Genomic DNA, 57,671 nt, shown 5'->3' with positions numbered 1-57,671 from the left:
TGACGATCCTGGTCGGCGACAACGACACCTGGAACCACAAGCCGCTGTGCTCCGAGATCACCCGCCGCGCCCACGAGGCCGGCCTGGCAGGTGCCAGCGTCTTCCACGGGATCGAGGGCTTCGGGGCCTCCTCGCTGATCCACACCAGCCGGCTGCTCTCGCTGACCGACAACCTGCCGGTGGCGGTCGTCATCGTCGACCACGAAGACCGCGTCCGCGACTTCCTGCCGCAGCTCGACGAGCTGGTCACCGAAGGGCTGGTCACTCTCGACGAGGTCGAGGTCATCCGCTACGTGGGACGGGGGAGCGCCGCGTGAACTGGTTGCTGGTCATCGCCGGGGCCGTGGTCGGGGCGCCGCTGCGCTACCTCACGGACCGCGCCGTCCAGGCCCGGCATGACACGGTGTTCCCCTGGGGAACGTTCACGGTCAATCTGGCCGGCTGCCTCGTCCTGGGACTGCTGGCCGGAGCCGTCACCTACGGCGCGGCCTCCCACTCGACGCAGCTCCTGATCGGCACCGGCTTCTGCGGGGCGCTCACCACCTACTCGACCTTCTCCTACGAGACCCTGCGGCTGGCGGAGACCGGGGCGCGGTTCTTCGCCGTCGCGAACGTCGTCGCCAGCGTGATCACCGGGGCCGGCGCGGCCTTCACCGGAGCGGCGGTCGCCCAGGCGATCTGGGCCTGAGCGGGACGAACCGCACAACCGGCCTAAAATGGATGGGTCCACACTCCGGCCTGTCGCCCGGGGCGGACGCGGGTGTGTTCCCCGCCGACAGGCGCCGCGAGGAGTGCGCCGGGCGCCGGGCGACGCGGCTCCCACCGCGGGAGGGCACCATGTCCCTGGCTCAGCGTCCCGACACCCGGGTCCAGAGGGCGGGCCACGACCCGACCCCACCGGCCGACCTCCGCGACTCGCTGTTCACGGCGCCCCTGCTGCTGATCGGCGGTTGGCTGTTCTGCGCCGGCTGGGCGCTGGCGTATCCCAACACGCCCATCGGCAACGACGTACGCCTCGTCGACCTCGTCTTCTCGACCATCATCCTGCTCAACGCGATCGCCCGCGTGGCCCGGACCCGGGGGCCCGGCAGCGACGTCATCACCATCGTGTGCGGCGCGTGCCTGATCGTCTCGCCGTTCGTCTTCGGCTACTTCGACGATCCGGGGGCCGGTCTCGCGCCCCTTAACCAGATCGTGACGGGAGTGGTCCTGATGGTCCTCGGCGCGGTCAGCCTGGCGCTCATCGAGCGACGGCGCTCCCACCCGCCAGGCGATGACGCCGACGCGGCGCCCGCCCGCTGACGCCTCACCGCGGGAGCCCGCGCGGGGCCGTCCCGGCGCCCCTCGCGGCCCTGCCCTCGGTGCGGCGGACACAGGCCGCCGGCCGCCCGTTCCCGTCCCGTCGCCTGCCACGGACGGGGACGGGGACGGCGGCGCACGGCGACAGGAGGCCGCGATGGGCGACGCCGACCCCGGGCTCTTCGGGCCCGACTCGGTGACCTGGCAGATGCACGGCGACCCCATGATGTGGATCGCCGGCGTACGCGCGCTGTACCTGCAGGCGCTGCACCCGCGCGCGGTCCGCGGCGTCACGCAGAACTCGGACTTCCGCCAGGACGCGTGGGGCCGCCTGCTGCGCACCGCGGACTTCGTCGGCACCATCACCTACGGCACCACTGCGGAGGCCGAGCGCGCCGGCGCCCGGGTCCGCGGCATCCACCGCAGGCTCCGCGCGATGGACCCGGACAGCGGCGAACACTTCCCCGTCGACGACCCCGCACTGCTGCTGTGGGTCCACTGTGCCGAGATCGACTCCTATCTGGACGTCGCGCGGCGCTCCGGCTTCCCCCTCTCCGACGCGCAGGCCGACACCTATGTCGACGAACAACGCGAGGCCGCACGTCTGGTGGGGCTCGACCCGGCGGAGGTACCCGGCGACACCGCGTCGCTCGCCGCGTACATCGGTAAGACGCGGCCCGAACTCTCCGCCAGCCCCGAGGCGTTGGAGGTCTTCGCCTTCCTGCAGCGCCCGTCCGTGCCCCGGGCGCTGCTGCCCCTTCGCTGCGCCGCCTGGGGCCGGGCCACCGCACTGGCCTACGCCGCGCTGCCGCCCTTCGCCCACGAGCTGTACGGGCGGCCCGCCCCGGCCCCGCCCGTCACCGGGCGGCGGCTGCGGCGCACCGGCCTGCTGCTGCGCACGGTCCCCTCTCCCCTGCGCTGGCAGTTGCCCCCCGGGCACATCCTCAAGGCGGTCGGACGCCTCGGTCCCGGCACCCACCCGTCCGCGTACCGGCTGCAACGGCAGGCGCGTTTCCAGAGGTGAGCCCGTACGGGTGCCGGAGACCACCGGCCGCCCGCCGAGATGCGCCCGGTCCCCCGGCGCGTGCCGGCGGGGCCGCCGCGTCCCGCCGGGGCGCCGGGCGGCGACGGCGCCTACTGTGGAGGCGAGGGAGGCGCCGATGACCCGACCCGTCACGGTGGGCCTGGACGGCTCGCCCGAAAGCCACGCCGCAGTGTGCTGGGCGGCGCAGGAGGCTCTGCGGAGATCGGTAACGCTGCGCATGGTGCACGCCGGGGGACACCCCTACGGCGACGCGCTGGTGCGCGAGGCCGTACAGGAACTCGCCGGACGCCACCCGGACCTGCCGGTGACGACCGACGTGGCCGACGCCCCGCCGGCCGAACTGCTGGTCGCGGAGGCGGGACGCAGCGAACTGCTGGCACTCGGCTCGCAGCGGCTCAGCGGGCTCGGCGGCTTCCTCCTCGGTGCCGTGGGGCAGATGACGCTGGCCCGGGCCGAAGGCCCCGTCGTGGTCGTCCGCACGGGCCAGGAGGAGGACGCCGGGGACGACCGGCGCCCGGTGGTGCTCGGCTTCAGCCTGCGCAAAGGCGCCGACGAGGTGATGGCCTACGCGGTGGAGGACGCCCGGCGGCGCGGGGCGCGGCTTCGCGTCGTGCACGCCTGGTCGTACCCACCGACCTACGGATACGTCCCGGCGGCCATGGACCCGACCTGCGGCGCGGAGATCTCCGCGGCGGAGCGGCACGCGGTGCAGGCCGCCCTGCTGCCGTGGCGGGAGAAGGCTCCCGGGGTGGAGATCGTGGAGGAGGTCGTCGCGGGCAACGCCGCGCAGCCTCTGGTGGACGCGGCTGCCGGTGCCGCGCTGCTGGTCGTCGGGCGGTGCCGGAACCGCCCCGCCGGCGTGGGCCCGCACCTGGGGCCCGTGGCGCACGCGGTGCTGCACCACGCGGCCTGCCCGGTGGCCGTCGTCCCGCACTGACGCCCTCACGCCGACCGCCGGTCCTCACCGGAACGGCCCCGACCGGCGGCGTCCCGGACGCGTGAGCGGCACCCGGATGGCCTACCGCCCCCGCGAACCGGACCTCGCGCCACCCATGCCGCGCCGAACGGGCCCCTGACCCGCGCGACCATGGCGCGGAGGGCGTACCGCCCGGGCGCTACCGCGGCTCGTAGGGGGCTCCGCGATGCTCGGCCCCCCGGCCCTCGTCCCCTCCGCCGGGGTGGGGAGGCGCCGTGGAAGCCCGGCACCTGCCGAGAAACTGCGGCCCGCGGACTTCTCCACGCAGGTCAGGGCGTTCCTTCCGGAGACCCGCCCTTGACCGGCAGACCGGCCCGCAGCCACGCCTGGAAACCGCCCTCGAGATCGGTGGCCCGGGTGAGGCCGACGTCCAGCAGCGAGGCCGCGGCGAGGCTGGAGGTGTAGCCCTCGGAACAGGCCACGATCCAGCGCACGTCCGGGCCGGTGGCCTCGGGGATGCGGGCGTCGCTCAGCGGGTCGAGCCGCCATTCGAGGACGTTGCGCTCCACCACCAGGGCGTTCGGGAACTCGCCCTCCCGCGCCCGCTGGGCTGCCGGGCGGATGTCGACGAGCAGCGCTTCGCCCTCGGCGATCTCGGCCGCCGCCTCCTCGGGCCCGACCCGCCGCAAGCGGGCCCGGGCGCGGTCGAGCAGCCGGTCGATGCCGGACCTCACGGTGGTGGACGGGTTCATGGGGCGGCCTCCGGGGGCGAGCGCGGACGGGGTCGCCGTCACGGCAGTGCGCGTGACAGACGGACGTCACCGGGCACCGCCGAGGGCTCCGGCTCGTCCGTCAGCACGGTACGCGTGCGCCGCAGGGACCGCGCGTCGTCGACCGCGTAGTACGACATCGCCGTCAGGGGCGGCGAGTACGCGTGCACGCTCACCGCGGGCGCGGCGGAGGCGTTGACGACGTCGTGGACGTGCCCGAGCGGGAAGGCCGCGCCGCCGCCTGCGCGGAGTTCGCGGGTCGCGATGTGGCCGGGGCCGCGCTCGTCGTGGAGCCACCGGTGCTCGGTGAGCGTGCCGCCGACGACGGTGAGGGCGCCGAGCGACCCCGCGTGGTCGTGCAGTTCGGTGGAAGTGTCGCGGGGCCACGTGATCAGCCAGACGTCCACATAGGGGTCCTGGTGCAGCCGGGTGTACCAGCGGTGGTCGGGCAGGTGGACGGGGAGGTGGACCCCGGCCTCGACGGCGGCGGCGTAGCCGCGGACGAGCGCGCGCAGTTGGGGGAGGACGAGCGGGGTGGGACCGCTCGCCCGGTCGTACAGGGCCATGGCAGGGGGCTCCAGAGCGGGAGCATGACGCGCCTCGCCGGGGCGGGCGCTCGTCATGGGATGGTCGGGGGCGGAGGTCAGCCCCGGCGACAGCTCTGGTCGAAGTGGTGCGCGCGACGTCCCGGCCACAGGGGGCCCAGGTTCCAGACGTTCGTGCGCATGCCGCCATGAAAGCACACGACCGCCCGTGCCGTCGCGGGCGGTCGCCCCCGTCACATGAGTGACATATGCGCGGCGACGATCCGTGCGCACTCCCACGACTCGGTGTGCGTCGTGTCCACTTCGAGGTCGTAGACGACGCCGCGGTGGACCGATTCGGCCTGCGCCGCCGCCATGCCCGTCATCCGGTCGCCACGGGCGGTCTCCCGGCCCGCCGCCACCTCGGGCGCGCACCGGACGCCGACCCACAGCGCCCCCAGCCCGTCCAGGGCCCGCCGCCAGCGGTCCTGCGACGCGGGGCCGCCGAGGAACACCTCGTCGACGACCACCCGGGCGCCGGCCCGTGCCATGGCCGCGACGCCGACGGCGAAGGCCTCGTCCAGGGCCCGGAAGGTGTCGCCGACCGATAGGCTCCCGTCCGCGCCGAATCCGATGCCGCCGCCGGACCCGGAGTCCCGCAGTCCGGCGGGGAGGGCGTCGACGAGTGTGTCGGCGCCGAAGGTCAGCCACGCCTCCGGGAGCAGCAGCGCTTGCAGGCAGCGCGCGATGCCCGACTTCCCGGAGCTGGAGCCGCCGTTGAGGATGATCACCTGGGGAGTCATCGTGCCAGCCTAGGCAGGCCCCCTGCGCGCCGGGATGCCAGGGCCTTTTCGCCGGCCGGTGCGCGGCGGGCCGCCGCCCCGCCCGCGGCCCGCGCGCCTGACGAGGCCGGTGCGCTGTGATCGTCTCGGCCCTGCGGGGTGCCGGGCCCGTGGCCCCGGCCCGCGAAACCCCGCGAAACCCCGCGAGGAAGAGGCGCAGCACGGCGTTGCCTGCAGGGCCGAGGGAGCCGCCGCGCGGGATGGCGACCGTCAGCGCCGTGTCGGCGTAGCTCCGGTCGATCAGCACTGGTCCGTCCGGGGTGAGGATCACGGTCTCCGCATGCAGTCCACGTGGACGCGGTCGCGGCCGAGGCCCACCGGGCGGCAGCGACCCGGAGCCGGCAGGGCGCCCGGAACGGCGTGCGGGGAGGTCTGCCGCCCGGCTGCGAGCGGCCTGCGGACGTCGTACCGACTCACGACGCCGCCGACCCTCAGCGGTCAGCCCGCCCCCGTGCGCCGCCAGGGCCTGCCGTGCGGGCGGGCGGCAACTCGCCCCGGGGGCCGCGGGTCGAAGGCCCACCGCGCGGACCACCGCACGGACGGCGAAGGAGAGCCCCTGCGCGGGCTGGCGGGTGCGGAAGTCCATCAGATCGGCGACGCCGGGCTCGAAGAGGTCGGAGCCGGTGGTGAGGAACCACCCCTGAAGTGCTGCAGGAGCGTGGGGCAACGCGGCACAGTACCGGGCCGTCGTGGGTCTGTGGAGGCGGCGACGAGGTCGGTACGGTCCGCGTGGTGCCCCCGGGCACCGCGAAGCCCAGCCCGGCCAGGTGGCCGTCAGCTCCACCGCGCGCCCCTCGCCGGTCCCGGGCGATCACGACCGGTGGCCGCGCTGAAGCCGCGGACGCGTCATGGGACCCCTGGCCGGACGGTGTGCGCCGGCGGGAACCGGAACACCGAGGAGCGGAACCGGCGCCGCAGCGCGCAGGGCGCCGTCGTCGCGTTCTCCGGCGTGCGAATGATCGGACGGTGGCACCCCCGAGAGTGAATCCGGCATGAACCCGTGCGGGGTTCGGGCAGGTTCTTGCATGACCTGTCCGGGCCCCGGCGCGGTCGCTAGGCTGGCCCGGACGACGGAGTCGGGAGGAGAACGGACGTGGCCGAGAGCACGATCGGATCGCCGTTGGCGGGCGGGAAGGCGCCGCAGCTTGATCTGGCCAACGCGACATGGCAGTCGAGCAGCCAGGGTACGGGAGACGTCCAGATCGCCTTCGTCGAGGGCTACATCGCCATGAGGGACGGCCGGAACCCGGAGGGGCCCTCGCTGATCTTCACCCCGGCGGAGTGGCGGGCCTTCGTCCTCGGGGCGCGCGACGGCGAGTTCGACCTCACCTGACGGCATCTCACCGGTACGCAGCGCGGCCCGTCCTCGTCTCTGGGGGCGGGCCGCCGGACGTGCCGGTCCGGGCGGGGGCTCCTGCGGTGTGCCCCCGACTGCGGCATGTCCCCGCGCGCCGCACGACGGGCCGTCGAGTCGTTCTCCAGCGGCATGCGCCGAGGCGCCGCGGCGGTGTGAACCCGCACGTGGGCGCAGCTGACCGGGCGCAGCCGATCAATTCCTGGCGCACTCCGTACAGCCGTCGCCAGTTCGCCTGTATCCACTTACGCAGTGTCCCCGGTGGCGTACGCTGAGGTGCCATCGGACGGGTGTCCGAGCATCACCGGCGCGCCCCGGAGCGCGCCGGATCAGGCGCAGGGGGTGCAGGATGACGCGGCGCACACCGAAGACCCGGCGGCCGCTCCTCGAACGCGAGGCCGAGCTCGTGGCCGTCGACGAGGCGCTGGCCGAACTCACCGGCATACAGGTCGCGGGGAGCCACCCCCGCAGCGGTCCCCGGCGCGGTGGCGTGCTCGCCTTCGCCGCGCCGGCGGGCCTCGGCAAGACGACCCTGCTCGCGGAGACCCGGCGCCGGGCCGCCGCCCTCGGCTGCACCGTCCTGTACGGCCGCGGCGGCGACCAGGAGCAGGGCGTCGCCTTCCACGTCGCCCGCCAGCTGCTCCAGCCCCAGCTCGCCGGAGCCGGCGACGCGGCGCTGCGCTCGACCCTGGGCAGCTGGTACGGCATCGTCGGCCCCGCTCTGGGGCTGTGCACCGACGGCGAGGGCGCGCCCCCTGACCCGCAGGGGCTCGCGGACGGACTGGACTGGGTGCTCACCGACATCGCCGTCCGCCGTTCCCCCGTGGTCCTCGTGCTCGACGACGCCCACTGGGCCGATGCCGAGTCCCTGCGCTGGCTGGCCGCCTTCGCGCCCCGCGCCGAGGAGCTGCCGATGCTCGTCGTCGTGGCCTACCGCCCCGACGAACTCCCCGCCCACGCCGAGGCGTTCCGCGGGCTGCCCGACCGCTCCGGCACGCGTCCGCTCGGCCTGGAACCGCTCAGTGCCGCCGCCATCGGCCGGCTCGTCCGGGAGAGCGTCGGCGAGCACGCCGACGAGGCCTTCTGCCGCGAGGCCTGGGCCGTCACCGCCGGCAACCCCTTCGAGGTCGTGGAGCTCACCGCCAAGGTCGTCGACCGCGGACTGCGGCCCGACGAGTCCAGCGTGCACCTCCTGCGCGACCTCGCGGCCGACGCCAAGGGCAGCGGACTCATCGCCCGCCTCCAGCGCCTGGGGCCCTCCACCGTCCGCATGGCGTGGGCCGCCGCCGTCCTCGGCACGTCCATCTCGCCGGCGATCGCGGCGAGCGTGGCGGGCCTGGGCGGGGAGGAGGCCGCCGACGCGGCCGACCGGCTGCGCGAGGCACGCATCCTCACCGGCAGCGAGGTGCTGGAGTTCGTGCACCCTCTCATCGCCACGGCTGTCTACCGGGCGATCCCCGACGCCGTCCGGGTCGCCCTGCACGGCCAGGCCGCCAACGCCGTGGTGAACGCCGGGCTCGGCCCCTCCGCCGCCGCCCGCCACCTGCTGGAGACCCACCCCGAGGGCGACCCCTGGACCGTCTCGCAGCTCCGCCGGGCCGCCCGGGACACCGCCCGGGCCGGCGCCCCCGACGCGGCCCGCCGCTACCTCGCGCGGGCGCTGCGCGAGCCTCCCCCGTTCGAGGACCGGGCGGCCGTCCTCTTCGAACTGGGCTGCTCCTCCCTGCTGACCGAACCGGCCACCACCGTCAACCACCTGCGCGCCGCGCTCGAGGAGCCGGTCATCGATCCGACGCTGCGCGACGCGATCACCTACCGGCTCTCCCAGGCGCTGGCCCACTCCGACCGGCTTGGCGAGGCGGCGGACACCGTGGGGCAGGCCGCCCGCACCGCCACCAACGCGCGTACCCGGCTGCGGATGCAGGAAGAGCAGTTCATGTGGGACGCCTTCCGCTCCGACGAACCCGACTCCCCGGCCCGCTCCCGCCGGCTGGCCCGCCTCGCCGACCGGCTGTCCGGACGCGACCTGACGGAGCGCTACATCATCGGCCTGAGGGCCTGGGACGCCACCCTGCGCGCCGAGCCCGCCGAGACCGCGCTGCGCCACTCCGACCGCGCCCTGCGGGGCGGCCTGCCCTGGGCCCACGAGGACTTCGGCTTCGAGGTCCCGGTCCTCGTGGCGATGACGTACATGTACGCCGACCGGCCCGGCCGCGCCGAGGAGCTCTTCGCCGCCGGCATCGGCGACTACGAGCGCCAGGGATGGCGCGGCGCCCACCTCGCCTTCGGCTACTCCCTGCTGGGGTACGTGCGTTACCGCCGCGGCCGGCTCGCTGAGGCCGAGGACTTCGCCCGCGACGGCCTGCGGCTCGCCGACCGTGTCGGCCGCGGCACCCCGGTCGTCTGGTACACCGTGGCGATCCTCGTCCAGATCCTGCTCGCCCGCGGACGGGTCCGCGAGGCCACGGCCCTCGCCGAGGAGTACGACTTCTGCGAGCCGTTCCCGGCGGCCGTCACCTTCCCGGACGCACAGACCGTCTACGGCGAGCTGCTGCTCGCCCGCGGCATGGTCAACGACGCCATCGCCCAGCTCGAGGCCTGCGGCCGCCGGCTCGACCCCCGGGGCATGCGCAACCCCGCATGGTCGCCGTGGCAGCTCCACCTCGCCCTCGCCGAGGCCCGGGACACCCCCGAGCGGGCCCGCGCCACCGCCGCTTCCGCCGTCGAGCGCGCCCGCCAGTACGGCACCGCGTCCGCGATCGGCCAGGCGCTGCGGGTCGCCGCCGAGGTGGCCGCGGAGAGCGACCGGCTCAAACTGCTGCACGAGGCGGTCGCCTACCTGGAGCGCTCGCCCGCCGGCTACGAGCTGGCCCTGACCCTGGTCGACCATGGCGCCGCACTGCGTCGTGAGGCCCGGCTCCAGGAGGCGGCCGATCAGCTCTACCGGGGTCTGGAGACGGCAGTCAACTGCGGCGCGGACACACTTGCCGAACGCGCGCGCGACGAACTCGCCGCCGCCGGACTGCGCCCGCGCAGGCTCCGTACGACGGAGACCGACGCCCTCACCGCCCAGGAGCGGGCGGCCGCCTCACGAGCCGCCCGTGGTGAGGACGACGAGGAGATAGCGACGGCCCTGGACACCGACGTGGAGAGCGTCACCCGTCTGCTCTCCGCCGTCTACCGCAAGATCGGCACCGACCGGGCGGGCCTCGCCAAGGCCCTGGCGCAGTAGCGACGCGACCCCGGGCACACGGGTGGCCGGGGGACCGTACGATGGGCCCATGTCCTTCCTCCGCCGCCGCAACGCCGCAACGCCCACAGGGCCGGAATTCGACGTCCTGGCCATGGACCCGGGTGACTGGCCGGGCGAACTCGGCGCCGGGCTGCTGCCCGGTGAGGACGGCAGCTGCCAGGGCATCTTCCTGCGCTACGACCTCTTCGGCGGGCGTGGGCCCGCCATGCTGATCGGCAACCTGCCCGAGGGCTCGCCCGCCCGCGATCTCGAAGAGGGACAGGTCCCCTTCGAGATCGCGCAGCTGCTGCTGGCCCTCGGCAACGACGAGCCGGTGGAGGTCGTCGGCACCGAGGACACCCCGGTCATGCACGGGGACAACCTGCTGATCGTGCGCAAGGTGAAGCTCTCGGAGGGGCGCATCGCCTGCACCCAGTTCGACCGCAGCGACGGCGTCCTGGTCACCATCGCGACCTGGGACCGCCCGATCACCGACGACCTCTACCAGTTGCTCAAGCCCCTCCCCGCGGAGATGTTCCAGCAGGGCTGACCGCGGCCCGGGCGGATCCCGTCCGGCCGGACAGCCGCCCACGGCGGCAGGCAGGGTGAGCAGGGTAGGGCGGCAGCGCGGCGCGCCCTCGACCGACGACGGCGCCAGGGCTTCCGGCCGAGGCGTCGGATCACCTTCTGAGCAGGCGTCCGGGGCGTCGCGGGGGCGGTTCCTCGCCGGGTGGACGCCGGTGCTGGTGCCGGTGGCCGTTCTCCGCCAGGGAGAGGCTGGAGTCCGTCACGGCGTCGTCGGGACCCCCGTGTGGCACGGGGACGGCTTCGGCGCGGGAGCCGGCGGGCCACAGCGTACGTGGCCCGGGCACGTGAGCGCGCCGACCAAGTCGTCGGCGGGACCGGGCCGTCGGCGGTGCCGTCCTGCCGACCTCCTGTCCCGCCGTCCTCCGTGTGCCGCGGTTTCGACGCCGGGCGGCCCCACGATGGCGCCGACAGGGTTCTCCCTCCACCCCTGGTGCTGCGGCACCGCGGCGCCCCGTCCTCCACCGCGCACCGGCCCCGTCGCTGCGCCGCCGCGTCCGGGTCCGGTGGAAGCTCATCGTGTGCCGACGGCCGCCCTGACGGCCCGCCGGGCGAGGCCCGCGTCATCGTGCAGCCGGCGCAGCAGCAGCCGCTGCTCCTCACCGGCCTCGGCCGTGCCCGGACCCGCCGGGACGGCGCTGCGCATCGTGCGCTGCACGGCCGTCTCATAGGTGCGGATCTCGCGGGTGACCACCAGCATCAGATTGACCAGGAAGGCGTCCCGTGCGGTGGGGCCCGCGGACTGCGCCATCTGGCTGATCTGCCGCCGGGCGACCGGGTCGTCGCCCAGGATCATCCAGAGCACCGCCAGGTCGTAGCCCGGCAGATACCAGCCGGCGTGCTCCCAGTCGACCAGGACCGGACCTGCCGGGGAGAGAAGCAGGTTGGAGAGCAGCGCGTCACCGTGGTTGAACTGGCCCTGCGCGTGCGCCAGTCCGTGCAGCAGCTTCTGCAGGTCTCCCATGTCGCGGTCGGTGAGCAGCCCCAGCTCGTGGTAGCGCGAGAGCCGTGCCGTGTAGTCGATCGGGGCGTCGAAGACCCCGGCCGGCGGACGCCACGCGTTGATCCGGGAGATCGCGCTGAGTGCCATCCGTACGTCGGTCCGCGGCGGGGCTTCGGAGGGATGCCGCTGCAGGGCCGCCACCCGTCCGGGCACGCGGTCCAGGACGAGCGTGCAGCTCTCGGGGTCGGCGGCGATCAGCCGCGGTGCCCTGACCGGCGGACGGTGCCGTACGAAAGCCCGGTACGCGGCGATCTCGTGCCGGTACCGCTCCACCCAGGCGGGAGAGTGGTCCAGGAGGCACTTGGCGACCGCCGGCGCGCGGCCCGAGGTGCCGACCAGGAGCACCGAGCGGCCGCTGCGCCGCAGGATCTGGGCGGGAGCGAACTCAGGACAGATGCGCTGCACCGAGGCGATGGCCGAACGCAGCTGCGCGCCTTGGGGGCCGGTCACGTCGAGCCTCCCGCTGAGCGGATGGGAGGTCCCCGGCGCTGCCCTGCGCGGCGCGGGCAGCACCGGGCGGGGGCGTATGGCGGTGCCGGTCCCGGAGAACCCCGGGAGCTGGGTCGGCCGGGGCGGTGCGGACACGGAGGACGATGCTGAATACATAGCGGGAGACAGATCCCTTCGTGTGCCAACGAGCTCCTGACGAGGTGGCAGGGCCGGCGCGTGGACGAGCCGGAGCCGGAACCGGCGTCCGGACCCGCATCCTGGGGAATGCGGGTCCGGGCCGGCGGTCCGGAGCGTCCACGCGCCGTACGCCCCTCGCGTACTGTCCGCACATGGCTCTCGATCCGTTCGACGCCGATCGGCGTCTTTCGGAAGTCGTCCGCGTGCGACCGTTCGCGAGCCGGCAAGTGCCGGGCCGGGTGGCGCTTTCCTACTTGACCACCCCATGCGGGTGGCAGACCATCTGGCGAACCCTGGCGAACCCTGGCGAATGCTCGCGGCGGCGCTGACCGGCCGTTAGTGTCAACAGTGCCGAGGAACCTGGGGGCTTGGATGAACAAGGAAGCCAACGCACGGCTAGCGGACCTGTTCGCACTCACCGGATGGTCCAAGGGAGAGCTCGCGCGACTCGTCAACCGGCAGGCGGCGGCCATGGGCCACCCGCAGCTGGCGACGGACACCTCGCGCGTGCGTCGCTGGATCGAGACCGGTGAATCCCCCCGCGAACCCGTGCCCACCGTGCTGGCGGCCCTGTTCACCGAGCGTCTCGGCCGTGTCGTAACCATCGAGGATCTCGGGTTCGGCCGGCATCGGCGTACGGGAAGGAAGCAGGCCGTCAGCGCCGACGGACTGCCCTGGCCACCGGAGCGAACAGCCGCGGTCCTCACCGAATTCACGGGAATGGACCTCATGCTCAACCGACGCGGTCTGGTGGGCGCGGGAGCCGCGCTTGCCGCCGGTTCCGCACTCAGCGGCGCCATGTACGACTGGCTGCACACCGATCCGGTGCTCGCGGCCGACGCCCCCACCACCAACGCCCCCTTCACCGCCGACGCGGCCTCCCATGACCTCTACGAAGCGGCCCCCGTCGGCTCCCAGGAGATCGAGGCGCTGGAGCGCTCGGTCGAGGTGTTCCGCGCCTGGGACGCCTCCCGCGGCGGCGGGCTGCAGCGCAAGGCGGTCGTCGGACAACTCAACGAGGTGGGCGGCATGCTCGCCTACCGCCACCCGCAGCACTTGCAGCGAAGGCTCTGGGGAGTGGCGGCCAACCTCGCCGTCCTGGCGGGCTGGATGTCCCACGACGTGGGCCTGGAGCCCACCGCCCAGAAGTACTTCGTCATCGCGGCGCACGCCGCCCGGGAGGGCGGCGACCGGCCCAGGGCCGGAGAGGCGCTCTCCCGCGCCGCCCGCCAGATGGTCCACCTGGGACGGCCGGACGACGCGCTGGATCTGATGAAGCTGGCGCAGTCCGGCTCCGGGCAGGAGACGTTGCCGCGCACCCGGGCCATGCTCAGCACCATCGAGGCGTGGGCGCAGGCCTCCATGGGGCAGGGACAGGCGATGCGCCGCACCCTGGGCAAGGCCGAGGACCTCTTCGCCGCGGACCGCGGGGACGTGCCGCCGCCGAGCTGGATGCAGATGTTCGACGAGGCCGATCTGCACGGGATGCAGGCGCTCGCGTACCGCACCCTCGCCGAGCACGAACCGACGGCTGCCCGGACAGCACAGCACCACGCCAAGCAGGCCCTGGAACTGCGAGGCCAGGGCCGCGACCGGTCCAGCATCTTCGACTACATCTCATTGGCCTCGGCATGCTTCATCGCCGACGACCCGGAGCAGGCGGACCGCTACGCGCGACTGGCGCTGCTGAGCATAGGGGAGAACTCGTCGCTGCGTACCTGGGACCGGCTCCGGGAGATGTACCGGCTGACGGCCCGCTACTCCGGCTTCACCAAGATCGAGGACTTGCGTGAGGAGATCGAGATCGCGATGCCGAGCGGCCCCAGGCGCCCGGGCGCCGCACTCTGATCTGAGCGGAGCTCCGCGGGAAGCGCGGACGCTGCGGACGACACCGCCGACGACGGGGACATCCATGAGCGGGATCAGCCGACTCAACGCCGAATGAGCCGACTTCCCCTGGTGTCCTTCCCTTGTGCATGCCGACGCAGCCGACGCATCAGTCGACACATCGACATGTCGATAATGTGACTCTGACGTCGGTCACCTTGTGGGGTCGACACGACTGCGGTCGACGCCCTGCCCGCCCATGGCGCGGCTTCACGCGGTGGCCGGTGGTCGCTCACCGGTGCCGTCGGTCGGTGGCCGCCCGTCGTCCGGCGGTCGCCCGGTGGTCCAGCCGACGCACGGGAGCAGCGGCACCCTCAGTGGAACCTGGCGACGAGCACACAGGCGTCGTCCTCGCGCTCGGGGGTGCCGAACTCCTCCACCACGATGCGCACACATTCCTGCGGGGTACGGGCTGCGGCGAACCTCGGGCCGAGATCCAGTAGACGCCGTACCGCGGCGGCCGGGTCGGTGGCCGCCGCGGTACGGCCCGGCAGCAGGCCGTCCGTGTGGAGCAGCAGCAGGTCGCCGGGGTGCAGCAGCTCGGTGGCCTGGCCGTAGCGGGCGCCCGATGTGGCTCCCAGCAGCATCCCCTCGGGTGCGTCGAGCAACCGCCCCGTCCCGTCGCGGAACAGCAGCGGGGCGGGGTGCCCTGCCTGTGCCCACACCAGAGAGCGGTCCTCGGGGCGGTAGCGGCAGCACAGGGCGCTGCCCAGCGAGGGCTGCGCGGAGCTGTCCAGCACCTGGTTGAGCCCGCCGAGCAGCGGGGCAGGGTCCAGCCCCGTCATCGCCATCCCCCGCAGCGCGCCGAGCAGCATGGCCATGCCGGAGGCGGCGGCGACCCCGTGCCCGGTGAGGTCGCCCACGGTGAGCAGAGCCGTGCCGTCGGGCAGCTGCAGGGCGTCGTACCAGTCGCCGCCCATGAGGGCGACGGTCGAGGAGGGGAGGTAGTGGGCGGCGAGGTCGACGGTGGTGGGGCCGCCGTCCCGCGGGAACGACAGGGAACCGCGCCACGGCGGCAGCACGGATTGCTGCAGCTCGACCGCCAGTCGGCGCTCGGCCTGCGCGGTCTGCCGCTCGCGCTGCACCGAGTCACCGGTCTCCCGCAGGGTGCGCTGGCTGCGGCGCAGTTCGCTGACGTCGCGGAGCACCGCCCACATCGCGGCGGTGGCGCCGGCGGCGTCGAGCACCGGCTCTCCCACCATGTGCACCGTGCGGACGGCGCCGTCCGGGCGGACGATGCGGAACTCGCAGTCGATGGGCCGGGCGTCCACCAGGCAGCCGGTGACCGAGGCGGTCAGGGTCTGCTGGTCCTCGGCGAACAGCCAGGAGGGTAGTTCGTCCAGGGTCAGCGGCCCGTCCTCACGGGTGCGTCCGAAGATGCGGTAGAGCTCCTCCGTCCAGTGGACGCCGTCCGTGACCAGGTCCCACTCGGCGCTGCCGGCCCGGCCGAGGGCGCGCCCGGGGACAGGCGGCGGCGGGGGAGCGGGGGCCGGGGCCTCTCCGGCGGCGGGGAGGCCGTCCCGCAGCTGCCCGAGGTGCGCGCCCAGATCGTCCAGCTGGTGGACCGCGAGATCGCACAACGCGCGCTGCCAGCGCAGCTGCGGGTCGTCCTCGTCCTCGGCGGCGGCTTCGCGGCGTACGGCGTCGACCTTGCCGCGCAGCTGGCGGGTCTGGGAGATGAGCGCGTCCACGGCGCCTGGCTCAGGCGAGGCGGTGGCGCGATCCTCATGCAAAGGCGGCGGCATGACGCTCTCCGAACATGTCTCCGTACCGGGCACGGGGCCCAGGGGGCCGTGCGGATGGGCCGGTCACGACTCTTGCACAAGGAGTGATGGCCTGTAAGGGTTTCCGCGATACCCGATCCGGTGGTGCTTCTGGCATATGCCAGGAGCCTGCGGCACCCCCCGCCTCGGGCCACGCGGCGGAATGCCTGGGTCCGGGTGAGCTGCGGGACTCCGCCCGCGAGGGCGCCCGCGGGCCGCCCGGGTGCCGTGCGCAGGGTTTGAACCCGGGGCGATCTGCGAAGATACCTCGCAGCCGGCAACGGAAAATCCCTTTGCCAACCGACCCCCCGCACCGGATGCTGACCTCATGTTCGACCCCGACATAGCGCCCAGCGGCACCCTTCTCGGCCTCCTCCAGAGAGGACGCGGAGACGGGACGTTGCACGCCCTCGCGGCGCGGCGAGCCGACGCGCTCGCCGCGCTGGAGCAGTGTGTCCTGCGCGACCCCCGGCACGACTGGCGCGTGGAATCGCGCTCCCTCTATTACGCGCGCCTGTACTCGGAGCTCGAGGGCCCTCTCGACGGGATCGAACAGCACCTCTTCCACCCCGACGACATCGTCAGCCCCGACGAGCAGCGCTGCGGCCTGGCCCTGTCCGTTCTGGGCCACCTCGCCGGCTACGGCCGCCGGGACGCGCTCCTGCTGCTGCGCCGCTACGCCGCCACCGGGGGCTGCTGGGAATGGGCCCTGGACGAGCTCGCCGTACGCGACGAGGACGACGCGCTGCGTGCGCTCGGTCCGGCCGTGCTCGCCCGGTTCCCGTGCACCGCCGAGGGGGAGGCCCGGCTGGCCGCCTCGGTTCGCGAGGCGTACGAGCCCCGGCCGTGGCGGTTGTGGGCCGAGGATCCGGATCCCGCCGTCTCCGAACGCGTGCGCAAGGCGTCGGAACAGGGCGCCTTCGACCGGTGGCAGCGTCAGATGCGGCCCGCCGGGCCGACCCCGGGCTGGAGCGTGGCGGCCGTGCTCGCCTGGGCCCAGGAGGGCCTTGCCGCCCACCCACAGCACTACCGTGACGCCCCCGCCGCCCGCTGCCTCGCCGCCGTCGCCGGCCCGGAGGACCGCGGACAACTCCTCGAGGCCGCCCGCGGCGGTCCCGAGGCGGCACGCGCGGCCGCCCTGCGCCACCTCTGCGACCGCCGGGACCCCGAGGCCCTCGACCTGATCGAGGCCGCCGCGCTCAGCGCATCCGACCTCGTCGCCCGCGCCGCCGTCGAGTCCTTCGAGCGGATGCGCGCCGTCGCCGCCCTCACCCGGGCCCGCGCCTGGTCATCCCGTGAGGACGTGCTCGGCGCGGCCGCCGCCCGCATGCTCGCGTGCCGCGGCGGCGCCGAGGACGCCGACCGCGTCCTCGGCGCGCTGCGCCGCCTCGTCCAGCGCGAGGGCGCCGACGCCGAGGGCCTGGCCGCGCTCGTGGAGGGCGCCGGCCGGCTGTCCATCGACTGCGCCGCCCCCGTGCTGCGCCACATCTACCGCGAGACCAGTTCCTCGCAACTGCGTGGTGTCGCCGCCCACGCCCTGGCCCGCACCGACCCCAGCTTCGGCGCCGGACTCGCCGTCGAATGCCTGTGGGACTGCGAGGAGACCACCCGCGAGCTGGCCGCCCGAGCGGCCACCACCTCGGACGTCCGGGTCCTGGCCCGGCTGCGCAGCCTCGCCGCGGACCCCGCGGAGGAGGCAGAGGTCCAGACCGCCGTCCGCGGCCGCCTCAGCTCGGGCGACCCTGCGCGCTAGCCGCACGGCCCGGTGAGGCGCCGCCGGGCGCGGTGCGGGAGCACGGCGGTGCGGGAGCCCGGCAGAAGGGTCCTCGCGGCGCCGGGGGCCTGGCTCGGTTCCCAGGGTCACGATACGCGTGGTCCCTTCGGCCGCCTCGATGTGGAGCCCGGGCCTACGCCCGCCGGTTTCGCCCGCCTTGCCGGCGCCTGTTCCGGACGCGCGCGGCGACCGGCGAACTCCCGAGGAGCCGGCGGATCGCGGCGCTCGGCCGGAAGAACCGCTCCGGGGCCAACGCTCACGACACGTTCCCCGGGGGGAAAGATCCACGTGGCCCTGACAACGCCAGGGGAGCCGACAACGTCCCTATGCGAGTAGCGATCGTCACGGAGTCCTTCCCGCCCGACGTCAACGGAGTGGCCCACTGCGCGCTGCGCACGGCCGAACACCTGGTCCGCAGAGGCCACGAGCCGCTGGTGGTCGCGCCGGCCGGCCCGCACGAGACCCCGCGGGGCGACGAACCCTGCCCCGTCGTCCGGGTGCCGTCGGTGCCGCTGCCCGGCTACCCGCAGGTGCGGGTGGCGCTTCCCGGCCGCAGGACCGCGGCGGCGATCGCCGCGCACCGAGCCGAACTCGTCCACCTCGCCAGCCCGTTCGTCCTCGGGGTGCGCGGCATGGCCGCAGCCGCCCGGCAGCACATCCCCGCGGTCGCCGTCTTCCAGACCGACCTGGCAGGGTACGCCCGTACCTATGTGAGCCGCGGGGAGAGCGCCGCGTGGCGCCGCATCCGTGCCGTGCACGCGGCCGCCGACCGCACGCTCGCCCCGTCCAGCGCGTCCCGGCGCGACCTGGAGGCGCATGGCGTCCCGCGCGTGCACCTGTGGCCGCGCGGCGTGGACTCCGCGCGCTTCGACCCCGCCCACCGCGACGAGGCGTTGCGCCGGGAACTCGCCCCGAAGGGGGAGGTACTGGTCGGCTATGTCGGCCGGCTCGCCCCGGAGAAGCACGTCCAGCTGCTGGCCGGTGCCTGCCGGCTGCCCGGCGTGAAGGTGGTCGTCGTCGGCGACGGCCCGAGCGCCCAAAGGCTGCGCGAGGTGCTGCCGGGTGCGGCGTTCCTCGGCCGCCGTACCGGCCACGACCTCGCGCGGATCTACGCCTCCCTCGACGTGTTCGTCCACACCGGGCCCTTCGAGACGTTCTGCCAGACCGTCCAGGAGGCGATGGCCAGCGGGCTGCCCGTGATCGCCCCCGCCGCCGGCGGTCCGCTCGATCTCGTCGGTCACGGCAGCACCGGGCTGCTCGTGCCGCCCGGCGTCGCCTCCGTGGTGATCGGTGCCAACGACACGCTGCGCGGCGGCTTCGACATCGAGGCCGTCGCCCACCGCCTGGACTTCGTCATGGGCGACCTGCGTGCTCATGGCGCGCAGGTGCTCACCGCCTGCCTGCCGGACCCAGGCCGCATCCTGCGGCTGCCGTGGCCGCTCGCCCGCCCCCTGGGCCGCCGGATGGCCGCGCTGAACCAGGTGGTGCACGCTCTGTCCGAGCGGTGGGACGCCGTGCACCTGCACGCTGCCCGCCGCCCATGGGTGGCCGACCGCTCCTGCTGGAGCGTGGACCGGCTGCACCCCAGCGAACTCGGGCACCGGCTGCTGGCCCGGGAGTTCCACGACCTCCTGACCTCGCGCGGCCTCGCGGACGGCGAAGCGCCGTCCACCACCCCCGGCGGGCCGGACCGGACCCCGCCGCGAGTTTGCTGTGGATGGCGACCAAGGGAACCCGCTGGGTCGCCGACCGCTGCACCGACCTGCTGCCCGACCTGGTGCGGCTCGCGGGCCAGGAGGTCCGGCACCGGATGGCGGGCACCGACCGACTGCTGGATCTGCGCTCGCGTGAGGCCGCGGCGGGTGCGCTGGCCCTCCTGCGAGGGACGTCCCTGGGACAATGAGGGCGTGACCGGACGCTGGGAGTTCTGGATCGACCGGGGCGGCACCTTCACCGACGTCGTCGCGAGGCGACCGGACGGCGCCCTGGAGACGTGCAAACTGCTCTCCCACGACCCGGGCCATTACCGGGACGCCCCCGTCGAGGGCATCCGGCGCATGCTGGGCCTGAGCGCCGGCGAACCCGTGCCCGCCGACCGGATCACCGCCGTCAAGATGGGCACCACGGTCGCCACCAACGCCCTCCTGGAGCGCAAGGGAGAGCCGACCGCGCTGGTCGTCACCGAAGGCTTCCGCGACGCGCTGCGCATCGCCTACCAGAACCGGCCGCGGCTCTTCGACCGCGAGATCGTACTTCCCGAGGCGCTGTACGAGCGTGTCATCGAGGTCCCCGAACGCGTCGACGCGCACGGCGCGGTCGTCCGCCCCCTCGACATCGCCGCCGCCGGAGCGGCCCTGCGCGAGGCCCGCCGGGACGGTCTGCGGAGCGTCGCCGTCGTCCTGCTGCACGGCTACCGCCATCCCGCCCACGAGCGGGCCGTCGCGGCGGCGGCACGCGAGGCCGGCTTCGGCCAGGTCAGCTGCTCCCACGAGGTCAGCCCGCTGATCAAACTGGTGCCTCGGGGCGACACCACCGTGGTCGACGCGTACCTGTCGCCGATCCTGCGCCGTTACGTGGACGAGGTGGCCGCCGAACTGCGGGGCGTCCGGCTGATGTTCATGCAGTCCAACGGCGGGCTCCGGGAGGCCGGCCACTTCCGGGGAAAGGACGCCGTGCTCTCCGGCCCGGCCGGCGGAGTCGTCGGCATGGTGCGCGCCTCCCGGCAGGCCGGGTACGACCGTGTCGTCGGCTTCGACATGGGCGGCACCTCCACCGACGTGTCGCACTGCGCGGGCGAGCTGGAACGCGTCCTCGGCACCCAGGTGGCGGGTGTGCGGATGCGGGCCCCGATGATGAACATCCACACAGTGGCCGCGGGCGGCGGCTCGATCCTGCACTTCGACGGTCAGCGCTATCGCGTCGGCCCCGATTCCGCCGGCGCCGACCCCGGCCCTGCCTGCTACCGCCGCGGCGGTCCGTTGACCGTCACCGACGCCAACGTGATGCTCGGCCGCGTCCAGGCGGCGCATTTCCCGGCCGTCTTCGGCCCGGACGGCGACGAGCCGCTGGACACCGAGGCCGTCCGCGCCGCTTTCGCGCGGCTCGCCGGGGAAGTCGCCGCCGCGACCGGCGACCGCCGCAGCCCGGAGGAGGTCGCCGCGGGCTTCCTGGAGATCGCCGTCCTGAACATGGCCAGCGCCGTCAAGAAGATCTCCGTTCAGCGCGGCCACGACATCACCCGATACGCCCTCACCAGCTTCGGCGGCGCCGGTGGCCAGCACGCCTGCGCGGTCGCCGACGCGCTGTCCGTCGACAGCGTCGTCGTGCCGCCGCTGGCCGGTGTGCTGTCCGCGTACGGGATAGGCCTGGCCGACGCCACCGCCATGCGGGAGCGTTCCGTGGAGAGCGGGCTCACCGAGGACGACCTGCCCGCCCTGCTGGAGGTGCGCGACGAGCTCGACGAACTGGCGCGCGCCCAACTGCACGAGGACGGCGTCCCCGACGACACCGTCCGGACCGTCACCCGCGTCCACGTCCGCTACGCCGGAACCGACGCGGCGCTCCCCGTGCCGATGGGCGAGGTCGACGTTATGCGCGCGGCGTTCACCGCCGAGCACCGCGCCCGTTACGCCTTCACCATGGACAAGCCGCTGGTCGTCGAGGCGGTCTCGGTCGAGGCGGTCGGCTCCGCGGGGCCGCCGGCACGCCACTTCGTCGAGTCTCCGGCCCGCGAGGGTCCGCTGCGGCCGACCGCCGAGGTGTCGCTGTACGCGGAGGGCAGGCGGCAGGGCTGCCCCCTGTTCGGCAGGGACCGGATGCGCCCGGGCGACACCGTGGACGGGCCCGCCGTGATCGCGGAGGCCGACGCGACGACCGTCGTCGACCCCGGCTGGCGGGCCGTGGTCGGCGAGCACGGCCACCTCCTGCTCACCCGGGTGCGGCCGCGCCCCGGCCGGGTCGCGGTGGGCACGGAGGTCGACCCCGTGATGCTGGAGGTCTTCAACAACCTCTTCATGTCGATCGCCGAGCAGATGGGCGTCCGCCTCGAGAACACCGCCCACTCCGTCAACATCAAGGAACGCCTCGACTTCTCCTGCGCCTTGTTCGACCCCGAGGGCAACCTGATCGCCAACGCCCCCCACATCCCCGTCCACCTCGGCTCCATGGGCGAGTCCATCAAGGAGGTGCTGCGGCGCAACGAGGGCGCCATGCGGCCGGGCGACGCCTACGCCGTCAACGACCCCTACCACGGGGGCACGCACCTTCCCGACGTCACCGTCGTCACGCCGGTCTTCGACGAGGAGGGGCGGTCGCTGCTGTTCCTGGTCGCGTCCCGCGGCCACCACGCCGAGATCGGCGGGCTCACCCCCGGCTCCATGCCCGCCTTCAGCCGCACCGTGCACGAGGAAGGCGTCCTGTTCGACAACTGGCTCCTGGTGCGCGACGGCCGGCTGCGCGAGGAGGAGACCCGCGCCCTGCTCACCGGCGCCCCCCATCCCTCACGTGACCCGGACACCAACATCGCCGACCTGCGCGCGCAGGTCGCGGCGAACGAGAAGGGCATCGCCGAGCTGCGGCGCATGACCGCGCAGTTCGGCCTCGACGTCGTGCACGCCTACATGAAGCACGTGCAGGACAACGCCGAGGAGTCGGTGCGGCGTATCGTCGCCGGCCTCGACGACGGCGAGTACACCTACGAGACGGACAACGGCGCGGTCATCCGCGTCGCCGTCCGCGTCGACCGCGCGGCGCGCTCCGCCGTCCTGGACTTCACCGGCACCTCGTCCCAGCAGAAGGGCAACTTCAACGCGCCGCGCTCGGTGGTCATGGCCGCCGTGCTCTATGTCTTCCGCACCCTCGTCGCCGACGACATCCCGCTCAACAGCGGCTGCCTGGGGCCCCTGGACATCCGCGTCCCCGAGGGGTCGATGCTGGCCCCGCAGTACCCGGCGGCCACCGTCGCGGGCAATGTGGAGACCTCCCAGGCCGTCACGGGGGCCCTGTACGCCGCGCTCGGCGTGCAGGCCGAGGGCTCCGGCACGATGAACAACGTCACCTTCGGCAACGACCGGGTGCAGTACTACGAGACGGTGGCCAGCGGCGCCGGGGCGGGCGAGGGCTTCCACGGCGCCGACGCCGTCCAGACCCACATGACCAACTCCCGGCTCACGGACCCCGAGATCCTGGAGTGGCGCTACCCCGTCCGCGTGGAGAGCTTCGCCGTGCGCGACGGCAGCGAAGGCGAGGGCCGCTGGCACGGAGGGCGCGGCGTCGTGCGCCGCATCCGCTTCCTGGAGCCCATGACGGTCGCCCTGCTCACCAGCCACCGGCGGGTCGCCCCGTACGGCATGGCGGGAGGCGGGCCCGGCGCACTGGGCGAGAACCGCATCGAGCGCGCCGACGGCGGCGTGACCCCGCTCGGCGGGGTGGACGCCGCCGACGTGGGCCCCGGTGACGTCCTGGTCGTCGCCACGCCCGGCGGAGGCGGCTACGGGCCCCCGGCGCCTGAGGAGGCTCCCGGTGAGGAGCCCGCCGGCGCCTGCGGAGCCTGCTGGCGCGGGTTGCCCGCTGGCGCGGGGTGCCCGGACCGTGCCGTTTGGGCCGTTGTCGGTCCGAGCGCCTACGCTGTGCGTCGTGACCACGACCGTTCCGCACCAGCTCAGCGGTGGTGTCCGGCCCGCGCCGGGCCCGGCCGCCGACGAGGGCCTGGCCCGCCGGCTCAAGGCCCTGGCCTGCACCGCGCCGCTGCACGACCTCGACGCGCGCAAGGCCAACCTCGCCGGCGCGTACTCGGTGTACGCGATGGCGGAGGTGGCCCTGGCCGCCATCGACCTGGTCACGCTCAACATGGACTTCGACACCGGCGCGGACCACGACCAGATAATCTCCCGGCTGCTGCCCCGCATCGCGGCGCAGGCCCCCGGCCGTCCCGCCGCCGAGCACGAGCGGGTGGGCCGCTGGGTTCTGGAGAACCTGATCAACGTCGGCAGCGTCGACCGCGGCTTCCGCGCGGTCTACGGCACCTTCGGCCCCGATGGCGCGTACGTCCGCCGCGACTACGACTTCAAGCTGATCGAGGAGGTGCCGGGCCGCGACGGCACCGTCTACCTGCGCACCACCGACGAGGCCGTCAACGTGCTCGTCGGCGCCCTCGACACCGACGTGACCAGCGCCCAGATCGCCGCCGAGGTCAAGCTCGAGGTGCTGATCAACCGGGGCCGCCTCGCCGACGCCCAGCTCGCCGCGGAGCAGGCCCGCTACCGCACGGTGCAGTACGCCGAGACCCTGCGCCGCGCCCTGGAGGCCACCCGCCGCAACGTCCGGGCCGTCGACTGGGTCCGCGCCGTCCCCGACATGATCGCCGAGGCGCTGGACCACGTCGCCGACCGCTACCGGCACGAGAACGCCATCCTCACCAACATCCGCAAGGCCAGGGACGAGTCGGAGGACCAGGAGCACAAGCGCCGCGCCGCCGAGCTCGTCGACATCGTCAAGGACTGCATCCGCCGCCACACCCAGCTCCAGTCCCGGCTGCTGGAGGCCGGCCCGATCTTCCGCGCCGAGCAGGACCGGCAGGCCTTCTCCGTACCCCGCGGCGGCGCCCTCGTCGGCATGCTCGACCTGTACGGGCAACTGGTCGCGCCCGTCCTGCCGCTCCCCGTCGAGCAGGCCACCCGGGTCACCGACGCCTGGTTCGCCCGGGGCACGGGCTTTCGGACCCCCGTCTCGGTTCGCGTCACCGACCTCGTGGACGCCCTGCTCACCCCGCCGTTGGAGCGCGAGCACCTGGGCGCCGAGATGCCCGAGCCCGACCTGGTCGCCACCCCGGACGACAGCCGTTTCAGCGAGGAGCAGCTCGAGACCGCCCTGGAGCTCCTCGACCTGCCCCACGACGCCCCGCGACGGCTGTCCGGGCTGCTGGCCGAGGCCCGCCGTCTCGACCCCGAACTGCCCTATCTGGTCGCCCTGCTGGCGGTTCACGCGGCCAGCCCCCCGGTGGGCACGGCCTACCGCCAGGGCGAGGAGCGGCTGCTGTTCGCCGTGGACGACGGCACCCAGCTGGACGACCCCGAGTTCGGCGGCGCCGACCTCATCGTGGGCACGGCCCGGCTGGACGCCGCCGGGATGGCCGCCGAGCGGTCCGAGGTGGCGTGACGATGAGCGAACCGACGATCCGTACCGAGGAGACGACCCCGTGAGCGACCACCGCGACGGCGAGAGCCCCCAGCCGCTCGCAGCGGCCCCCGGCCCGGCGGCCGTCACCCCCGGCGACGCCGCGGACGCCGCCCGCCTCGTCTCCTTCGGACTCCAGCCGAAACTGCTGCCCGCACGTGACGCCGAGTACGCCGAGCTGCTTCGCCGGTACCGCGAGGACCCGCTGTTCGCGCGCCTGGCCGACGCCGTCGCCACCGGCCTCGGCCTGGTCGTCCTGGAGGTCTCGCCCCGGGCCGGCATGGCCCTGGCCGCCGGTGAGGACTCGGTCTTCGCCGTCCGCATGGGCGACTACTCGCGCCGCGCCGCCTCCGACGCGGGGGACCGCTTCCTGCACGGCCTCGCCCACCTCGCCACCGCCGCCATGGCCTTCCCGCGCCCGGAGGACCTCGCGGACGACGCGTACATCGGCCGCGTCACCGTCCACGGGATCGACGGCTTCCTGCGCCAGGCATGCCGCCGGCTGGAGGAACGGGCCGAGGAGCAGGGCGAGAACACCGACCCGGCCACCGGGGCGCCCGGCCTCGAGGCAGCCTGGCGCGTCTACATGCGCCGCAGCTCCACCGGCGCCACCAAGGACGCGCGGCGCCTGGCGGGCTCCACCACCGGCATCGTGGGCAAGGCCGTCTCCTTCCTCGTCGAGTCCGGGTTCCTGCAGCGCACGGGCGACGAGTCGGGCGGCACATACCGCACCACCGCCCGCTACCAGCTGCAGGTGCGCGACATGGCGGGCAGCGCCGCCATGGCCGAGCTCCTCGACCTGGGCATCGTCCCCCGGGCCGGCGACTCGGCGGCGCTGATGCCGGCGGAGGTTGACGACGATGCCGGCCTCGTGGCCGGAGCCGGCCTGCCCTTCCACTCCTGAACGGCCGTCCGCCGCCACCGGGTCGCCGGTCCACCGCGGCCTGCCGGCACACACCGCAGTCCACAGGCCACAGACCGCACTAGACCACAGACCGCACACCACAGACCACCACCACGAGAGCCCCCCATGTACGAGCTGTCCCGGGTCCGCCTCTACTCCATCGGGCCCGCCGGTGCGCGCTACGCCGACACCGTGCTGGACCTGCGCGGAGTCGGCGAGCCCGTGCCGCACCCCGCCCCCGCCCAGGCGGAGTTCTTCGAGGACGAGCCGACCGGGCCGCCGCGCCGTCCGGCGCCGGCCGGAGTGCTGTTCCTGGAGAACGGCGGCGGCAAGTCCGTCCTGCTCAAGCTGATCTTCTCGGTCATGCTGCCCGGCCACCGCAACACCCTGGGCGGCGCCAGCTCCGGCGTGCTCCGCAAGTTCCTGCTGGCCGACGACTGCGGCCACGTCGCCCTCGAGTGGCAGCACACCGTCACGGGCGAGCTGGTCGTCGTGGGCAAGGTCAGTGAGTGGCGCGGACGCCAGGTCTCCTCCGACCCGCGCAAGTTCGCCGAGGCCTGGTACTCCTTCCGGCCCGGCCCCGGACTCAGCCTGGACTCGCTGCCCGTGGCCGAAGCAGCCGCCGTCCGGCCGCCCGCCGAAGGCGCCTCGGGAGCCCGAGGCCGCCGCCGCACCATGAAGGGCTTCCGCGACGTGCTGACCGACGCCGGGCGCTACTACCCGCACCTCCAGGTGGTGTGGGAGGAGATCCACGACCGGTGGAACGAGCACCTCGGCGAGCTCGGCCTCGACCCCGAACTCTTCCGCTACCAGCGGGAGATGAACGCCGACGAGGGCGAGGCGGCCGGCCTGTTCGCGGTGAAGAAGGACTCCGACTTCACCGACCTGCTGCTGCGCGCGGTCACCGACACCCGGGACACCGACGGCCTCGCCGACCTCGTGCACGGCTTCGCGGGCAAGCTCGGCCGCCGCGCCGAGCTCACGGCGGAACGCGACTTCACGGCGGGCTCCCTCGAACTGCTCGGCCGCATCGTCGACACCACCGCCGGCCGCGACCAGGCGCGCGGTGTCCACGCCCAGTCCGAGCGCCGCACCCGCTCCCTGGCCCGCAGACTGTCCGCACGCGCCCGCGAGGAGCGCGGCCGGGCCGCCGAACTGGCCCAGCAGACGGCCCGCGCCGCGCACACCGTCACCGACGCCGAGGCCGCCCGCGGCCGCAGCGCCCTCGTCGCGGCCGAACTCGCCTACCGCCACGCCTCGCTGGCCCTCGCGGCGAGTGAGAAGAGCGCCGCCGCGCTGCGCCGCGAGCTCAACGACGCCCGCACCCTTCAGTCGGCCTGGCAGGCCGCGGAGACCGTGCTGCGGCACCGGGCCGCCGCCGACCGGCTGGCCCGGGTCACCGCCGCCATCCGCGAGGCGGAACGGGACGCCGCGCCCGCGCTCGCCGCCCGTACCAAGGCCGCGGGCGACCTCGTCCGAGCCCTGCGGGCCGCCGCGGACAGCGCCGACGAGCGGGCGGACGCGGAGGAGGAGCGCTCCGCCGCGCTGCAGGCGCGGTCCGAGGCGGCGCATCGCGACGCCACCGCCGCCGCGACGGAGGCGCAGCGCGCCCGCAGCGAGTCCGGGCACCTGGTGCAGCGTCTGGCGGAGGTCGAGCAGGAGACCGCCGAGGCGGTCCGGGCCGGCTGGCTGGACGACTCCGCCCCCGACGCCGACCCCGCCCGGGCCGCCCTGGAGGCGTCGGACGCCGAGAAGGCCGCCGCCACCGCCGCGGAGGCCGCCCGGGACGCCGCCCGCCGGGCCGGTGAGCGGGCCCGGGAGGCCGCCGCCGCCGACACGCGCGCCGAACTGGCCGCCGCCCGCGCGGCCGACGCGCTTGCCGCGGCCGAGGCCGCGCACACCGCGGAGTCGCGCGTCGCGGACGCTCTCGCGGCCGAACCGCGGCTGGCCGAACTGCTCAGCCTGCCGCCCGCGCAGGTTCCCGGGCATGTCGCGGCGGGCGCACCGTCGGACACCGGCGCCGAACGCGGCCCCGGCATCCCCGCACAGACCTCCGCCGCCCGGCGCGGCGCCCCCGCGGCCGGACGGCGTCCCGCCGAGCAGGGCCCGCTGACCGCGGCCGAGCTCGACTCCCTCGCCGAGCCGCTGCAAGAGATGCTGGACCGCGCGGTGGCCTCCGCCGAACGGCAGTTGTTCGACCTGCGCACGGCCGCCGCCGACGACGCGCGCATCCTGGCCGCGCTGGGCGACGGCGGACTGCTGCCGCCTGGCCCCGATGTGCTGGCCACCGTGGAGTACCTGGGAGAGCACGGCATCCCCGCGCTCCCCGGCTGGCGCTACCTCGCGCAGGCCGTCGACCCGGCCGACCACGCCGCGGTGCTCGCCGCGCGCCCGGAACTGGTGGACGGCGTGGTCGTCACCGACCCCCAGAGCTATGTGCGAGCACGCGAGGTGCTGGCGCAGGCGGCCCTGCTGCCGCGGTCGACGGTCACGGTCGGCACGGCGGCGGCGCTGCTCGCCCCGCCTCCGCCGACGGAGGCCGAGCCCGAGCTCTTCCTCGTCCCGCCGAACCCGGCCATGCACGACGAGGGGGCCGCGGACGGCGAGCGGCAGGCACTGCGCGCCCGCGCGACCGCGCGCGACGAGGACATCAGGCGGCTCGCCGCCCGCCTGGCCGAGGATCGCACCCTGGCCGCCCGGCTCTCCTCGTGGCGCTCCGGCTGCCCGAGCGGCCGGCTCGCCGAGCTCGCCGCGGCCGTGGAGACCGCCGGGGAGACCGCAGCCGCCGCCCGCGAGGAGCTGGCGGAGGCGCGGTCCGCGCGCATGGAGGCCGACGAGGCCGCGGCCGAGGCGACCGCCCTGCGCGACGAGCGCCAGGAGGCGGCCCAGCAGGCCCGGCGGGCCGCCGACGCGCTCGCCGGTCTCGCCTTCCGGTTGCGCGAACGAGCCAACTGGCAGCGCAGGGCCCGCGAACTCGCCGAGGACGCCGCCGAGGCCGAGACGCGTGCCGAGGCCTGCCTGACCCTGGCACGCGCCGCCGACGAGGACCGCCGCGCCGCCCAGCGCGCCGCGGACGACGCGCGCCGCACCGCGCGCGTGCTCCGCGCCGAGCGCTCGGAGATCACCGGCGCCCCCGACGACGCGCTCGACGACGAGAACGGCGCCGAGCAGCCGGCCGGTTCGCTGCCCGCCCTGCGCGAGGCCTACCGTGCCGCCTCCCAGGTGTACGAGAAGGTCGGCGTCGGCGCCGACCTGCGGGCCGAGCAGGCCCGAGCCGAGAGCACCGAGCAGTCCGCGCTCTCCGAACTCGAACGCCTCACCAACAAGGTGCGCACCCGCGCCGCCCAGCTGCTCGAGGGCCCGGACGGCGCCGACGGCCCCTCCCGGCAGGCCGCGGCCGCCCGCGCCGAACAGCTGGTGGCCACGCTCGACTCCCGCGCCGCGACGGCCAGCGAGCAGCTCGGGCGGCTGCGCGGCGAGGCCGAACGGCACGCGCCGACGGACGGGGAGGCGCACACCGAGCTCCCCGGGGAGCTGCTGCCCCGGGACGCCGAACACGCCCAGGAGCTGCTGCGCGGTGCCAACGCGGAACTGGCCGCCCGCACCGAGGCACTGGCCCGCGCCCGCGACGGCCACGCGGACCTGGTGCGCGCGCACCGCGCCGCAGAGGACGCCGCGACCGGCTTCGACGAACTCGCCGCCCTGCTGCGCGACCTGCTCCGCGACGGCGACCGGCAGCAGCCCGACGAGGGCGAGGAGGAGCCCGAGCCGTATTCCGGCTCCCTGGAGGAGGCCAGGTCGGCCGTCTCCGAGAGCCGCCGGAGCCTGCGCGGTTGCGCCGCCGATCTGTCGGCCGCCGAGTCGCAGCTGCGCGAGGCCTGCGACGTCCTCGTGCGGCACGCCAACGCGGCCCGCTACGAGCAGGTGCGCACCCCGGCCCGCCAGCAGATCCGCGAACTGCCCGCCGCCGCGCTGCCCGAGCACGCCGCACCCTGGCACGCCGCCTTCGCGCCGCGGCTTCGCGTCCTGACCGACGAGCTGGAGCAGTTGGAGCGCAACCGCGACAGCATCGTGGACCGGCTGCGCGGCATGGTGGAGTCCTCGCTGGCCACCCTGCGGTCGGCGCAGAGGCTGTCCCGTCTGCCGGAGGGGCTCGGGGAGTGGTCGGGGCAGGAGTTCCTGCGGATCCGCTTCGACGACCCGGACCACGCCGAGCTCGACGAACGGCTCGGCGCCGTGATCGACGAGGCGACCAGGGCGGCCGTCCGCAAGAACTCCGACCTGCGCCGGGACGGCATGTCGCTGCTGCTGCGCGGGGTCGCGGCCGCCCTGGAACCCAAGGGCGTCGCCGTCGAGATCCTCAAACCGGACGCCGTGCTGCGCGCCGAGCGCGTTCCCGTCGGGCAGATGGGTGACGTCTTCTCCGGCGGCCAGCTGCTCACCGCGGCGATCGCGCTGTACTGCACGATGGCGGCGCTGCGCAGCAACGACCGCGGCAGGGACCGGCACCGGCACGCGGGCACGCTCTTCCTCGACAACCCGATCGGCCGTGCCAACGCCACCTATCTGCTGGAACTGCAGCGCGCGGTGGCCGACGCCCTGGGCGTGCAGCTGATCTACACCACCGGGCTGTTCGACACCACGGCGCTCGCCGAGTTCCCGCTGGTCGTACGGCTGCGCAATGACGCGGATCTGCGGGCGGGCCTGAAGTACATCAGCGTCGAGGAGCACCTGAGGCCCGGACTGCCCGTGCCGGACCCGGACTCCGAACCGGTGCACGGGGAGATCACGGCGACGCGGATGTTCCGGCGCCCGGCCGACCAGTCGGCTCCGCAGGCCGGCTGACCCCCGGTCGGCTCGGAGACTGCCGGGTGCCTCTCCCGCGGACCCGCGGGAGGCACCCGGCAGTTCGCAGGAGCCTCCCGGCCTGATCCGGCCCCTCCCGGCCCGGAGGCGGCGGCCCCCGTGCCGCTTCGGGCGGCCGGTCGGCCCCTCTCAGGCGGTACGGGTGCCGGGCAGGTGCCGGCGCCGGTCGGCCTCGCGGGCCTCGGACCGGGCCTGCCGCCGTTCCCGCCGGAGTTCGCGCCGCAGCCTGCGGGCCGCGCTGCTCGGGCTGGACACCACACCGTTGCGCTGGTTCCAGACCTGGCGGGTGATCCACACGTCCAGCACCGCCCAGGTGGACAGGACGGTGAAGGTTATGGCGAGGAACAACGCCGGTGCGGCGAGCCAGGACCCGCCTACCGTCCCCAGCGCGGCGATCACCGAGGCGATCAGGGCGAGTGAGACGGAGAGCCAGGCCCGTACGGCCGCTTCGCGTACCGGATCGGGCAGGCGCGGCCGCCCCACGGGTTCCTCGACCCACAGCGGCCGCCGGGCCCTTCGCGGCCGAGTGTCGTGATCCAGCGCGTCCTCGACGAGGTCGTCCATGCCTTCTGCTCCCCTGCGGCCTACCGGTGGTGCGGGCCCGGATCCCTGATGTCCGACTCCCATGTGGCTGCCCGGTTTTCGCCCGTGAATGCCCCCCGCATCCCGGAACACCCCTTCCCACTGGTGAACACGTCTCCACGGTTCCGCGGGTTCCCGGCACGTAGGGTATTCGGTCGGCGGGACCGGCCGTTCATGTGTACGAATCGGGTCGTCCTGGGACGAGAGCGGAAGCCTTGCTTTCGGATAGGACGTCCGGCAGTAGTAGGCTCGCGCCGTTTGCAGTCGGAGCATGACAGCCCTTGACCGGGTTTGACGTTGGGGAGGCCATGCGCTTTCGCGGTACGACGATCCGGCGGAAGATCGTGGCACTGCTGCTCATTCCGCTGGTGTCCCTCACGGCGATCTGGGCCTTCGCCGCCACCTTGACCGGGCGTCAGGCCTGGGGCCTCTTCGGTGTCGAGCAGACCGTCAACGGGCTCGGCTACCCCGTCGAGGACAGCATCCAGGCGCTCCAGCGGGAACGCCGGTCCGCCATGCTGTACTTGGCCGATCCCCGGCGCTCGGGCGCCCGCGCCACCCTGCTGACGCGGGAACGTGAGACGGACGCGGTGATCGCACGGCTGCGAGGCAACGCGCGCGTGGCCGGCAACCGGGAACGGCTGACCCCCGACGCGCTGCGCCGGCTCGACCTCGTCGTCCACGAGTTCGGCGGCCTGCAGACGCTGCGCGACAAGGTCGGCGAGGGCCGCATCATCCGCAACGACGTCTTCGGCGCGTACAGCGCCCTCTTCGACCCGGCCTACGCCTTCCTCGACTCGCTGAACCCGATCAACAACGTCGCCATCGACAAGCAGGGCCGCGCCCTCATCCAGGTCACGCGGGCCCGCGAGGCGATCAGCCAGGAGGACGCCCTCGTGGTGTCGGGCATCGCGGCGGGCCGCATGAGCGCGGCGGAGATGCGCTCCTTCACCTTCGCCGTCGCCGAACAGCGCGCCTACTACGCGGACAATCTCCACCTGCTGACCAGCGACGAGCGCGCCCTTTACGAGGCGTACTGGGCCGGGCCCGCCGGCCGCGCCCTACGCGCCGCCGAGGACGCCGTCATCGCCGCGGGCGCCTCCGGCGCGCCCCAGGCCGCCGACCGCGTGTCCTGGCAGTCCAAGGCCACCACCGCGCTGGCCGACCTCGACCGCATCGGCGTGGCAGCCGGCGACCTGCACAAGAAGCGCGCTGAACCGATCGGCATGCGGCTGGTCGCCATCGCGGCCGTCACCGGAGGCCTCGGCCTGATCGCGGTCGTCGCCTCCGTCATCGTCTCCATACGCATCGGCCGCGGCCTCATCCGCGACCTGTCCCGGCTCCGGACGGAGGCCCTGGAGGTCTCCGGCGTCCGGCTGCCGCGCGTCATACGCCGGCTCGCCGCGGGCGAGGAGGTCGACGTCGAGACCGAGGCGCCGCGCCTGGACTACCCGGACGACGAGGTCGGCCAGGTCGGCAGGGCCGTCAACACCCTCCAGCGGGCGGCCGTCGAGGCCGCCGTGCGCCAGTCCGAGCTGCGCCGCGGTGTCTCAGCGGTCTTCGTCAACCTCGCGCGCCGCAGCCAGGCACTGCTGCACCGCCAGCTCACCCTGCTGGACACCATGGAACGGCGCACCGAGGACCCGCGGGAACTCGCCGACCTCTTCCGCCTCGACCATATGACCACCCGCATGCGCCGCCACGCCGAGGGCCTGGTGATCCTCTCCGGCGCCGTGCCGTCCCGGCAGTGGCGCAAGCCGGTGCAGCTGATGGACGTGGCGCGGGCGGCCGTCGCCGAGGTCGAGGACTACGAGCGGGTCGACGTGCGCCGGCTGCCACGGCTCGCCGTCGCCGGCCACGCCGTCGCCGACCTCACCCACCTGATCGCCGAACTCATCGAGAACGCGACCGTGTTCTCGCCGCCGCACACCAGCGTCCAGGTGCACGGCGAGTCCGTCGCCGGCGGCTTCGTCCTGCAGATCGACGACCGCGGCCTCGGCCTCACCCCCGAGGCCACGCTGGAGGCGAACCTCCGTCTCGCGGAGACCCCGGAGTTCGAGCTCTCCGACACCGACCGGCTCGGCCTCTTCGTGGTCAGCCGGCTCGCCCGGCGCCAGGGTGTCCGCGTCTCGCTGCGCCCGTCGCCTTACGGCGGCACCACCGCCCTGGTGCTCGTCCCGGCGTCGATCCTGTCCGGGCCCGGCGAGGAGCGGCCCGCTTCGAACCTTGACGGGACCGCGACCCTTGACGGGACCGCGGACGAGACCCCGGACGGGACCGCGGACGGGACCGCGGACGAGACCAAGGCTCCGGACGAGCAGCCGCAGCCGCGGATCAGGTCCATGTCGGCGGCCACGGAGCACGGCTTCCGCCAGTGGGGTATGGTCGCGCGCCCGGACGGCGAGCCGCGAGAGCACCGGCCGCAGGTCGCCGGGGCCGAAGGAACCTCGAATCCGGCCACCGCCCGCGACACGGCTCCGAAGGCGTCGCCTTCCCCCGTGCCGGGCGACGGGCCCACGGCTCTGCCGCGCCGCCGCCGCCGCACGCCGGTGCTGGTCGCCGAGAACGGGCGCCCGGTCGGCGAGGCTGCATCCCGGTCCGCGGAACGGGAGCCGCGCCACGAGCCCGCCGCCACCGCGCCGCAGGAAGCGCCGGCCGGCGCCGGACTGCCCCGCCGGGTCCGGCAGGCCAGTCTCGCCCCGCAGTTGCGCGAGGACTCCACCACCCAGACGCGAACCCCCGCGGCCGCGGGCTCCGCCGCAGCTGCCGCGGACGACGGCGGTGAGCGCGAACGCTCACCCGAGGAGGTGCGCGACCGCATGGCCTCACTGCAGCGAGGATGGCTGCGCGGCCGCGCGGACACCGCCGACGGCCCCGCCGCCGACGGCACCGACGGCGCCCACGACGTTCGCCCCGCCGACCGCCCGGGAAGCACCCCGGGGGAGCGCGGCGGCGACAGCACAACCAGAACCACCACGGAGGGGAACGGTCCATGACGGCACCATCGAGCCCGACCCGGGAGCTCAGCTGGCTCCTCGACGAACTGGTCGGCCGCGTGGCCAGTATCCGCAAGGCGCTGGTGCTCTCCAGCGACGGACTGGCCACCGGCGCGTCCGAAGGCCTCACCCGTGAGGACGCCGAGCATCTCGCCGCCGTCGCCTCGGGCTTCCACAGCCTGGCCAAGGGCGTCGGGCGGCACTTCGAGGCAGGCAAGGTCCGGCAGACCATCGTGGAACTGGACGAGGCCTTCCTGTTCGTCACCGCGGCGGGCGACGGCAGTTGCCTGGCCGTGCTCGCCGACGCCGACTCCGACGTCGGCCAGGTCGCCTACGAGATGGCGCTGCTGGTGAAGCGGGTCGGGGTACACCTCGCCACCGCCCCGCGCACCGACGACGACGCGGCGCGGGCGGTGTGACGAGGCCGTCATGACCTCCGAAGCGGACCGCTGGTACGACGACGACGCCGGGCCCGTGGTGCGGCCCTACGCCATGACGCGCGGGCGTACCAGCCACGCCGCGGAAGCCCGGCTCGACCTGATCGCCCTGGTGATCGCCGAGTCCCGCAGCGCGGACGACGACGCCGACGCCGATCGCACCCTGTCGCCCGAGCACCTCGAGATCGTCGAGCTCTGCCGGGAGCAGCCGATGTCGGTCGCCGAGCTGGCGGCCGACCTCGACCTGCCCGTGGGCGTCGTCCGCGTGCTCATCGGCGACGTCCTGGAAGTCGGCCTGGTCCACGTCAGCCGGCCCGTTCCGCCGGCCGAGCTGCCGGACGCCGGGCTGCTCCGCGACGTCATCAACGGCCTACGCGCGCTGTGAACCTCCCCGGGGCGCCGCCGGCACGACGTTGCCGGCGGTTCCCCCGGGAGCAGCCCGCCCCGCGCCCACAGGGCCCGGGGCGTCCACCAGGCCCTCGCCAGTCGGTGCGGTGGTGGACCAACAGCCCCGGTACCAAAGGAAGTTGGCCAGAAGGGCCGTAGTAGTGTTCAGCTGCCACAGATGATCACCCAACACAGTCCCTAGGACCCAGGATGCCTCTGACCTGCGTAAACAGCACGACCGGAGGAGTGAGCCATGGCCTTCCGGCGCGCTGAGAGCCGCCCTTCCCCCGTCGAGCCCGTCACGCTCAAGCTCCTGGTCGCGGGGGGCTTCGGCGTCGGCAAGACCACGCTCGTCGGCGCGGTCAGCGAGATCCGCCCGCTGCGCACCGAGGAGACCCTGACCGAGGCCGGGCGCCCCTTCGACGACATCGCCGGCGTCGAGGGGAAGCGCACCACCACCGTGGCCATGGACTTCGGCCGGATCACCCTTCGCGACGACCTGGTGCTCTACCTGTTCGGCACGCCCGGCCAGGACCGCTTCTGGTTCCTGTGGGACGAGCTGGCGCAGGGTGCCCTCGGCGCGGTCGTCCTCGCCGACACCCGGCGTCTGGAGGACTGCTTCTCCGCGATCGACTACTTCGAGCGCCGCGGCATCCCCTTCGCGGTGGGCGTCAACGTCTTCGAGGACGCCGAGCGGCACTCCGCCGAGGCGGTGCGCGATGCTCTCGACCTCGACCCCGAGGTGCCGCTGGTGATGTGTGACGCGCGCGACCGAGCCTCCGTGAAGAAGGTACTGGTCACGGTGGTCGAGCACGCGGCGCAGGTGGCCGGCGGCCGCCGGGCGGCCGCCGCCAACTGAGCGTGCTCCGCCGCCGCCGGCGGCGGGTCGGGGGCGTGCGGCCCACTCAGCCCTCGGCGGCCGGCGCGGGGCCCTCGTCCTCGTCGTCCTGCCAGCCGAAGCTGCGCTCGACGGCCTTCTTCCAGCGGCGGTACTCCCTCTCTCGGGTCGTCGCGTCCATCCGGGGCTGCCACTCGGCGTCCTTCTGCCAGTGCGCCTTGAGGGTGTCCAGTCCGTCCCACACACCGGTGGCGAGCCCCGCGGCATAGGCCGCGCCCAGCGCCGTGGTCTCCGAGATCCGCGGCCGGATCACCGGGACGTCCAGGACGTCCGCCTGGTGCTGCATCAGCAGGTTGTTCGCCGTCATGCCACCGTCGACCTTGAGTGCGGTGATGTGCACACCGGAGTCCTGGTACATCGCGTCGACGACCTCGCGGGTCTGCCAGCTGGTCGCCTCCAGCACCGCCCGCGCCAGGTGCGCCTTGGTGACGTACCGGGTCAGACCCGTGATCACGCCACGTGCGTCGGAGCGCCAGTACGGGGCGAAGAGCCCGGAGAAGGCCGGGACGATGTAGGCGCCCCCGTTGTCCGGGACGCTCGCCGCGAGCGGCTCGATCTCGTCCGCGGTCGAGATGATGCCGAGGCTGTCGCGGAACCACTGCACCAGGGCGCCGGTGATGGCGATCGACCCCTCCAGGCAGTAGACCGGCGCCTCCCCGCCGAGCCGGTAGCCCATGGTGGTGATCAGCCCGTTCTTCGACTGCACAGGCCGGTGCCCGGTGTTGAGCAGCAGGAAGCTGCCGGTTCCGTAGGTGTTCTTGGCGTCGCCCGTCGCATAGCAGGCCTGCCCGAAGACCGCGGCCTGCTGGTCGCCGAGAGCGGAGGCCACGGGCACCCCGCCCAGCTGGCCCACCGCGGTGCCGTACACCTCGGAGGAGGAGCGGATCTCCGGGAGGACCGCCGCCGGGACGTCCATGGCGGAGAGGATCGCCGGGTCCCACTCCAGGGACTCCAGGTTCATGAGCATCGTGCGGCTCGCGTTGGTGACGTCCGTGACGTGGCTGCCGCCCTCCGTGCCGCCCGTCAGGTTCCAGATCAGCCAGGAGTCGATGGTGCCGAAGGCGATCTCGCCGTTCTCCGCGCGCCTGCGCAGTCCCGGCACGTTGTCCAGGAGCCAGGCCGCCTTGGGGCCGGCGAAGTAGCTCGCCAGCGGCAGCCCCGTGGAGCGGCGGAAGCGGTCCTGGCCGTCCTGGCCGCCGAGCTGGACGCACAGCGCGGCGGTACGGGTGTCCTGCCACACGATCGCGTTGTGCACCGGGCGGCCGGTGGTGCGGTCCCACAGGACGGTGGTCTCGCGCTGGTTGGTGATGCCGAGCGCGCTGAGCTGGTCCGCGCGCAGCCCCGCCTTGGCGAGTGCGCCCGCCACCACAGCCTGCACCTTGGACCAGATCTCGGTGGCGTCATGCTCCACCCAGCCGGGCCTGGGGAAGATCTGGCGGTGCTCGCGCTGGTCGAGCGCCACGATCGACCCGTCTGAGTCGAAGATGATGCAACGGCTGGAGGTCGTTCCCTGGTCGATGGCGGCCACGTATCGGGTCGCCGTGCCGGACGTTTGAGTCATGACCGCCTCACTTGAACGCGACGTCGAAGAGGAGACCGGAGGGGGCGCCGCTCGCCCCGTGGACCCGCCGCCGGGATCCAGGCGTACGCCCGGCCGGGGGCGTCCCCGAGGGGCACCGCCGGGACGGAGCGGCCGATGCGCGGCGCCAGGCCCGACATGAGAGGTGTCACGATCGGGGTACCGGTGCCGGTGCCGGTGCCGGTCTCGCCGAGGCCCGTGCCGATGGCGTGCTCCAGGAGCGCCAGGACTTCGGTGGCATGCATGACGGCTCCTTTGTGCGGGCGCACGTGTCCGGCATACGCCGCCGTTGAACGGCGCATGGAGACGTGGTACGGGGTCACCCGCCTCTCGTCCGGCCTCCTCGCCACCCGGAGGGGTGTCCCGGGGTGATGGAGCGTCAAGGTATCGGACGAATCACCCGATTACGACCACCGACGAGGCGTGCCCGGACGTCCCTGGCCCGCCGTCACCCTCAGGCAGCCCCTGGCGCCTGTGGCGCGGCGAGGCGGGCTCGCCCTATCCGCCGGGCTCGGCCGCCACGGCGTCCGCCTCCCCTGCGCCCGGACCGCACCGGCTCTCCGGTAGCGCCGTTAGCGCGGCGCGAGCCCGGGTGACCGTCCGTGGGCGTGGTGAACGCTCTGGACGGTTGCCGACTCCGGGTGTAAGTTCTTCTCAGTTCGAGAAATACTCGAACTGAGAAGAACTAGCCGGAGGGTGGTGCGCGATGGCCGACAGGCGGGGTGAGGACGCGTTCCTCGCCGCATATGATCCGCGCGCCTTCGCGCCGATCGCCGTGACCGTCGACGTCGTCGCCCTGACCTTGCGTCAGGGGGCGCTGCATGTGCTGCTGGTGCGCCGGGGCGCTGCGCCGTACGAGAATGCCTGGGCGCTGCCGGGCGGTTTCGTCCAGGCCGGTCGCGAGTCCTTGGACGAGGCGGCGGCCCGCGAACTGGCCGAGGAGACCGGGCTCGACGCGGGCGGCATGGGCCGTGTCCACCTCGAGCAACTCGGCTCCTACGGCCGCCCCGACCGCGACCCGCGCATGCACGTCGTGTCCGTCGCCTACCTCGCCTTCGCCCCGGACCTCCCCGAGGCGATGGCCGGCAGCGACGCCGCCGCGGCCGCGTGGGTGCCCGTCGACGTGCTCGCGCCGCGGGGGAACCCGGAAACCGCCACCGGGCGTCCTATGGAGCAGGGCCGGCCGGCCGGGATCCACGGGGGTGGTTCCGGCCGGCGGTCCGAAGATGCGGACCCAGGCGCCGACCACCCCTGCACCGGCCTCGCCTTCGACCACGGCACGATCCTCGCCGAAGGCCTCGACCGGGCCCGCGCCAAGATCGAGTACACCCCGCTGGCCACCGCCTTCCTCGAGGAGGAGTTCACCATCACCGAGCTCCGCTCGGTCTACGAGGCGGTCTGGGGTCGCGCCCTGCACGCCGGGAACTTCCACCGCAAGGTCCTCTCGGTGCCGGGCTTCGTCGAGTCCACCGGCGCCACGGCGGGCCGCGGCGGCTCCCGTGGCGGTCCCCGGGCCCGCCTCTACCGCGCGGGTGACGCCCGGCTCCTGCACCCCGCACTGCTCCGCCCCGACCGCGAGGACAGCGTCCGGTGACCGCCACGAGACGCTCCTCACCCGCACACCGCGTCCGCACCTTCGACGAGGCCCTGGGCGCCCTGGCCCTGCCCTTTCCTGCCGACGACGGCGAGGCGGCGCGCCACTACCGCCGGCTGGCCCGACTCCTCCACCCCGACACCGCGCCGCCCGGCCGCGTGGACGAGGCCGCCGACGCCTTCGTCCGGCTCACGGCCCTGTGGCGGCGGCATAGGGGAGACGGCCCGGCCCTCACCACCGCCCGCGGTGTGTACCGGCCGGGCCCCGTCATCGCCGAGGGCGATCTCGCGGTGCTGCGCGCAGCCGGCCCCGGCACCCTGCTGAAAATCCCACGAAGCCCCGCCGACAACGACCTGATGCAGCGTGAGGCGAACGCGCTCACCCGGTTGCACACCGTCGCGGAGCCCCGGCACCGCGCCTACGCGCCGCGTCTGGCCGAGTCCTTCAGGCACCGCGGCCCCGACGGCGCCGAACGCCGTGTCAACGCGCTCCAGCGGCTCCACGGCTGCCACACCCTGGCCAGGGTCCGGGCGCGCCATCCAGGCGGCCTCGACCCGCGAGACGCCGCATGGATGTGGCGCCGCCTGCTGGTCGCCCTCGGCTGGGCGCATCGGGCCGGTGTCGTCCATGGCGCCGTGCTGCCTGAGCACGTCCTCATCCACCCCGCACACCACGGTCTCGTGCTGGTCGGCTGGTGCCACGCCACCGCACCCGGCACGACCGTCCCCGCCCTCGTGGAGCGGCACCGCGCCCTCTACCCGCCCGAGGTCACCGGTCGGCGTCCCGCTACCGAGGCCACCGACATCCACCTCGCCTCGCGCTGCCTCGAGCAGATGATGGGCGACCGCGCCCCGCGTCCGCTGCGCGCTTTCCTCCGCGGCTGCACCCTCCCGGCGCAGGCCCGCCGCCCGCACGACGCGTGGCGGCTGCTCGCGGAGCTCGACGAGGTCCTGGAACGCCTCTACGGCCCGCGCACGTTCCGCCCGTTCAGCATGCCGGGCACCGACACCTGACACCCACACCGGACACCGGTCATCCGACACCAAGGGGGAACACCATGGGCAGCGGAAGCTGGTCCACCGACGTCTACGACGCCGCCGCGCGCTACCGCGCCGCCGGCGGCACCGGCGCTTTCGCCTACAGCGACCGCGTCACCTCGTCCGCGCCGCGCGCCTCCTGGGCGGCGCACCCCTCGCTCGACCCCAAGGGCATCGGCGTCCGCGAGAGCCGCGACTCCGACGAGCACCCCACCTCGCTCGCCATCGCCGTCCTGTTCGACGTGACCGGCTCCATGCGCACCGTCCCGCGGGTCCTGCAGACCAAGCTCCCCGAGCTCTTCGGCCTGCTGCTGCGCAAGGGCTACACCGAGCACCCGCAGATCCTCTTCGGCGCGGTCGGCGACGCCACCTGCGACCGGGTCCCGCTGCAGCTCGGGCAGTTCGAGTCCGACAACCGCATGGACGACGACCTTGGCAACATCCTGCTCGAGGGCGGGGGCGGCGGGCAGATGACCGAGTCGTACGAGCTCGCCATGTACGCGATGGCCCGGCACACCTCGATCGACTGCCACGGCAAGCGCGGCCGCCGCGGCTACCTCTTCCTGATCGGCGACGAACTGCCCTACGGCAAGGTCAAGGCCCGCGAGGTGCGCGCCGTCCTCGGGGACGACCTCGCCGAGGACATCCCCGTCACACGCATCGTCGCGGAACTGCGGCGGAAGTTCGACGTCTACTTCATCCTGCCGGCGGGCTCCTCCTACGTCGGCAACACCGCGATCCTCGCCACCTGGCGGCGGCTGCTCGGCCAGAACGTCATCGAGCTCGACGACCTCGACGCCGTCTGCGAGACCATCGCCCTGACCATAGGGCTCGGCGAGGAGGCCATCGACCTCGCCGAGGGTCTCGCCGACCTCGCCGATCTCGGCACCACAGCCACCGCCACCAGCGCCGTCGGCAAGGCCCTCGCCGCCCTCGACCGCGACCGAGCGGCCGCGGCCGTGACGGACACGCCACTGATCGACGGCACCGGCGCCGGCGGCACCACCCGCCTGTAGGCCCTCCGGAGGACCCCGTGCACACCATCGTCGTCGACCTCGGCTACGGCGACGCCGGCAAGGGCACCGTCGTGGACCGGCTCTGCGCCCGCGGGCCGATCCGCGCGGTGGTCCGCTTCAACGGCGGAGCCCAAGCGGCGCACAACGTCGTCACCACCGACGGACGCCACCACACCTTCGCCCAGTTCGGCTCCGGCACCCTCAGGGGCGTCCCCACCCATCTGTCCCGCTTCATGCTGGTGGACCCCCTCGCGCTGGCCGCCGAGGCCGACCACCTGACCGCCCTCGGGGTTCCCGCGCTGTACGCCCTGCTCAGCGTCGACCGCGCGGCGCGCCTCACCACCCCGTACCACGCCGCCGCCAACCGGCTGCGCGAGCAGGAGCGGGGCACGGCCCGCCACGGCTCGTGCGGCATGGGCATCGGCGAGACCGCCGCCTACGCCCTCGCCCACCCGCAGGACGCCCCCACAGCGGGGGACTGCGCCTCACGCCCGCGGCTGCTGCGCAAGCTGCGTCTGCTGCGCGACCGCCTGGCCGACGAGTTCGGGCGGCGCCTGCCCGCACCGCCGCCCGAGGACTGCGTTGACGCCTTCACCGCCTTCGCCGGCGCCGTCACCCTCACCGACGACGGCCACCTCGCCCGCGTCCTGCGCGAGGGCGCGGTCGTCCTCGAGGGCGCCCAGGGCGTGCTCCTCGACGAGTGGCACGGGTTCCATCCATACACCACCTGGTCCACAACCACGTTCGCGGGCGCCGAGGCGCTGCTGGCGGAAGCCGGCCAGGAGGGCCGCAGGCTCGGCGTCGTACGGACGTACACCACCCGGCACGGCCCCGGACCGCACGTCACCGAGGACCCGGAACTCGCCCCGCTGCTGTCCGAACCGCACAACGGCCACGGCACGTGGCAGGGCGCCTTCCGCGTCGGCCATTTCGACGCCGTCGCCCACCGCTACGCCGTCGAGGTCTGCGGCGGCGTCGACGCCCTGGCCCTGACGCACCTCGACGCGCCCCGCCGCTGCCCGCGGCTGCGGCTGGTCCAGGCGTACGACACCGGTGGGACGCGGCTGCCCGTCGCCCCGCCCGGTGATCTCGAGCGGCAGGCCGCCCTCACCCAACGCCTGCTGACCGCCCGCCCGGCCCGCTGGGACGTGCCCGGCTCGGATCCGGCCGCCTGGTCGGAGGCGGTCGGCGAGGCTCTTGGCGCGCCGGTCGTATTGGAGTCGCACGGCCCGAAGCGCGACATCCCGGCCTGCCGTGCGGCCGTCAACCAGGACGGGAACTCGGAGAGGATCCGGTCGTAGAGCTCCGCGTCCGGCACTGTGGCGATGTCGTCCACGGCGAAGATGCCGACGTTGTCCACGCGCCGGCCCGCCAGGGTGTCGAAACGCTCCAGCACTCCGTAGTCGGCCCGGCCCGCACCGACGAACTGCCAGAACATCGGCTCCTCCACCGCCTCCCGCAGCTGCTGCTCGATCTGGGCGCCGCGGTGGACGCCGCCGTCGGAGAAGAACAGCATCAGCGTTGGTGCCGCCGTGGGTGCGCCCGCACGTAGGCCCGGTCCTCGGCGATGACCTCCCGCTCCTCGTTCCGGATGCCGACGAAGCGCATGTCGGCCTGGTCCGGGCCCGTGCCGGGGCTTTCCGGGACGGCCGAACAAGCTCAGCTCGCGCACCCGGACGTGCAGCCGCAGGTGCTGTATCCGAGGGATTCGGGTGTCACGGCGCCAGTGTGCCCTCTCACCCGCCGCGACGGACAGGGCTCCGCACGACACCCGTGCCCGGCCGGTCCTCCGCTACAGTCCGCGCGTGAGCACTCGACAGAAGGACAGCCACTGCTCGTACTGCGGCACGCGGTTCGCCCGGGACGCGGGATGGCCGCGCGTCTGCGCCGCCTGCGGTGGCACCGCCTACCGCAACCCGCTTCCCGTCGCCGTCGCCCTGCTGCCCGTGCGCACCCCGGAGGGCACGGGTCTGCTTCTGGTCCGCCGGGCCATCGAGCCGCAGCGCGGACTGCTCGCCCTCCCTGGCGGCTTCGTGGACCTCGGCGAGACATGGCAGCAGGCCGTGGTCCGCGAACTCGACGAGGAGAGCGGCGTCAAGGCGGCCGCCGGTGATGTCCGGCTGGCGGACACCCTCAGCGGCGACACCGGTCACCTGCTGGTCTTCGGCCTCCTGCCGGAGCGCGACGCCGAGGACCTCCCACCCGCCGGCGCCACTGACGAGACGGACGGCCGGGAGATCCTCCTCGCCCCCGCGGAACTGGCCTTCCCGCTGCACACCGAGGCGGTGCGCAACTGGTTCGGCGGCCGCTACTGAGGCGGCACCGAGCGGCGGCTACCGCGCGGCGGTGCCGAGAACCTTCACCCGGTACCCCACCTCGTCGCGTTCCTCACGCATGACGACGACCTCGCCGTCCACCACCCGCGAGGTGAAGCGCTCCACCCGCGGCCCCGCCCAGCCGTCCCCGGCGTCCGTCACCAGGGTGCCGCCTCCGCCGCGTCCGGGCTCCGGCGCCCACACCTCCAGGGCCACCGTGCCGTCCTCCTCGGCCACCGGCACCACGGCGCCGGCCCTGGCCAGCACCGGGACGCGGTCCTCGGGCGCGGGCAGCAGCACCTGCCCGGGGCCTTGGTACGCCTCCCTGGTCGCGGTGTCGTACCACCGGCCCCGCGGCAGCCGCACGGCGCGTTCCGTCGCCCCCTGCTCCAGAACCGGCGCCACCAGCAGCGCGTCCCCCAGCAGGAAGGCGTCCCCGCAGGCGCGCAGTTTGCGGTCCTCCGGTTCGCCCCACCAGACCGGCCGCACATAGGGCGCGCCCGAACGCCGCGCGATGTGCGCCAGCGTGTACAGGTACGGCATCAGCCGTTCCCGTTCGCGCATCGCCGCCCCGGCCGCCGCCAGCACCCGGGGTCCGAACTCCCACGGCTCGCGGCGCCCGGCGCCGATCGCCGAGTGCGTACGGAAGAAGGGGAAGTACGCGGCCATCTGGAACCAGCGCAGATAGAGCTCCGGCGACGGGCTTCCGGTGAACCCGCCGATGTCGGGCCCCGAGTACGGCACCCCGCACAACCCCAGCCCCAGCACCAGGGACAGTGAGGCGCGCAGCCCGGGCCAGCCCGTCGTGACGTCGCCCGACCAGGTCCCGCCGTACCGCTGCATGCCCGCCCACCCGGAGCGGGAGAACAGGAACGGCCGGACGTCGGGGCGCAGTTCGCGCAGCCCCTCGTGTCCGGCCCGGGCCATGGTCAGCCCGTACACGTTGTGCGCCTCCCGGTGGTCGCCGCCGCGGCCCTCCAGGGCGTGGCGGGCGGAACGGGGCAGGGTGGTGTCGCCGAAGGCGGCGAAGGACACCGGCTCGTTCATGTCGTGCCACACCCCGGCGAAGCCCTGCGCGAGCCGCTCCGCGTACAGGCCGCCCCACCACTCGCGCACCCGGGGGTCGGTGAAGTCGGGGAACACCGCGTCGCCCGGCCACACCACGCCGCGCACGTCGCGTCCCCGCGCGTCCCGCACGAAGGCGTCGGCGGCGGCTCCGCTGTCATGGAGCGGACTGCCCGGCTCCAGCTTGACCGCCGGGTCGACGATCGACACCAGGCGCACGCCCTGTCCCCGCAATTCCTCGGCGAGCCCGGGCAGATCGGGGAAGCGCTCGCGGTCGACGGTGAAGACGCGGTGGCCGTCGTAGTGGTCGATGTCCAGGTGCAGCGCGGACAGCGGCAGTCCCCGCTCACGGTAGCCCGCCGCGACCCGGCGGACCTCGGCCGCCGTGCCGAAGCCCCAGCGCGAGTGGTGGTGTCCCAGCGCCCAGCGCGGCGGCAGCGCCGGGCGGCCGGTCAACGCCGTCCAGGCGGCCAGGATCCGAGCGGGTGTGCCGGGGATCACCCAGTAGCGCAGCGGGCCGCCGTCCATCCGCGTCTCGCAGCCGCCGGGGCGGTCGTGGCCGGACCCGGCGCCCTCCTGGCCGTCGCGCAGGGTCACCCGGCCGTCCCAGGTGTTGTCGTGGAAGACGAGGTGGCTGCCGGCGTCGGCGACGACCAACTGCAGCGGCATGGTGATGTACAGCGGGTCGGTCTCCGGTCCGAAGGCCCCACCGGGGTCGGTGTTCCACAGCCGGTACGTGCCCTCGCCGAGCCGCGGTCCCGAGGCCCGCCCGCCGAGCCCGAACACCGCCGCGTCCGCCGCGGTCTCCGAGCGCTGCACCCAGCGCGGCTGCGCGCCCCCCGCCGGGTCCACCGGGTCCCACCAGCGCGGGGGCAGGTCGCGCCGCAGCAGCAGGCCCCCGGGGGTGCGGAACTCCACCGCCCCGTGCCGGGAGACCAGCACCGTGATCCGCTCGGACACCACCCGCCAGCCGTCCTTGTCGGGCTCGACGACCGCCCGGGTGTCGGCGTCGGGGCAGGTGCCGTCCAGCGCGTACGACGGCTCCGGCTCGGCGCCGTCCCAGCCGCAGAACACCGCGCCGCCCACCGCCACCCGCACCCGCAGGGTCGAGCGGGCGAAACGCACCAGCCCGCCGCCGGGCAGCGGGTCGGCGCCCTCGGCGGCTCCCGGCACGCGCGCCCGCTCCGGTCCCCGGCGCGGGATGGCCCGGGCGTCCGCGCGCTGCCGGCGCCATGCCGCGCGCACCGCCCTCAGCCCGTTCGCCGATCCGACCTGCCGTACCTGCCGCGCCAGGTCCCGAGCATCCATGAGCCCCACCCTCTCACCGTTCCCGGCCGTCCCGCCGCCGACCGGCCGCCCTGTACCTGGCGGTCGGGCACATGCTCGCACCCCCGAATGTGTGAGGTGTGCCCTGGCGCCGAAGACGATCACGTGGCATCGTCCTGCCCATCCGCGACCGGGGACATTCCGCCCGGCCGGGTCCAGCCGCACACCACGCAGCGTCGCGTACCGTCCGGGAGCCGCCCCATGAGCACCACACCCGAGCCCACCGCCGACCCGGCGACCGAGCAGCCCCTCTGGCAGCCCGGCCCGGACAGGGTCTCCGGCGCCCAGGTGACGCGCTTCCAGGACTGGGCCGCCGCGCACCACGGCGCGCCCGCCCCCGACACCGCCGATCCCGTCGCCGGCTACCGGGCGCTGCACGCCTGGTCGGTGCGTGAACCCGGTGCCTTCTGGCGGTCCGTCGCCGAGTGGTTCGACGTACGCTTCTCCGCGCCCTACGAGACCGTCCTCGCGGACGCCTCCATGCCCGGGGCGACGTGGTTCCCCGGCGCCGCGCTCAACTACGCCGAGCACGCCCTGCGTCCGGCCGACGACGCGACCCGGGCCGGTGGGCCCGCCCTGCTGCACCTCGACGAGCGACATGAGACCGGCACCGTGAGCTGGGCCGACCTGCGCCGCCAGGTCGCCTCCCTCGCCCACGAGTTGCGGGCCCTCGGCGTCCGTCCCGGCGACCGGGTCAGCGGCTACCTGCCCAATGTCCCCCAGGCCGTCGTCGCCCTGCTGGCCACCGCCGCCGTCGGCGGCGTGTGGACCTCCTGCGCCCCGGACTTCGGCGCCCGCAGTGTGCTGGACCGCTTCCAGCAGGTCGAGCCCGTCGTCCTGTTCACCGTCGACGGCTACCGCTACGGCGGCAAGCAGCACGACCGCACGGACGTCGTCGCCGAGCTGCGCGCCGAACTGCCCTCGCTGCGCGCCGTCGTGCACATCCCGCTGCTGGGCACGCCGGCCCCCGAGGGGGTGCTGGAGTGGGAGTCCCTGGTCTGCGGCGACCCCGAGCCGGTGTACGAGCAGGTCCCCTTCGACCACCCGCTGTGGGTGCTGTACTCCTCGGGCACCACCGGTCTGCCCAAGGCCATCGTGCAGTCCCAGGGCGGCATCCTGCTGGAGCACCTGAAGCAGACCGGCCTCCACCTCGACCTCGGGCCGCGGGACCGGTTCTTCTGGTACACGTCCACCGGCTGGATGATGTGGAACTTCCTCGTCGGGGGCCTGCTCGCGGGCGCCACGATCGTCCTGTACGACGGCAGCCCCGGCTTCCCCGACACCGGCGCCCAGTGGGGCGTGGCCGAGCGCACCGGCACCACCGTCTTCGGCACCTCCGCCGCGTACGTCATCGCCTGCCGCAAGGCCGGTGCGCACCCCGGCCGCGACCACGACCTGTCGGCCGTCACCTGCGTCGCCACCACCGGGTCCCCGCTCCCGCCGGACGGCTTCCGCTGGATCCACGACGAGGTCAAGGAGGACGTCTGGATCGCCTCCGTCAGCGGCGGCACCGACGTGTGCAGTTGCTTCGCGGGCGGCGTCCCCACCCTGCCGGTGTACATCGGCGAGCTCCAGGCGCCCTGCCTCGGCACCGACCTGCAGGCCTGGGACCCGTACGGCAAGCCCGTCACCGACGAGGTCGGCGAACTGGTCGTCACCAACCCCATGCCGTCGATGCCGGTCGGCTTCTGGAACGACCCCGACGGCAGCCGGTACCGGGAGAGCTACTTCGAGATGTTCCCCGGCGTGTGGCGGCACGGGGACTGGATCACCCTGACCTCGCGCGGCACGGTGATCATCCACGGACGTTCCGACTCCACCCTCAACCGCCAGGGCGTGCGCATGGGTTCCGCGGACATCTACGAGGCCGTCGAGCGGCTCCCGGAGATCCGCGAGTCGCTCGTCATCGGCGTCGAGCAGGCGGACGGCGGCTACTGGATGCCCCTGTTCGTGCAGCTCGCCGAGGGCGCGGTCCTCGACGACGCGCTCCGCGACAAGGTCAGGCGCACCATCCGCGAGCAGCTGTCACCCCGCCACGTCCCCGACGAGATCGTCGAGGTCCCCGGCATCCCGCACACCCTCACCGGCAAGCGCATCGAGGTCCCGGTGAAGAAGCTGCTGCAGGGTACGCCGATCGAGAAGGCCGTCAATCCCGGCTCCGTGGACGACGTGGCGCTGCTTCGCTTCTACGAGGAGCTGGCCCGCACACGCGGCTGAGCGCCCCGGCGTCCGCGCGCCGCCGAGCGCCCGGGGGAGAGGCGGGATCGGCCCGTTCCCGCCTCATTCCCGCCTCACCCCCCGTACGTCGCCCCGAACTCACCGAGGACGTCCGAGAAGTCGGCGGCCAGGGCGTTCGCCTCGGACGGCCGCAACCCCATCGTCGTGATCCGCACCCCCGGCCCCGCCGCGAGCCGGAACCGCGCCCCCGCGGCCACCCACCACCCGCGTGAGCGCAGGCCGTTCACCACCGCCGCCTCGTCCCGCACCGGCACCCACACGTTGAGCCCGCTCGCCCCGTGTGCCGCGATCCCGCGCCCGCCCAGCTCCGCGACCAGCGCTTCCCGCCGCTCCGCGTACGCCTCCCGCGCGGCCTCCACCAGCAGCCGGGCCCCGGCGTCGGTCATCAGCCGCGCGGCCATCCCCTGCAGCACATGACTGATCCAGCCCGAGGTGAGCAGCAGCCGTCCGTCGTGCCGCGCCAGCGTCGTCGGGTCGCAGGCGAGGGCCGCCCACCGCAGGTCGGTGCCCAGGTACTTGCTGACGGTGCGCACCTGGGCCCAGCGCGGCAGCCCGCCTGACGTCAGGCTGTGCAGCGGCACGCCGGCGATCTCCGCGGCGTGGTCGTTCTCGACCACGAGCACGTCGGGCCCCTCCCGCAGCACGCCCAGCAGCGCATCCCTCCGTTCCGCCGAGAAGCAACCGCCATAAGGGTTCTGGGAGCGCGGGCTGCACACCACCGCGCGGGCCCCGGCCCGCAGGGCGTCGCGCAGCGCGTCGGGCCGCATGCCCTCGTCGTCCACCGCGACGGGCACCATGCGCAGTCCCAGCGCGGGCACCAGATCGAGCAGGTGGTGATAGCCCGGGTCCTCCATCGCCACCGCGTCACCCGGCCGCAGTTCGACGGAGAGCAGCCGCGCCACGCAGTCGAGGGCGCCGTGAGCGAAGGTCACCTCGTCGGCCGGCACCCCGTCGCGGTCGAACGCCGCGCGGGCCAGCTCCTCCAGTTCGGGAAGGCGCGGCGCCGACCGATGGGAGCGCACCCCGGGCGTGAGCTGCACCGACGGCGGTAGCTCCGGCAGGAACGCCGGGTCCGGGTGACCGCCCGCCAGGTCCCGCAACCCGGCGGGCACCTTCGGCGGCCGCCTGGACGCCACCGCCGGCGCCTGCGCGACGACGGTGCCGCCACGCCCGCGCGTGACGACGATGCCGCGCTGCCGCAGCTCCTTGTAGGCGGTCGCCACCGTGCCGGGACTGACGCCCAGGCGGTCCGCCAGCGTCCGTACCGGAGGGAGCGCCGCCCCGGGAGGCAACCCCCCGTCGGCCACGCCTCGTTCGATGGATGCCGCAATCGCCTTGGTGCTCGAGCCGCTGATCGCATATTGTGCTGCCACATTCACAAGTATGTATCAATACATACGTCGAGGCAAGGGGGCGGTGCATGCGAATCCCGCGCAGCCGCAGCGACATGGAGGACCTCGTACCCGGCGGCCGCGACGGCCGCCGCATGCTCTTGGTGAGCCTCACCGACAAGGCCGGATCCGGCCTCTGGTACGGCACCGCGGCGCTCTACTACACGTATGTCGCCGGACTCGCCCCGCACGAGATCGGCCTCCTGCTCGGCGTCGCCGGAGCTGTCGGCGTCGCGGGCACCCCCGTCGCGGGCCGCATCGCCGACCGCGTCCCGCTCACCCGGCTGCTCCCCGCCGTCCACGCCCTGCGCGCCGCGGCCGCCGTCGGCATCCTGCTCACCGGCGCCTTCTGGCTGCTGCTGCCCGTCGCCGCGCTCGGCAGCCTCGGCGACCGCTCCGCCTCCGTCCTCACCAAGCTGTACGCCGCGCGCGTCGCCGGCCCGGACCGGGTCCGCTACCAGGCGCTCCAGCGCACCGTGGTCAACATCGGCTTCGGCATCGGCGGCCTCGCCGCCGCCGTGGCCCTCGCCATCGGCACCCCCACCGCCTACCGCGCCATGCTGGTCGGGGACGCCCTCTCCTTCGCGGGCGCCGCCCTGCTCGTGCTGCGCTGCGCGGAACCGCCGTCGCTCGCACGCGTGGTGGCCGGTGCGCCCGCCGCCACCGCGGGGCAACCGCCCCGGCCCACGACCCCGGCCGTCAGCCCCTGGCGCGACCGCGGCTACCTCGCCTTCACCGCCACCGAGTCCCTGCTGTTCCTCGACGACACGGCGCTCAACATCGGCCTGCCCCTGTGGATCGCCACCGCGACCGTCGCGCCGCACAGCCTCGTCGCGCTCCTCCTCGTCCTCAACAACGTCCTCGTCGTGCTCTTCCAGGTCCGCCTCAGCCGCCTCGCCGACGACGTGCGCAGGGCCGCCGCCTCCCTGCCGCTGCTCGGCGTCGCCTTCCTCGTCGCGGGCGGTGCCATGGCCGTCTCGACCGCGGACTCGCCGGGGACCGCCGCCGTCGCCCTCGTCGTCGCCACCACGGCCTTCACCGCCGCGGAGATCGTGCACGCGGCGATCTCCTGGGAGTTGTCCATCGCCCTCGCCCCCGGGCGGTCGCAGGGCGCCTACCTCGGCGTCCACGGGCTCGCGCAGTCGGCCCAGCGCTCCGCGGGACCGGTGCTGATGACCTCCGCCGTCATGGCCGCGGGTCCGCTCGGCTGGCTGGGCCTCGGCGCTGGACTCGCCGCCGTATCCGTCGGCCAGCGCACCCTCGTACGCCGCCGCATGGACCGCATGGACCGCATGGACGGGCCCGGGACCCCGAAGGCGCCCGGCACCCCCAGCGTGACGGTCACTGTCAGTGGTGGCGATTACGGTAAGTGACAGTTGACCGCCGTACCGAGGGGGAACCGTCATGGCACACACCACCAGGACCAGGCACCGCAAGCAGAGCGACCGCCCCGCCCGCCGGGCCGCGAAGGACGGCCGCCGCATCCTGCGCCGCGAGTCGCCGACCGTCGTCGCCGTCCTCACCGACCTCGCGGACTTCGCAGCGATGCGCGGCTACCGAAGCTTCACCTTCGACGACTACCCGACCTACCTGCGGCAGATCGAGAGCCTGCTGCGCTCGCTCACCTCACGCGGCATCCACGTGCGCGTCGGCCCCTTCGACCCGGCCGAGTACGCCGAGTACTGCGCCGACACCGGCCACGAACCCGACAGTTCGGGCTCGCGCACGCGGTACGCCGCCGACATCACCACCACCGGGCCCACCGTTCCCTATACCGGGCAGCCCCTGGAACTCCTCATCACCGAGATCGAGTACGAGGCGGGACGCCAGGCCACCTGGGAACGGGCCTCCGGCATCCTGGCCGGCGCCGGGGAGTGCGCCGGCTGCGGCGACGACCTCGCCCGCACGTCCTTCGACCGCGCCTCCCAGGCCCTGATGCGCCTGTTCGAGGCGGCGGGACCGGGCCACCACCACCTCGTGTGCAGCGTGCCCGCCGACGGCACCACGCTCCTCGCCGCCATGCACGCCCGCTGCGACGAGCAGGGCATGGTCCACCTCGTCGAGGCCGAGGCCCTGGTCTGCTGCACCGTCCTCGCCGCCGGGATCGCCGAGGACAGCGGCGGGGGCGTCGTCATGCGCAGCGGCACGGGCGCGGGACAGCCCCCGAAGGACCGCCCGGACGAAGTACGCGGCTGGACCCTGAGCGACGGCTGGCTGCACCCCCTCACCGAGGCAGAGGTCTTCAACGCCTACTGCACCGACGCCGAGTCCGGAGATCCCGTACCGCCGGAACCGGGCGTCGTCCACCGCCCCGGATTCGCCCTCCCACCGCCCGAGGACGGCTGAGCCCCGCGGGGCGCTGGTCGCGCGCGCCAGGCCACGAACGCCGCGGGGCGCCCCGCCACGGGTGGGACGAGGCAGCGGTGCGGGGGATGCGGCCCACCCGGCTCGCCGTCCGGCCGCGCCCTCAGCGGGGTGCACGAACCGGCGCCGAGCGGCATTGGAGAGCCGCCTCGCCCGCTGCCCGGAAGGCCGCGGATCCCCACGTGCGCGGCCTCGGGCGCGGGTGGCAGTACCCCGCTGATCCTGGGGGTACGGGGACCAGGCACCTCACCCGGCAGGAGGTGGCCCAGCGCCCGTGCGGCCTCCGCACGGTGAGCCGAACGCGGTGGAGGGCGCCGGGCCGATCTCGTGCTGATCGGCGGGCTCCCGTGAACTGCGCCGCCGTGGGCTTCGCCCGGCAGGTCCAGGCGGCCGTCGCCTGTGCTTCCGGCGCATCGGCCGTCAGGGCTGACGCAGGTCAGAGGCGGTCGCCCGGGCCCGGCCGCTCCACCGTCCACGAGGACAGGATGCGCAGGGCGTCGTACGACGGGCTGCCGGGTTCGGCGGTCAGCACCATGAGGCGCTGCCCCGAGCCGTCGGGGCTGCTCCACGTGTCGCAGTCGAGCGTGAGGTCGCCGACCACGCGGTGCCGGTAGTGCTTGGTGCCGTATGCGGTGGTGATGACCCTGTGCTCCGCCCACCAGGTCCGGAAGTCGGCGTCCTGGACCGACAACTCCCCGACGAAACGGGCGAGTTCGGGGTCACCGGACTCCGCGGCGGCCTGCATGCGCAACGCGGCTACGGCGTCGCGGGCGTCGTGCTCCCACTGCCGGTGCATGCCGCGCACGACCGGGTCCATGAACAGCATGCGCACGTAGTTCCGGCGGCCCGGCGGAATCGCGGAGAAGTCGGTGTAGAGGGCCGCGGCGGCGTCGTTCCAGGCCAGGACGTCCATCCGCGTGCCGAGGACGACGGCCGGCGTCGCCGCAAGCTGGTCCAGCAGGCGCCGCAGCGCGGGCCGTACGCGCTGCGGCGGACGGCGGCGCCGCGGTTGGGCGTCGGCCTTGCCGGCCAGCTCGTACAGGTACCGCTGCTGGTCGTCGTCGAGGCGCAGCGCGCGGACCAGCGGGGCGAGGACGGACGCCGACGCCCGGACGCGGCCCTGCTCCAGCCGCGTGTAGTAGTCGACGCTGATCGCGGCGAGTTGCGCGACCTCCTCGCGGCGCAGACCCGCGACCCTGCGCGTGGAGTCCGCCGGCGGCAGACCGCATTCGCGCGGTGCGAGCTGTGCCCGGCGGGCCTTCAGGAAGGCTCCGAGTTCGCGAGGACCAGGTGCCGCAGTCATATGCCTCATTCTCCCGCGGGGGTCCCCGGTTGTGAGGGGGCAGGTTTCTTCCAGGGCAGGAACTCGCCTCTTCCGCCCGCTCCGGCCGGGGCGGACGGTCGAGAAGTGCCCGGTACGGATCCGGGCGCCAACGGGCCCGCCGACGGGGCGCGGCCCCGCCGAACAACGAACACGGAGCATCCTGTGCCAAGGCCACCGTTACGTTCGACAGCGCCGGCATCCCCCTCGCCGGACACCTCTACATCCCCGACACCCCCGCCGCACCGGGCCCGCGGCCCGCGATCGTCGTCGGCCACCCCGGCACCGGCGTGAAGGAGCAGGCCGCGGGCGTCTACGCGCGGCGCCTGGCCGAGAAGGGCTTCGTCACACTCGCCTTCGACGCGACTCACCAGGGCGACAGCGGCGGAGAGCCGCGCGGTCTGGAGGACCCCGCGCAGCGCGTCGAGGACCTCAAGGCGGCCGTCTCCTACCTCACCACCCGCGGGGACGTCGACGCAGGGAGCATCGGCGCCCTCGGCATCTGCGCCTCCGGCGGCTACGTCCTTCCCGCCGCGGCCGGCGACCGGCGGATCAAGGCGGTCGCCACCGTCAGCGCGGTCGACGTCTCCCGCCAGTTCCGCCTTGGGGCCGACGGGACCCAGGACGCGTCCGTCTTCCGGGGCATGCTGGAGGCCGCTGCCGCCGCCCGCACCGCGGAGGCCCGCGGCGAGGAGCCGCCCGTCCTGACCCTGTTCCCCGACACCGCCGACCAGGCCCGCGCGCTGGGCGGCGAGCACGGCGTCGACGGCTTCGACTACTACCGCACCCCGCGTGCCCGCCACCCCCGGGCGGCCGACTTCTTCACCTGGTCCAGCGTCGACAGGATGGCGGGCTTCGACGCCTTGGCCGCCGTCCCGCTGATCGGCCCGCGTCCGCTGCTGATGGTCGTCGGATCCCGCGCGGTCACCGCCTGGATGAGCGTCGATGCCTTCCAGCGCGCCACCGGACCCAAGGAGTTGCACTGGATCGAGGGCGCCGGTCACGTCGACCTCTACGACCGGGAGCAGTATGTCGACCCCGCCGTCGACAGGCTCGCCGGCTTCTTCACCGTGAACCTGGGCTCGGTCGCGGATCTCTGAACCGGGGCCCTGGACCGGACAGCCCGGGGCGTACGCCGGTAAGGTCCGCGGCATGCGCGAACTCGCCACCGGCGTCTGGCACTGGCAGGCGCCGCACCCGGACTGGACGCCCGGCGAGCGATGGCCGCGTGAGGTGTCGTCGTCGGCGATCGACGACGGCACTCGGCTGCTGCTCTTCGACCCCCTGTCCGTGCCGCCCGCACTGCTCACGCTCGCGGCCGACCGGCAGCCGGTCGTGGTGCTCACGGCGCCGTGGCACGAGCGCGACACGCGGAGTCTGGTCGAGCGCCTCGGCGCTTCGGTGTTCACACCGCCACCCGACACCGCCGACGACCTCGTGCGGAAGTTCGGCGTCACCCGTGACCAGGCCGGTGACGGCAGCCCCGACGTCGCCTGGCTGCGCACCGGCGACGTCGGCGAAGGCCGTACGTACGCGGCGGGCGACCGGCTCCCGGCGGGGATCGAGGCGTTCCCCGGGAGGGAGCACAACGACCTGGTGCTCTGGGACGCCCGGGTGCGGACCGTGATCCCGGGCGACACCCTGGTCGACTTCGGCCACGGCCTGCGGATCAACGACCGACTGCGGGGCGGCGTCACGCGCGAGCAGATAGCCGAACTGCTGCGGCCCTTGCTCGCCCTCCCGGTCGAGACGGTGCTCCCCGCGCACGGCGCACCGGCCGACCGGACCGCGCTGGAGTGTGCGTTGTCGCTCTGAGCCCACCGCGGTCCGGCACAACGGGGGCGCGATCTTGGAAGCGGCCGTCGACGTCGTCACCGGCCAGGTGAGGACGGCGGCGACATGCTTCTCCACGGTGCAGACGCCCCTCGCACGGTCACCGCCGAAGGCATCGGACGATCATGGACCGCGACCGGCCCCCGCGCCCGGCACTCGACGGCCTGCTGCCGGGAAGCCGTAGGGGGCGCCGTCGACGACGGCGACGAAGGACGAGGCGCGGATCGTGGCGGTGCTGCTCACCGGCGGCATCGGCCGCGAGGAAGTCGCCCGGAGGCACGGGGCGGCCGAGAAGCAGGTCGCCGCATGACAGGCCAGTTCCGCGCGGTGACCGGACGTCCCCGTCGCCCGGGCCCGAATTCCCCTGCGGTTCCGCGGGCGAGGTGCTCACTCCCCGGACAGCACCGCCTGCGCCGCACGCCTCGCCTCGTCGGCCGTGTCGGTCGCCCGCGCCGCCGCGGCCGCGCGCTCGCACTGCGCGAGGGTGTACTTCGCCAGCGTCGCCCGCACATAGGGAATCGACGCCGCCCCCATCGACAGGCTGGTCACTCCCAGACCTGTCAGCACACACGCCAGCAGCGGATCGGAGGCCGCCTCACCGCACACCCCGCAGCTCTTGCCCTCGGCCCGCGCGGCCTCGGCCGCCGCGGCCACCAGGTCCAGCAGCGCCGGCTGCCAGGGGTCCTGCAGCCGCGAGACCGAGCCGATCTGGCGGTCCGCCGCGAAGGTGTACTGCGCCAGGTCGTTCGTCCCCAGCGAGAGGAACTCGACCTCCTGGAGGATCGAACGCGCCCGCAGCGCCGCGGACGGGATCTCCACCATCGCGCCGAACTTCGCGTGCAGCCCGGCCTCCCGGCACGCGTCCGCGAACGCCTTGGCGTCGATGCGGTCCGCCACCATGGGCGCCATGACCTCGAGGTACACCGGCAGGTCCTCGGCCGCCCTGGCCAGCGCCCGCAACTGTGTGCGCAGTACATCGGGGTGGGCGAGCAGCGTCCGCAGACCACGTACGCCGAGCGCGGGGTTCGGCTCGTCGGCCGGCGTCAGGAACTCCAGCGGCTTGTCGGCCCCCGCGTCCAGCACGCGGACCACGACCCGGCCCTCGGGGAAGGCCTCCAGCACCTGCCGGTACGCCTCGACCTGCCTTTCCTCCGACGGCGCCTTCTTCGAGTCGTCCAGGAACAGGAACTCGGTGCGGAACAGGCCCACGCCCTCCGCACCCGTCTTCACCGCGGCCTCGACGTCCCCGGGTCCTCCGATGTTCGCCAGCAGCGGCACTTTGTGCCCGTCCGAGGTGGCGCCGGGGCCGGAGGACGCGGTGAGCGCCGCCCTCCGCTCCTCGGCGGCCCTCGCCAGCTCGGCCCGCCGCTCCTTGTCCGGGTTGACGTGGACGTCACCGGTGCTGCCGTCCACGGCGACGACGGTGCCCTCCGCCAGCTCGGTGGCCCCGGGCAGCGCCACCACCGCGGGCACCCCCAGCGCACGCGCCAGGATCGCGCTGTGGCTGGTCGGCCCACCCTCCTCGGTCACGAACCCGAGCACCAGCGACGGGTCCAGCAGAGCCGTGTCCGCCGGCGCCAGGTCCCGGGCGATCAGCACGTACGGCTCGTCACTGTCCGGGACGCCCGGCATCGGCACCCCGAGCAGGCGCGCCACGATGCGGTTGCGGACGTCGTCCAGGTCCGCGACCCGGCCCGCCAGATACTCGCCCGCGTTGGCGAGCAGCGCCCGGTAGGAGGCGAAAGCGTCGTACACCGCGCGCTCCGCGGAGCTGCCCACCGCGACACGGCGCTCCACGTCCGCCATCAGCTCGGGGTCCTGCGCCATCAGCGCCTGGGCCTCCAGCACGGCCTGCGCCTCGCCACCGGCCAGGTTGCCGCGCGCGATGAGGTCGTTGGCCACCGCGTCGACCGCCTGGCGGGCCCTGGCCTGCTCCCGCGGGGCCTCGTCGGCCGGAATCTGCTTGGCCGGGGGCTCGAGGACCGCGGTTCCCATGTGCCGTACCTCGCCGATCGCCACGCCGTGGCTGACACCGACGCCTCGCAGCGTTGTCTCCATCTCACCCGTCTCCGGTTGCCGCGGACGCTCACGACCGCGTGTGCCTGTGTGTATGCGTCAGGAGTGGCCTTGCCGAAAAGGCTACGTCCAGGAGAAGAGCGGGGCTCCGATGGTCACCTCACCGTCCTCGACCAGGCCCGTCAGCGCCTCGGCCGTCGCCTCCAGAGCCACCACCGGGCAGACCGCGGACTTGCCGGCCGCCTCGACGGCCGCAGGGTTCCAGCGCACCATCTCCTGACCACGGGCCACCGTGTCGCCCTTGTTGACGAGAACCTCGAAGCCCTCGCCGTTGAGCTGCACGGTGTCGATGCCGAGATGGGTCAGCACGCCGCGCCCGTCCGCGTCCACCACGACGAACGCGTGCGCGTGCAGGGACACGACCACACCGTCCACCGGCGACACCGCCACCGACGGCTCGCGCAGGGGGTCGATCGCCGTGCCGGGTCCCACCATGGCGCCTGAGAACACGGGGTCCGGCACCGCGGCCAGACCGATGACGCGCCCGGCCAGGGGCGACGAGACAGTGGTCATGGTGAAGCCTCCAAGCAAGTGGTCCAGACCACTCAGTCTGCCACTTCTGCCGGTCGCGGCGCACCGCGGCGCCGCATGGCCGCCCTCGATTTGCTCCCGCCGGGGTCCTCCAGTACCTTGGGTCACCCCCCGCGACGAA

Annotated in this window: 39 protein-coding genes and 3 pseudogenes (1 of these 42 running past the window's edge); 29 read left to right on the top strand and 13 right to left on the bottom strand. The window is 74.3% G+C overall.

All coding sequences use genetic code 11. The features are described from left to right. The 5 genes from AC3ET4_RS12805 to AC3ET4_RS12785 form a co-directional block, all read left to right on the top strand. A protein-coding gene (locus AC3ET4_RS12805; protein ID WP_431948842.1) for a DUF190 domain-containing protein crosses the window boundary here: on the top strand, positions 1-317 show its 3' portion. 31 nt of this gene lie to the left of the window's left edge; only the last 317 of its 348 coding nucleotides appear in the window; its start codon lies beyond the left edge, outside the window; the stop codon is at positions 315-317. Beyond that, entirely contained in the window at positions 314-688 is a 375-nt protein-coding gene (gene crcB / locus AC3ET4_RS12800) for a fluoride efflux transporter CrcB (protein ID WP_431948841.1), read from the top strand. The genes AC3ET4_RS12805 and crcB overlap by 4 nt, the downstream gene beginning before the upstream one ends. Before the next feature lie 149 nt (positions 689-837). Further along, complete coding sequence (locus AC3ET4_RS12795) at positions 838-1,302, top strand: SPW repeat domain-containing protein (protein ID WP_431948840.1); 465 nt, start codon at positions 838-840, stop codon at positions 1,300-1,302. A gap of 154 nt (positions 1,303-1,456) precedes the next feature. Next, complete coding sequence (locus AC3ET4_RS12790; RefSeq protein ID WP_431948839.1) at positions 1,457-2,323, top strand: oxygenase MpaB family protein; 867 nt, start codon at positions 1,457-1,459, stop codon at positions 2,321-2,323. Between the two features lie 136 nt (positions 2,324-2,459). After that, positions 2,460-3,281, top strand: coding sequence for a universal stress protein (locus AC3ET4_RS12785; RefSeq protein ID WP_431948838.1), 822 nt, complete (start codon positions 2,460-2,462; stop codon positions 3,279-3,281). 308 nt (positions 3,282-3,589) lie between these two features. Here AC3ET4_RS12785 and AC3ET4_RS12780 read toward each other — a convergent pair whose 3' ends face one another. The 3 genes from AC3ET4_RS12780 to cpt form a co-directional block, all read right to left on the bottom strand. Beyond that, positions 3,590-4,012, bottom strand: a complete 423-nt coding sequence (locus AC3ET4_RS12780; RefSeq protein ID WP_431948837.1) for a rhodanese-like domain-containing protein — start codon at positions 4,010-4,012, stop codon at positions 3,590-3,592. Between the two features lie 38 nt (positions 4,013-4,050). Next, on the bottom strand, positions 4,051-4,596 hold the full coding sequence (locus AC3ET4_RS12775) for a cysteine dioxygenase (protein ID WP_431948836.1): 546 nt from the start codon (positions 4,594-4,596) through the stop codon (positions 4,051-4,053). 212 nt (positions 4,597-4,808) lie between these two features. Continuing rightward, positions 4,809-5,357 carry a chloramphenicol phosphotransferase CPT gene (cpt, locus tag AC3ET4_RS12770; protein ID WP_431948835.1) on the bottom strand — a complete coding sequence of 183 codons (549 nt, stop codon included), beginning with the start codon at positions 5,355-5,357 and terminating at the stop codon, positions 4,809-4,811. 1,132 nt (positions 5,358-6,489) lie between these two features. Between cpt and AC3ET4_RS12765 the strand changes: the two genes are divergently transcribed. From AC3ET4_RS12765 to AC3ET4_RS12755, 3 genes are all read left to right on the top strand, one after another. Next, the gene (locus tag AC3ET4_RS12765) at positions 6,490-6,729 is read left to right on the top strand and encodes a DUF397 domain-containing protein (RefSeq protein WP_431948834.1); all 240 of its coding nucleotides are present in this window, start codon (positions 6,490-6,492) and stop codon (positions 6,727-6,729) included. A gap of 370 nt (positions 6,730-7,099) precedes the next feature. Continuing rightward, positions 7,100-9,982 (top strand): ATP-binding protein, encoded by a 2,883-nt coding sequence (locus AC3ET4_RS12760; RefSeq protein WP_431948833.1) that lies wholly within the window; start codon positions 7,100-7,102, stop codon positions 9,980-9,982. A gap of 49 nt (positions 9,983-10,031) precedes the next feature. Further along, positions 10,032-10,532, top strand: a complete 501-nt coding sequence (locus AC3ET4_RS12755) for a hypothetical protein (protein ID WP_431948832.1) — start codon at positions 10,032-10,034, stop codon at positions 10,530-10,532. Positions 10,533-11,081: 549 nt separating this feature from the next. On the opposite strand, the gene AC3ET4_RS12750 is transcribed toward AC3ET4_RS12755, so the two are convergent. Continuing rightward, positions 11,082-12,176, bottom strand: coding sequence for an aminoglycoside phosphotransferase family protein (locus AC3ET4_RS12750; protein ID WP_431948831.1), 1,095 nt, complete (start codon positions 12,174-12,176; stop codon positions 11,082-11,084). Positions 12,177-12,569: 393 nt separating this feature from the next. On the opposite strand from AC3ET4_RS12750, the gene AC3ET4_RS12745 reads away from it, so the two are divergent. After that, entirely contained in the window at positions 12,570-14,045 is a 1,476-nt protein-coding gene (locus tag AC3ET4_RS12745; protein WP_431948830.1) for a DNA-binding protein NsdB, read from the top strand. A 353-nt stretch (positions 14,046-14,398) separates the two neighbouring features. Here AC3ET4_RS12745 and AC3ET4_RS12740 read toward each other — a convergent pair whose 3' ends face one another. After that, positions 14,399-15,829 (bottom strand): PP2C family protein-serine/threonine phosphatase, encoded by a 1,431-nt coding sequence (locus tag AC3ET4_RS12740; protein ID WP_431948829.1) that lies wholly within the window; start codon positions 15,827-15,829, stop codon positions 14,399-14,401. 346 nt (positions 15,830-16,175) lie between these two features. Here AC3ET4_RS12740 and AC3ET4_RS12735 point away from each other — a divergent pair, with 346 nt between their 5' ends. The 6 genes and pseudogenes from AC3ET4_RS12735 to AC3ET4_RS12710 all read left to right on the top strand — a co-directional run bounded on the left by AC3ET4_RS12735 (position 16,176) and on the right by AC3ET4_RS12710 (position 30,543). Next, positions 16,176-17,600 (top strand): HEAT repeat domain-containing protein, encoded by a 1,425-nt coding sequence (locus AC3ET4_RS12735; protein ID WP_431948828.1) that lies wholly within the window; start codon positions 16,176-16,178, stop codon positions 17,598-17,600. Between the two features lie 347 nt (positions 17,601-17,947). Further along, positions 17,948-18,832, top strand: a pseudogene (locus AC3ET4_RS12730) (glycosyltransferase); the annotation flags it as partial. A gap of 696 nt (positions 18,833-19,528) precedes the next feature. Beyond that, positions 19,529-23,122, top strand: a pseudogene (locus AC3ET4_RS12725) (hydantoinase B/oxoprolinase family protein); the annotation flags it as partial. A gap of 133 nt (positions 23,123-23,255) precedes the next feature. Beyond that, a complete protein-coding gene (locus AC3ET4_RS12720; RefSeq protein WP_431948827.1) occupies positions 23,256-24,776 on the top strand; it encodes a hypothetical protein in 1,521 nt (506 codons plus the stop codon). A 40-nt stretch (positions 24,777-24,816) separates the two neighbouring features. Next, on the top strand, positions 24,817-25,698 hold the full coding sequence (locus tag AC3ET4_RS12715; protein ID WP_431948826.1) for a hypothetical protein: 882 nt from the start codon (positions 24,817-24,819) through the stop codon (positions 25,696-25,698). Positions 25,699-25,824: 126 nt separating this feature from the next. Next, entirely contained in the window at positions 25,825-30,543 is a 4,719-nt protein-coding gene (locus AC3ET4_RS12710) for a hypothetical protein (RefSeq protein WP_431948825.1), read from the top strand. Between the two features lie 150 nt (positions 30,544-30,693). On the opposite strand, the gene AC3ET4_RS12705 is transcribed toward AC3ET4_RS12710, so the two are convergent. Then, positions 30,694-31,128, bottom strand: coding sequence for a hypothetical protein (locus AC3ET4_RS12705; RefSeq protein WP_431948824.1), 435 nt, complete (start codon positions 31,126-31,128; stop codon positions 30,694-30,696). A 326-nt stretch (positions 31,129-31,454) separates the two neighbouring features. Between AC3ET4_RS12705 and AC3ET4_RS12700 the strand changes: the two genes are divergently transcribed. The 4 genes from AC3ET4_RS12700 to AC3ET4_RS12685 all read left to right on the top strand — a co-directional run bounded on the left by AC3ET4_RS12700 (position 31,455) and on the right by AC3ET4_RS12685 (position 35,825). Continuing rightward, a complete protein-coding gene (locus AC3ET4_RS12700) occupies positions 31,455-34,142 on the top strand; it encodes a nitrate- and nitrite sensing domain-containing protein (protein WP_431948823.1) in 2,688 nt (895 codons plus the stop codon). Further along, complete coding sequence (locus AC3ET4_RS12695) at positions 34,139-34,561, top strand: roadblock/LC7 domain-containing protein (RefSeq protein ID WP_431948822.1); 423 nt, start codon at positions 34,139-34,141, stop codon at positions 34,559-34,561. The genes AC3ET4_RS12700 and AC3ET4_RS12695 overlap by 4 nt, the downstream gene beginning before the upstream one ends. Before the next feature lie 10 nt (positions 34,562-34,571). After that, positions 34,572-34,964: a DUF742 domain-containing protein gene (locus tag AC3ET4_RS12690; RefSeq protein ID WP_431948821.1), complete on the top strand. Its 393-nt coding sequence runs from the start codon at positions 34,572-34,574 to the stop codon at positions 34,962-34,964. A 255-nt stretch (positions 34,965-35,219) separates the two neighbouring features. Beyond that, positions 35,220-35,825, top strand: coding sequence for a GTP-binding protein (locus AC3ET4_RS12685; protein ID WP_431948820.1), 606 nt, complete (start codon positions 35,220-35,222; stop codon positions 35,823-35,825). A 46-nt stretch (positions 35,826-35,871) separates the two neighbouring features. Here the strand turns inward: AC3ET4_RS12685 and glpK are convergent, their stop codons facing one another. Further along, positions 35,872-37,425, bottom strand: coding sequence for a glycerol kinase GlpK (glpK, locus tag AC3ET4_RS12680; RefSeq protein WP_431948819.1), 1,554 nt, complete (start codon positions 37,423-37,425; stop codon positions 35,872-35,874). Positions 37,426-38,149: 724 nt separating this feature from the next. On the opposite strand from glpK, the gene AC3ET4_RS12675 reads away from it, so the two are divergent. From AC3ET4_RS12675 to AC3ET4_RS12660, 4 genes are read left to right on the top strand one after another with little or no spacing between them, the layout of a single operon-like run. Beyond that, the gene (locus AC3ET4_RS12675; RefSeq protein ID WP_431948818.1) at positions 38,150-39,037 is read left to right on the top strand and encodes an NUDIX hydrolase; all 888 of its coding nucleotides are present in this window, start codon (positions 38,150-38,152) and stop codon (positions 39,035-39,037) included. Further along, a complete protein-coding gene (locus AC3ET4_RS12670) occupies positions 39,034-40,050 on the top strand; it encodes a molecular chaperone DnaJ (protein ID WP_431948817.1) in 1,017 nt (338 codons plus the stop codon). The genes AC3ET4_RS12675 and AC3ET4_RS12670 overlap by 4 nt, the downstream gene beginning before the upstream one ends. 44 nt (positions 40,051-40,094) lie before the next feature. Continuing rightward, on the top strand, positions 40,095-41,090 hold the full coding sequence (locus AC3ET4_RS12665; protein ID WP_431948816.1) for a hypothetical protein: 996 nt from the start codon (positions 40,095-40,097) through the stop codon (positions 41,088-41,090). 17 nt (positions 41,091-41,107) lie between these two features. Next, complete coding sequence (locus tag AC3ET4_RS12660) at positions 41,108-42,391, top strand: adenylosuccinate synthetase (protein ID WP_431948815.1); 1,284 nt, start codon at positions 41,108-41,110, stop codon at positions 42,389-42,391. On the opposite strand, the pseudogene AC3ET4_RS12655 reads toward AC3ET4_RS12660, so the two are convergent. Beyond that, positions 42,331-42,780, bottom strand: a pseudogene (locus AC3ET4_RS12655) (VWA domain-containing protein); the annotation flags it as partial. The gene AC3ET4_RS12660 and the pseudogene AC3ET4_RS12655 overlap by 61 nt on opposite strands. 115 nt (positions 42,781-42,895) lie before the next feature. On the opposite strand from AC3ET4_RS12655, the gene AC3ET4_RS12650 reads away from it, so the two are divergent. Beyond that, complete coding sequence (locus AC3ET4_RS12650) at positions 42,896-43,405, top strand: NUDIX domain-containing protein (protein ID WP_431948814.1); 510 nt, start codon at positions 42,896-42,898, stop codon at positions 43,403-43,405. A gap of 18 nt (positions 43,406-43,423) precedes the next feature. On the opposite strand, the gene AC3ET4_RS12645 is transcribed toward AC3ET4_RS12650, so the two are convergent. Further along, a complete protein-coding gene (locus AC3ET4_RS12645; protein ID WP_431948813.1) occupies positions 43,424-45,778 on the bottom strand; it encodes a glycoside hydrolase family 31 protein in 2,355 nt (784 codons plus the stop codon). Positions 45,779-45,997: 219 nt separating this feature from the next. Between AC3ET4_RS12645 and AC3ET4_RS12640 the strand changes: the two genes are divergently transcribed. Continuing rightward, positions 45,998-48,013, top strand: coding sequence for an acetoacetate--CoA ligase (locus tag AC3ET4_RS12640; protein ID WP_431948812.1), 2,016 nt, complete (start codon positions 45,998-46,000; stop codon positions 48,011-48,013). A gap of 74 nt (positions 48,014-48,087) precedes the next feature. Here the strand turns inward: AC3ET4_RS12640 and AC3ET4_RS12635 are convergent, their stop codons facing one another. Beyond that, a complete protein-coding gene (locus tag AC3ET4_RS12635) occupies positions 48,088-49,407 on the bottom strand; it encodes an aminotransferase class I/II-fold pyridoxal phosphate-dependent enzyme (protein WP_431948811.1) in 1,320 nt (439 codons plus the stop codon). 47 nt (positions 49,408-49,454) lie between these two features. Between AC3ET4_RS12635 and AC3ET4_RS12630 the strand changes: the two genes are divergently transcribed. After that, positions 49,455-50,798, top strand: a complete 1,344-nt coding sequence (locus AC3ET4_RS12630; protein ID WP_431948810.1) for an MFS transporter — start codon at positions 49,455-49,457, stop codon at positions 50,796-50,798. 31 nt (positions 50,799-50,829) lie between these two features. After that, on the top strand, positions 50,830-51,771 hold the full coding sequence (locus tag AC3ET4_RS12625; protein ID WP_431948809.1) for a hypothetical protein: 942 nt from the start codon (positions 50,830-50,832) through the stop codon (positions 51,769-51,771). 454 nt (positions 51,772-52,225) lie between these two features. On the opposite strand, the gene AC3ET4_RS12620 is transcribed toward AC3ET4_RS12625, so the two are convergent. After that, complete coding sequence (locus AC3ET4_RS12620) at positions 52,226-53,092, bottom strand: helix-turn-helix domain-containing protein (protein WP_431948808.1); 867 nt, start codon at positions 53,090-53,092, stop codon at positions 52,226-52,228. A gap of 218 nt (positions 53,093-53,310) precedes the next feature. On the opposite strand from AC3ET4_RS12620, the gene AC3ET4_RS12615 reads away from it, so the two are divergent. Further along, the gene (locus AC3ET4_RS12615; protein ID WP_431948864.1) at positions 53,311-54,210 is read left to right on the top strand and encodes an alpha/beta hydrolase; all 900 of its coding nucleotides are present in this window, start codon (positions 53,311-53,313) and stop codon (positions 54,208-54,210) included. A 52-nt stretch (positions 54,211-54,262) separates the two neighbouring features. Further along, complete coding sequence (locus AC3ET4_RS12610; protein WP_431948807.1) at positions 54,263-54,925, top strand: MBL fold metallo-hydrolase; 663 nt, start codon at positions 54,263-54,265, stop codon at positions 54,923-54,925. Positions 54,926-55,330: 405 nt separating this feature from the next. Here AC3ET4_RS12610 and ptsP read toward each other — a convergent pair whose 3' ends face one another. Then, the gene (gene ptsP, locus AC3ET4_RS12605) at positions 55,331-57,001 is read right to left on the bottom strand and encodes a phosphoenolpyruvate--protein phosphotransferase (RefSeq protein ID WP_431948806.1); all 1,671 of its coding nucleotides are present in this window, start codon (positions 56,999-57,001) and stop codon (positions 55,331-55,333) included. Between the two features lie 81 nt (positions 57,002-57,082). Beyond that, the gene (locus AC3ET4_RS12600; RefSeq protein ID WP_431948805.1) at positions 57,083-57,532 is read right to left on the bottom strand and encodes a PTS sugar transporter subunit IIA; all 450 of its coding nucleotides are present in this window, start codon (positions 57,530-57,532) and stop codon (positions 57,083-57,085) included. Between the last annotated feature and the right edge of the window lie 139 nt (positions 57,533-57,671).

This window comes from Actinacidiphila sp. bgisy167 (assembly GCF_057707665.1).
Note: the sequence above shows the minus strand (reverse complement) of the source record. Positions and strands in the feature narration are given on the sequence as shown.

Coding starts and splice junctions, on each gene's coding strand:
- AC3ET4_RS12785 (WP_431948838.1), top strand. CDS start 2,460: ATGACCCGACCCGTCACGGTGGGCCTGGACGGCTCGCCCGAAAGCCAC.
- AC3ET4_RS12620 (WP_431948808.1), bottom strand. CDS start 53,092: ATGACTGCGGCACCTGGTCCTCGCGAACTCGGAGCCTTCCTGAAGGCC.
- AC3ET4_RS12780 (WP_431948837.1), bottom strand. CDS start 4,012: ATGAACCCGTCCACCACCGTGAGGTCCGGCATCGACCGGCTGCTCGAC.
- AC3ET4_RS12675 (WP_431948818.1), top strand. CDS start 38,150: ATGGCCGACAGGCGGGGTGAGGACGCGTTCCTCGCCGCATATGATCCG.
- AC3ET4_RS12745 (WP_431948830.1), top strand. CDS start 12,570: ATGAACAAGGAAGCCAACGCACGGCTAGCGGACCTGTTCGCACTCACC.
- AC3ET4_RS12710 (WP_431948825.1), top strand. CDS start 25,825: ATGTACGAGCTGTCCCGGGTCCGCCTCTACTCCATCGGGCCCGCCGGT.
- AC3ET4_RS12735 (WP_431948828.1), top strand. CDS start 16,176: ATGTTCGACCCCGACATAGCGCCCAGCGGCACCCTTCTCGGCCTCCTC.
- AC3ET4_RS12790 (WP_431948839.1), top strand. CDS start 1,457: ATGGGCGACGCCGACCCCGGGCTCTTCGGGCCCGACTCGGTGACCTGG.
- AC3ET4_RS12740 (WP_431948829.1), bottom strand. CDS start 15,829: ATGCCGCCGCCTTTGCATGAGGATCGCGCCACCGCCTCGCCTGAGCCA.
- AC3ET4_RS12600 (WP_431948805.1), bottom strand. CDS start 57,532: ATGACCACTGTCTCGTCGCCCCTGGCCGGGCGCGTCATCGGTCTGGCC.
- AC3ET4_RS12775 (WP_431948836.1), bottom strand. CDS start 4,596: ATGGCCCTGTACGACCGGGCGAGCGGTCCCACCCCGCTCGTCCTCCCC.
- AC3ET4_RS12640 (WP_431948812.1), top strand. CDS start 45,998: ATGAGCACCACACCCGAGCCCACCGCCGACCCGGCGACCGAGCAGCCC.
- AC3ET4_RS12705 (WP_431948824.1), bottom strand. CDS start 31,128: ATGGACGACCTCGTCGAGGACGCGCTGGATCACGACACTCGGCCGCGA.
- AC3ET4_RS12760 (WP_431948833.1), top strand. CDS start 7,100: ATGACGCGGCGCACACCGAAGACCCGGCGGCCGCTCCTCGAACGCGAG.
- cpt (WP_431948835.1), bottom strand. CDS start 5,357: ATGACTCCCCAGGTGATCATCCTCAACGGCGGCTCCAGCTCCGGGAAG.
- AC3ET4_RS12625 (WP_431948809.1), top strand. CDS start 50,830: ATGGCACACACCACCAGGACCAGGCACCGCAAGCAGAGCGACCGCCCC.
- AC3ET4_RS12610 (WP_431948807.1), top strand. CDS start 54,263: ATGCGCGAACTCGCCACCGGCGTCTGGCACTGGCAGGCGCCGCACCCG.
- AC3ET4_RS12690 (WP_431948821.1), top strand. CDS start 34,572: ATGACCTCCGAAGCGGACCGCTGGTACGACGACGACGCCGGGCCCGTG.
- AC3ET4_RS12755 (WP_431948832.1), top strand. CDS start 10,032: ATGTCCTTCCTCCGCCGCCGCAACGCCGCAACGCCCACAGGGCCGGAA.
- AC3ET4_RS12750 (WP_431948831.1), bottom strand. CDS start 12,176: ATGTATTCAGCATCGTCCTCCGTGTCCGCACCGCCCCGGCCGACCCAG.
- AC3ET4_RS12645 (WP_431948813.1), bottom strand. CDS start 45,778: ATGGATGCTCGGGACCTGGCGCGGCAGGTACGGCAGGTCGGATCGGCG.
- AC3ET4_RS12795 (WP_431948840.1), top strand. CDS start 838: ATGTCCCTGGCTCAGCGTCCCGACACCCGGGTCCAGAGGGCGGGCCAC.
- AC3ET4_RS12700 (WP_431948823.1), top strand. CDS start 31,455: ATGCGCTTTCGCGGTACGACGATCCGGCGGAAGATCGTGGCACTGCTG.
- AC3ET4_RS12630 (WP_431948810.1), top strand. CDS start 49,455: ATGCGAATCCCGCGCAGCCGCAGCGACATGGAGGACCTCGTACCCGGC.
- glpK (WP_431948819.1), bottom strand. CDS start 37,425: ATGACTCAAACGTCCGGCACGGCGACCCGATACGTGGCCGCCATCGAC.
- AC3ET4_RS12685 (WP_431948820.1), top strand. CDS start 35,220: ATGGCCTTCCGGCGCGCTGAGAGCCGCCCTTCCCCCGTCGAGCCCGTC.
- AC3ET4_RS12665 (WP_431948816.1), top strand. CDS start 40,095: ATGGGCAGCGGAAGCTGGTCCACCGACGTCTACGACGCCGCCGCGCGC.
- AC3ET4_RS12695 (WP_431948822.1), top strand. CDS start 34,139: ATGACGGCACCATCGAGCCCGACCCGGGAGCTCAGCTGGCTCCTCGAC.
- ptsP (WP_431948806.1), bottom strand. CDS start 57,001: ATGGAGACAACGCTGCGAGGCGTCGGTGTCAGCCACGGCGTGGCGATC.